Source organism: Maribacter aquimarinus (assembly GCF_047345505.1).
Taxonomy (GTDB): domain Bacteria; phylum Bacteroidota; class Bacteroidia; order Flavobacteriales; family Flavobacteriaceae; genus Maribacter.
Genome location: NZ_JBLFEO010000027.1, coordinates 1 through 57,671, shown reverse-complemented (window position 1 = coordinate 57,671; position 57,671 = coordinate 1). Strand labels below are relative to the sequence as shown.

Annotated in this window: 42 protein-coding genes; 16 read left to right on the top strand and 26 right to left on the bottom strand. The window is 51.5% G+C overall.

Annotation, left to right across the window (positions count from 1 at the left end; translation table 11 throughout):
• Positions 1 to 2: 2 nt before the first annotated feature.
• A complete protein-coding gene (locus ACKWCC_RS15990) occupies positions 3 to 431 on the top strand; it encodes a hypothetical protein (RefSeq protein ID WP_413996967.1) in 429 nt (142 codons plus the stop codon).
• Positions 432 to 581: 150 nt separating this feature from the next.
• On the opposite strand, the gene ACKWCC_RS15985 is transcribed toward ACKWCC_RS15990, so the two are convergent.
• From ACKWCC_RS15985 to ACKWCC_RS15975, 3 genes are all read right to left on the bottom strand, one after another.
• Positions 582 to 1,355: an SDR family NAD(P)-dependent oxidoreductase gene (locus ACKWCC_RS15985; protein WP_413996966.1), complete on the bottom strand. Its 774-nt coding sequence runs from the start codon at positions 1,353 to 1,355 to the stop codon at positions 582 to 584.
• Between the two features lies 1 nt (position 1,356).
• Complete coding sequence (locus ACKWCC_RS15980) at positions 1,357 to 2,733, bottom strand: sugar porter family MFS transporter (protein WP_413996965.1); 1,377 nt, start codon at positions 2,731 to 2,733, stop codon at positions 1,357 to 1,359.
• A gap of 324 nt (positions 2,734 to 3,057) precedes the next feature.
• Entirely contained in the window at positions 3,058 to 6,459 is a 3,402-nt protein-coding gene (locus ACKWCC_RS15975) for a glycoside hydrolase family 38 N-terminal domain-containing protein (protein WP_413996964.1), read from the bottom strand.
• 429 nt (positions 6,460 to 6,888) lie between these two features.
• Between ACKWCC_RS15975 and ACKWCC_RS15970 the strand changes: the two genes are divergently transcribed.
• Entirely contained in the window at positions 6,889 to 7,278 is a 390-nt protein-coding gene (locus ACKWCC_RS15970; RefSeq protein WP_413996963.1) for a hypothetical protein, read from the top strand.
• 344 nt (positions 7,279 to 7,622) lie between these two features.
• Positions 7,623 to 9,518 carry an endo-beta-N-acetylglucosaminidase gene (locus ACKWCC_RS15965; protein WP_413996962.1) on the top strand — a complete coding sequence of 632 codons (1,896 nt, stop codon included), beginning with the start codon at positions 7,623 to 7,625 and terminating at the stop codon, positions 9,516 to 9,518.
• 57 nt (positions 9,519 to 9,575) lie between these two features.
• On the opposite strand, the gene ACKWCC_RS15960 is transcribed toward ACKWCC_RS15965, so the two are convergent.
• Positions 9,576 to 12,611 (bottom strand): AAA family ATPase, encoded by a 3,036-nt coding sequence (locus tag ACKWCC_RS15960; RefSeq protein ID WP_413996961.1) that lies wholly within the window; start codon positions 12,609 to 12,611, stop codon positions 9,576 to 9,578.
• Between the two features lie 140 nt (positions 12,612 to 12,751).
• Entirely contained in the window at positions 12,752 to 13,954 is a 1,203-nt protein-coding gene (locus ACKWCC_RS15955; protein WP_413996960.1) for an exonuclease SbcCD subunit D, read from the bottom strand.
• Between the two features lie 279 nt (positions 13,955 to 14,233).
• Here ACKWCC_RS15955 and ACKWCC_RS15950 point away from each other — a divergent pair, with 279 nt between their 5' ends.
• Positions 14,234 to 14,485, top strand: a complete 252-nt coding sequence (locus ACKWCC_RS15950; protein ID WP_413996959.1) for a hypothetical protein — start codon at positions 14,234 to 14,236, stop codon at positions 14,483 to 14,485.
• A 118-nt stretch (positions 14,486 to 14,603) separates the two neighbouring features.
• On the opposite strand, the gene ACKWCC_RS15945 is transcribed toward ACKWCC_RS15950, so the two are convergent.
• Both ACKWCC_RS15945 and ACKWCC_RS15940 read right to left on the bottom strand, forming a co-directional pair.
• On the bottom strand, positions 14,604 to 15,968 hold the full coding sequence (locus ACKWCC_RS15945) for a transglutaminase-like domain-containing protein (protein ID WP_413996958.1): 1,365 nt from the start codon (positions 15,966 to 15,968) through the stop codon (positions 14,604 to 14,606).
• An 87-nt stretch (positions 15,969 to 16,055) separates the two neighbouring features.
• Positions 16,056 to 17,603 carry a sulfatase-like hydrolase/transferase gene (locus ACKWCC_RS15940; RefSeq protein WP_413996957.1) on the bottom strand — a complete coding sequence of 516 codons (1,548 nt, stop codon included), beginning with the start codon at positions 17,601 to 17,603 and terminating at the stop codon, positions 16,056 to 16,058.
• Between the two features lie 595 nt (positions 17,604 to 18,198).
• On the opposite strand from ACKWCC_RS15940, the gene ACKWCC_RS15935 reads away from it, so the two are divergent.
• From ACKWCC_RS15935 to ACKWCC_RS15925, 3 genes are all read left to right on the top strand, one after another.
• Positions 18,199 to 18,486 carry a hypothetical protein gene (locus ACKWCC_RS15935; protein WP_413996956.1) on the top strand — a complete coding sequence of 96 codons (288 nt, stop codon included), beginning with the start codon at positions 18,199 to 18,201 and terminating at the stop codon, positions 18,484 to 18,486.
• 287 nt (positions 18,487 to 18,773) lie between these two features.
• A complete protein-coding gene (locus tag ACKWCC_RS15930) occupies positions 18,774 to 19,391 on the top strand; it encodes a hypothetical protein (protein WP_413996955.1) in 618 nt (205 codons plus the stop codon).
• 116 nt (positions 19,392 to 19,507) lie between these two features.
• Positions 19,508 to 20,344, top strand: coding sequence for a DMT family transporter (locus ACKWCC_RS15925; RefSeq protein WP_413996954.1), 837 nt, complete (start codon positions 19,508 to 19,510; stop codon positions 20,342 to 20,344).
• 99 nt (positions 20,345 to 20,443) lie between these two features.
• On the opposite strand, the gene xylA is transcribed toward ACKWCC_RS15925, so the two are convergent.
• The 11 genes from xylA to ACKWCC_RS15870 all read right to left on the bottom strand — a co-directional run bounded on the left by xylA (position 20,444) and on the right by ACKWCC_RS15870 (position 35,422).
• Positions 20,444 to 21,769, bottom strand: a complete 1,326-nt coding sequence (gene xylA / locus ACKWCC_RS15920) for a xylose isomerase (RefSeq protein ID WP_413996953.1) — start codon at positions 21,767 to 21,769, stop codon at positions 20,444 to 20,446.
• A gap of 6 nt (positions 21,770 to 21,775) precedes the next feature.
• Positions 21,776 to 23,257 (bottom strand): xylulokinase, encoded by a 1,482-nt coding sequence (locus tag ACKWCC_RS15915; RefSeq protein ID WP_413996952.1) that lies wholly within the window; start codon positions 23,255 to 23,257, stop codon positions 21,776 to 21,778.
• A 360-nt stretch (positions 23,258 to 23,617) separates the two neighbouring features.
• Positions 23,618 to 23,800, bottom strand: a complete 183-nt coding sequence (locus ACKWCC_RS15910) for a CPXCG motif-containing cysteine-rich protein (RefSeq protein WP_413996951.1) — start codon at positions 23,798 to 23,800, stop codon at positions 23,618 to 23,620.
• A gap of 5 nt (positions 23,801 to 23,805) precedes the next feature.
• A complete protein-coding gene (locus ACKWCC_RS15905; RefSeq protein ID WP_413996950.1) occupies positions 23,806 to 24,480 on the bottom strand; it encodes a hypothetical protein in 675 nt (224 codons plus the stop codon).
• Between the two features lie 29 nt (positions 24,481 to 24,509).
• Positions 24,510 to 25,901, bottom strand: a complete 1,392-nt coding sequence (locus ACKWCC_RS15900; RefSeq protein WP_413996949.1) for a TolC family protein — start codon at positions 25,899 to 25,901, stop codon at positions 24,510 to 24,512.
• Positions 25,894 to 29,184 carry an efflux RND transporter permease subunit gene (locus ACKWCC_RS15895; RefSeq protein ID WP_413996948.1) on the bottom strand — a complete coding sequence of 1,097 codons (3,291 nt, stop codon included), beginning with the start codon at positions 29,182 to 29,184 and terminating at the stop codon, positions 25,894 to 25,896. The genes ACKWCC_RS15900 and ACKWCC_RS15895 overlap by 8 nt, the downstream gene beginning before the upstream one ends.
• Positions 29,184 to 30,314, bottom strand: coding sequence for an efflux RND transporter periplasmic adaptor subunit (locus tag ACKWCC_RS15890; RefSeq protein ID WP_413996947.1), 1,131 nt, complete (start codon positions 30,312 to 30,314; stop codon positions 29,184 to 29,186). Before ACKWCC_RS15890 ends, ACKWCC_RS15895 begins: the two co-directional genes overlap by 1 nt.
• A gap of 3 nt (positions 30,315 to 30,317) precedes the next feature.
• Positions 30,318 to 30,788: a MarR family winged helix-turn-helix transcriptional regulator gene (locus ACKWCC_RS15885; RefSeq protein ID WP_413996946.1), complete on the bottom strand. Its 471-nt coding sequence runs from the start codon at positions 30,786 to 30,788 to the stop codon at positions 30,318 to 30,320.
• 469 nt (positions 30,789 to 31,257) lie between these two features.
• Positions 31,258 to 32,160: a leucine-rich repeat domain-containing protein gene (locus tag ACKWCC_RS15880; RefSeq protein WP_413996945.1), complete on the bottom strand. Its 903-nt coding sequence runs from the start codon at positions 32,158 to 32,160 to the stop codon at positions 31,258 to 31,260.
• A gap of 164 nt (positions 32,161 to 32,324) precedes the next feature.
• Positions 32,325 to 33,206 carry a leucine-rich repeat domain-containing protein gene (locus ACKWCC_RS15875; RefSeq protein WP_413996944.1) on the bottom strand — a complete coding sequence of 294 codons (882 nt, stop codon included), beginning with the start codon at positions 33,204 to 33,206 and terminating at the stop codon, positions 32,325 to 32,327.
• A gap of 299 nt (positions 33,207 to 33,505) precedes the next feature.
• Positions 33,506 to 35,422, bottom strand: a complete 1,917-nt coding sequence (locus ACKWCC_RS15870; RefSeq protein ID WP_413996943.1) for an ABC-F family ATP-binding cassette domain-containing protein — start codon at positions 35,420 to 35,422, stop codon at positions 33,506 to 33,508.
• 115 nt (positions 35,423 to 35,537) lie between these two features.
• On the opposite strand from ACKWCC_RS15870, the gene ACKWCC_RS15865 reads away from it, so the two are divergent.
• On the top strand, positions 35,538 to 35,927 hold the full coding sequence (locus ACKWCC_RS15865) for a DUF983 domain-containing protein (RefSeq protein ID WP_413996942.1): 390 nt from the start codon (positions 35,538 to 35,540) through the stop codon (positions 35,925 to 35,927).
• 49 nt (positions 35,928 to 35,976) lie between these two features.
• Here ACKWCC_RS15865 and ACKWCC_RS15860 read toward each other — a convergent pair whose 3' ends face one another.
• The 8 genes from ACKWCC_RS15860 to ACKWCC_RS15825 all read right to left on the bottom strand — a co-directional run bounded on the left by ACKWCC_RS15860 (position 35,977) and on the right by ACKWCC_RS15825 (position 47,841).
• Positions 35,977 to 37,038, bottom strand: coding sequence for an NAD(P)/FAD-dependent oxidoreductase (locus ACKWCC_RS15860; protein ID WP_413996941.1), 1,062 nt, complete (start codon positions 37,036 to 37,038; stop codon positions 35,977 to 35,979).
• A gap of 157 nt (positions 37,039 to 37,195) precedes the next feature.
• Entirely contained in the window at positions 37,196 to 38,083 is an 888-nt protein-coding gene (porN, locus tag ACKWCC_RS15855; protein WP_413996940.1) for a type IX secretion system ring subunit PorN/GldN, read from the bottom strand.
• A gap of 62 nt (positions 38,084 to 38,145) precedes the next feature.
• Positions 38,146 to 39,705 (bottom strand): type IX secretion system motor protein PorM/GldM, encoded by a 1,560-nt coding sequence (gene porM / locus ACKWCC_RS15850; protein WP_413996939.1) that lies wholly within the window; start codon positions 39,703 to 39,705, stop codon positions 38,146 to 38,148.
• Positions 39,706 to 39,759: 54 nt separating this feature from the next.
• Positions 39,760 to 40,419 (bottom strand): type IX secretion system motor protein PorL/GldL, encoded by a 660-nt coding sequence (gene porL, locus ACKWCC_RS15845; RefSeq protein ID WP_413996938.1) that lies wholly within the window; start codon positions 40,417 to 40,419, stop codon positions 39,760 to 39,762.
• Positions 40,420 to 40,510: 91 nt separating this feature from the next.
• Positions 40,511 to 41,875, bottom strand: coding sequence for a T9SS ring complex lipoprotein PorK/GldK (porK, locus tag ACKWCC_RS15840; protein ID WP_413996937.1), 1,365 nt, complete (start codon positions 41,873 to 41,875; stop codon positions 40,511 to 40,513).
• A 117-nt stretch (positions 41,876 to 41,992) separates the two neighbouring features.
• Positions 41,993 to 43,150 carry a formimidoylglutamase gene (locus ACKWCC_RS15835; RefSeq protein WP_413996936.1) on the bottom strand — a complete coding sequence of 386 codons (1,158 nt, stop codon included), beginning with the start codon at positions 43,148 to 43,150 and terminating at the stop codon, positions 41,993 to 41,995.
• 29 nt (positions 43,151 to 43,179) lie between these two features.
• The gene (gene topA, locus ACKWCC_RS15830) at positions 43,180 to 45,687 is read right to left on the bottom strand and encodes a type I DNA topoisomerase (protein WP_413996935.1); all 2,508 of its coding nucleotides are present in this window, start codon (positions 45,685 to 45,687) and stop codon (positions 43,180 to 43,182) included.
• A gap of 885 nt (positions 45,688 to 46,572) precedes the next feature.
• On the bottom strand, positions 46,573 to 47,841 hold the full coding sequence (locus ACKWCC_RS15825) for an LVIVD repeat-containing protein (RefSeq protein ID WP_413996934.1): 1,269 nt from the start codon (positions 47,839 to 47,841) through the stop codon (positions 46,573 to 46,575).
• A gap of 272 nt (positions 47,842 to 48,113) precedes the next feature.
• Here ACKWCC_RS15825 and miaB point away from each other — a divergent pair, with 272 nt between their 5' ends.
• From miaB to ACKWCC_RS15785, 8 genes are all read left to right on the top strand, one after another.
• The gene (miaB, locus tag ACKWCC_RS15820; protein ID WP_413996933.1) at positions 48,114 to 49,559 is read left to right on the top strand and encodes a tRNA (N6-isopentenyl adenosine(37)-C2)-methylthiotransferase MiaB; all 1,446 of its coding nucleotides are present in this window, start codon (positions 48,114 to 48,116) and stop codon (positions 49,557 to 49,559) included.
• A 16-nt stretch (positions 49,560 to 49,575) separates the two neighbouring features.
• Complete coding sequence (locus ACKWCC_RS15815; protein WP_413996932.1) at positions 49,576 to 50,844, top strand: sigma-54 interaction domain-containing protein; 1,269 nt, start codon at positions 49,576 to 49,578, stop codon at positions 50,842 to 50,844.
• A gap of 15 nt (positions 50,845 to 50,859) precedes the next feature.
• A complete protein-coding gene (locus ACKWCC_RS15810) occupies positions 50,860 to 51,381 on the top strand; it encodes an LptE family protein (protein WP_413996968.1) in 522 nt (173 codons plus the stop codon).
• Between the two features lie 2 nt (positions 51,382 to 51,383).
• Positions 51,384 to 52,253: a hypothetical protein gene (locus tag ACKWCC_RS15805; RefSeq protein ID WP_413996931.1), complete on the top strand. Its 870-nt coding sequence runs from the start codon at positions 51,384 to 51,386 to the stop codon at positions 52,251 to 52,253.
• A 6-nt stretch (positions 52,254 to 52,259) separates the two neighbouring features.
• Positions 52,260 to 52,622, top strand: coding sequence for a preprotein translocase subunit SecG (gene secG, locus ACKWCC_RS15800; RefSeq protein WP_413996930.1), 363 nt, complete (start codon positions 52,260 to 52,262; stop codon positions 52,620 to 52,622).
• A gap of 138 nt (positions 52,623 to 52,760) precedes the next feature.
• On the top strand, positions 52,761 to 53,039 hold the full coding sequence (locus tag ACKWCC_RS15795; RefSeq protein ID WP_413996929.1) for a co-chaperone GroES: 279 nt from the start codon (positions 52,761 to 52,763) through the stop codon (positions 53,037 to 53,039).
• A gap of 104 nt (positions 53,040 to 53,143) precedes the next feature.
• Entirely contained in the window at positions 53,144 to 54,775 is a 1,632-nt protein-coding gene (gene groL / locus ACKWCC_RS15790) for a chaperonin GroEL (RefSeq protein WP_413996928.1), read from the top strand.
• Between the two features lie 203 nt (positions 54,776 to 54,978).
• On the top strand, positions 54,979 to 57,207 hold the full coding sequence (locus tag ACKWCC_RS15785) for a DUF4838 domain-containing protein (protein WP_413996927.1): 2,229 nt from the start codon (positions 54,979 to 54,981) through the stop codon (positions 57,205 to 57,207).
• Positions 57,208 to 57,671: the final 464 nt, after the last annotated feature.

The following is a 57,671-nucleotide window of genomic DNA, read 5'->3' as shown; positions in this document are numbered from 1 at the left end:
CAATGAAAATCAAAAAAAAACTAATACCGGAACACTACCATTCCGGATCCGGCTATAATCCTTACCTCATTGGCCCCAAATGGCAAGTGGCGCAATTGAATTTTACCCCGGACCTGGCCCCGGGAGCAATAAAGAAAGTGGATGTGCACCACAAGACAGACGAAACCTTTTTGCTAATGAACGGACAAGCTGTTTTGATCGCCGCGGAAATTGAGGGGGACAACGTGACCTTTGAGGTAAAAAATATGAAACCCAAAGTATTGTACAACATTCCCAAGGGATGCTGGCACAATATTGCCCTTTCCGAGGATGCCGAAATCTCCATAACGGAAGATGCCAATACCCATTTGGGCGACTTTGAGTTTCATTTTCTAAATGAAGGGCAACAAGAGGATTTAAACGCCCTTATTGAAGCTGTTTGGGAAGACTAGTCCGTGACGGCGTGGCAACAGCACTTCTTTTGCCTTTTTTTCTTTCCACTTGAGCACGCAACGTTCTGCCAAGAACGGCAGTCTTGTTGGGGCGGTCCTTTTTGTTCTGCTTCCTGGGTGGTGCCCTGCCCTCAGGCCAGCCCACCGCTTTTACTCCATATATCTGGGAAGCGCACAAAGGCCACCATCCACCTTAATGTCATCGCCCGTAATGTATGCGGCTTCGTCAGAGGCCAGGAACAATGCCGCGAGCGCTACTTCATGGTCCTTGCCAAAACGGAGCATGGCAGCCTGTAATTTTGAGGCCTTTACGTATGCCGCGCCTTCTTTTTCTATGCGCTCCTCTGCCATGGGCGTTAAGATGGCCCCGGGAGAGATGGAGTTAAAGCGTATGTTCTTGTGACCAAACTGTCCTGCCAATTGGGTGGTCATGGAAAGCATTCCGCCCTTGGCCGTGGCGTAGGCGGTCCAATTGTCCCAACTTCTGTGCGCCTGGCCCGAAGCAATGTTCACAACACTGCCCTTTTCTGCCAAGAGCATATGCGGCATGCAGGCCCGGATGCACCTAAAGACGCCCTTTAAGTTCACGTTCATTAAACGGTCCCAATCCTCATCCGGCATTTCGGAGACCAGTCCGGAAACAGAAATGGCGGCGTTGTTCACCAATACATCTATTCTGCCGTAGGTTTCCATACAGGTCTGTACCATGCCATTTACCATATCGGTGCTGCCCACATCACAAAACAATGGCAGTGCATTTTGGTTCTGTTGAAGGATCGCTTGGGCCTCCCGCTTGCACTTATCTTCGTTGACATCGACCATCACCACTGTGGCACCTTCCTTTGCGAAGACTTTGCTAATGGCCAAGCCTATGCCGTCCGCAGCTCCCGTTACAATGGCAACCTTATCCTTTAATCTCCCCATATCACTTTTTTTTCAACCAGTAATCTTCAATTTCTTCCAGACTTTTACCTTTGGTTTCCGGCAGGATCTTAACCACCAGATACATTGCGGGAACCATAAAAATAGCAAAAAACCAAAAGGTCCCGTGGGGCAAAAGGTTCTCTAACAGCCACGGTGTCATTTGCCCAATGAATGTGGCGCCCAACCATACCGCCAAGGTGGCGATGGACATGGCCGCACCTCTAATCTTAAGAGGATATATTTCCGATAAGAGCACCCATAAAACAGGCCCAAAGGAAAAAGAAAAACACGCCAAAAATGTGAGTATAAAGGTCATGAGCAAATAGGTGTTGTTTACCTCAAGGTAAAACAGGGTGCCTACCATGAGCAGAGAAATCGTCATTCCAATGATACCGTATATCAATAAGGGCTTTCTCCCTATCTTATCTATTTTCCAAAGTGCAACAAAGGTGAATATGACATTTACCAGACCTATGATCACCTGGCTGCCAAGGGCCTCTCCCAAGGGGATACCGCCTTCTTCCAAAATTCTTGGACCGTAGTAAATTATGGCGTTAATGCCACTGAGCTGTCCTAAAAAAGCCAGACCAATGCCAATGATCATGGCCAATCTAAAAGGTCCGTTGAAAACAGATTTGATTCCCAAGGATTTCCTTGAAAGCACTTCCCGTACCTGCTTGATCTCCATATCCGCCTCCTCTTGGCTCATAAACCCTCTCAAAATGCGCTGTGCTTCTTCGATCTTTCCCTTGGATGCGAGCCATCTTGGACTTTTGGGTATTGCCAAAAGCAATAAAAGAAAAACCAGGGCGGGTATGGTTTCACTACCAAGCATAACCCGCCAAACCTCCGCTACGGAGATTTTGTACCAAAAGCCCGAGGCCTCCAGAGAAGGCGCAGATTCGGAAACGGACAATAAATAGGCATTGGCAAAGTAAGCACATAAAATACCAAGGGTTATGGCCAACTGGTAAAGCGCCACCAGTCTGCCCCTGTTTTTTGCCGGTGCTATCTCGGATATGTAAAGGGGAGACAGCATGGATGCCACCCCAACCCCCAACCCTCCGAGCAAACGATACATGACAAGACTTTGAAAAGAGCCGGAAATGACACAGCCCACGGCAGAAGCCGCGAAAAAGATCCCGGACATGATCAACATGTTCTTTCTGCCATACCTATCGCTCAAAAGCCCTGCGACCAAAACACCTAAAATGGTGCCCACTAGGGCAGAACTCACGTACCAGCCTTCCATCGCCGTACTTAGGCCAAACTGTGTTTTCACAAAACCTATGGTGCCAGAAATTATGGCCGTATCATAGCCGAACAAAAAACCGCCAAGGGCTGCGATCAAAGCCAAAAAACCTACGTTGCTCTTCATTTATTCAAAGTATCAATTAATTATCCGAGAGGGCGTATTTTAATTTGCTCCACCCATAAACGAAACGAGAGCCTGAAAAGGCGGTTCCGACCTTGTAAACTCCCCTGCCCGCGGTGGTGCGATGTAAGAGGAGGAATGAACGGGAAATTCCGAGACAGGCCTATCGTGAAATATGTTAAATTTCATCTCCATACTACCTTTTCTCCCCACGGCCACCGGTTTATAAGGTGTCTGCCAAGAACCATCTCCAGCGATTTTGGGCACTGTCCAGGGCAAGCCCAAAACAAGTGCAACGAGGTTGACGGTGTTATATAAAATTGCCCGCTATTTCTTTAAGAGCACAAATTTGGTCTCATAATAGTCCATTTGCAAGGGCTTGGTCAGTGGCTGTAGTTCCTCCCCAAGAACGTTCACCTCAAAAGCCTTTGAACTTCCCGTTTGCCTCAGCAGTTCAGGGATGTTCAAGGTGGCAGATTGTCCTTCAATTTCCCTAAGGTGCAACATAATGCCCCCGTCCATTGGCAGGGGCCTGGCGTTTACAAGGAGCAGGTTGGGCAAATCAATGTCCATCACGGACTTAGGGGTGCTTGCGTTCTTCTCCTTGGGCTTCCCGGGCGGAATGATCCTGGTGAGCATGGGCACCCTGTTCCCCCAGCCAAACCTCGTGGCATGGGAGTTGGATGTATCCGTGGAGGAACTTATGCTATAGCTCCATTTCATTTCCCCTTCCTGACTTGCCCTAAAGTTGGTGGTCCAATAGTTGTTCAGCACCCAAGAATAGATATGGGGCTTTTCGGGTTTGTGGCTATAATAGAACCTACCCGTGTTAATATTGCCAAAATGCACCAAGGGGACATCTGTTGTACTGAACAAAATCTGGGCCTCATCGTTCTTAACGGCTGCATAATTCTGTATAACGTTCCAATCTGCCGAAGTGCCCTCCAACTGGTTGACCCCTGGGGTCACAACTCCGCCCTGAACATCAAAAGCCAGTTCATCCCCATCTTTCATCTTAAATGGAAAGGCCACAAAAACAGCCTCGGGAGAGGTGTTGGGCAATTTTACCATATCGTAGGAAAGCACTATTTTCTTGGAGGTGTTGTAAAGCTTGATCTCCAGGTTCACCCCTCTTGGGTCGGCACATTTTTCTATTTTGCCGTTTATTTTGAGACTGGTCCATAGGGGCGTCTGTTTCATCTGGGACACCGTGATATCGCTGAGCCCGGTCATGGTCTTTTTTATGGGCACATAAACGGTGTCCTTATTGGCATTGGTAAGGCGCTCCATGGATTGCCGGTTCTCTGGTTGTTCGTAGATGAACTCTCCCAGTTTGTAGGTGCTCGTGGCATCTACCAATTCTTTTTTCAGCTCCTTGTCGTACAAACTGCTGATCACCCCTTTCTCCCCATCCACGGTAATGCGGTAAAAGTGGTTTTCCAGAATGGGCGTTTCGGTTTTTATGGTTTTGGCTTCTGCTGCATGGGCTCCATCTTCCAGTACAACGCGAAATGTGGCGTAGCCCATTGCCGGAATGTTCGGGGCCCAGAGGTGGTAGGTGCTGCCATCTGCCCTACTGGAAACACGCTCTACGGGCACGGTTTCCCCATTCTCATCCAAAATCTTGAACGCGCGGCCAAGGGGCAATAATTGATGGTCTATGTAGGTTTCCACCAGTCCGGACCGTTTCCAGTTCAAAGTGTTGAAAACGGCTATGGTGGCATGTTCGCCTTTGGAAACATGTTCTTGCACAATGCCCAGGGCCTTCTCTTGGATCAAACTGGATTCTTTAAAGGCCGTCCAGGCATAGGACGACTTTTGCCCCCATTGTATGACAGAGTTTTCCACCAGGGGATCGGTAATGCTCTCGGCGGCACCAAAGGTGTGCTCATCATAAAAGAGCAATTCATCATAGGCCCTCTCAATGTCACCGGTAATGGTTTCCGGCAATTGGGATCCCATGAACTGGGACATGGACAACAAGCCCAAATTGGCGATCATGTTGGAGTGTACCTTCCTTGCCGTTTTGGTCTCCGTAAAAGCAGATCCAAAACCATCTGTCCACCAATCTGGCCAGGCCACTTTTTTAACGGGGAGATCATTGGCCTGGTGTTCCTCCAAATGGATCATGAACTCACTGGCCAAGGACAGTTTCAGTTTTGGCCATTCATATCTTTCGTTCCATTCCTTTACAATATCACAAGCTTTGGTGGACGGGGGCGAATTGTCCGTGAGATAGCCAGAGAACTGAAAGGCAGTACGGTCATAGGGATAGTTCTTTTGCTCCAGCTCATCAAGATACGTGGATAGGTTGGCCCTGAACTGGTCTATTTCCCCCGAGGTAAGGCTCAGGGCATTGCCGTGCATGTAATGTTCGCTCCTGTAGGCCAACAAGCGGTTTCCGGAATTCGATTCCCACCAGAATGAGGTGGGCTTGTCAAAGGGGACATGGGCCCTGTGGCCGTGCTGCCCCATGGTAAGGTATTTAACCCCGGTATTGTTGTAAAGGTCTATCATGGCCCAGCCAATGCCATTGGCATCGTTCTGCATGGCCGTGGTCACATCTATGCCCTTCTCCTTACAATGGGTCAGCGCCTGGGTCTGCATGGCCAAGGCCGTCTCATCAATTATTTCGGAAAAATTAAAGAACATGCCCGTTACCTCTATGCGCCCTTCCTTAATGCGCCGCAAGAGGCGGTCTATTTGACGTTGAGGTCTGTTTTTTAAGTATTCCCGCACTGTCCAGGCGGCCTCACAGGTCCATCTAAACTTGGCCTCGTCGGGGTAATCATCTGTTTGATCGCAATAGTCCAGCGCGTAATCTATAAAGCGTAAATGTTCCGTTAAGATTTCCGTTTGGGAACGGGTATATCCAATGTCCGTATGACTGTGCTGCACCAAATGTATGGTCCACTCCCTTACGGGGGCCACCATAAAACTAATGGGTCGTTCCTCATTGCCCATACGCAGCGTGGCCTCTACTTTTGTTGGAGACTTTACAGCGGGCACCAATAAGTCCACCTCATTGAAACCGGTGTTTATGCGGAAATCGGTTTTTGCATTGGAGGTGCTTATCGTGGCGTCAACGGCTTCCTTCAAGTGCATGAATTCAAACCTGATGTTATGAAACAGCTTTCCGTCTTTTTTCACCACGATTTTGAGCTGTTTTGAGGTTATATCTTCGCTCAGCGTGCGCTCAAAAGTCATGAACCAGTCGTTGCTATAGTTGGCCACACCATCAATTTTGAGCACAACGGTCTTGCCCGGGGTAAAGTATCCCCTTGGCAGGCTCAAAACGGCCGTGCCCATCTCATCCCTGTTCATATCCACCATGGAGCGTTTAAAGGTAAGTTCCACCCCATCTTTACTGGAGAAGCTGCGCGTAGCCTCGTTTTTGGTGGGCGATGAAAAGGTGATCACCTTTCTATCGTCCACATACAGATCAAAATCTTCCCCGGGAACCTTGGCGCTGATGCCGTAAGACCAAATAAACGTGGCGGTTTTTTTAGTGTAGTCCTCGGGCACTGCCGCGGTTTCCCACACTATTGGCTCAAATTCTGCCCTGGCGCGTGCAAGAAGACTCTTCTCCCTATAGGAAAAGGGGGAATGATAGGTAAACTTGCTTCCGCTTACGGAGCGCTGGTATCCAGAAAGATAGTTGTCCTGGGCAGACGCCGGTGGCGCCGCCATCAAGAGCACGAGAATAAGGGGCACTATTACTTTTTTCATCATATAAGGTTTGTTGCTTAAGGCTCATTTTAAACATTTCACGCAGTCGCCACTATTTCCCTGCGCTGGTTCGGACACTACCATACAACACCAAGAACGTTTGCTTTTTCTCGCTTTTTTGTCATTGGCAAAAAGAGGGAGAAGGCAAACCCCGTCCCTTCCGCAAGTTATGACCTTCTGGGAGATACATTCTCTTCATTTTTAACAGGTGTTGAATGGATTTTAACATGAAAACGTCTGCTGCCTCTTTGGACACTAAAGAGATTCTTGAAACCAACGTCCCACTAGGCCCGATCCAGCAGTTCGGAAGCCCTGAAACCCAAGGAAATCATTGAGAGCAAACACGCCAATATCACCCATAAAAACCTTGCCAGCAAAAGGATGCGTAACGGGTCTCATACCATTTCCCAATTGAGAATCAGCCTATAAATGGTTTCTTTTTACGCCCCACTTCAAATTAAAATAAGCCTTAGCTGGGCTATGCCCGGTTTTTCTTTTTCGCAGGCCAAAAAAAACAATTCAATTTCTTTGGCAGAATTTCTAAAAGAGAACTGGCCTACTTGCCCGGCAATCCGGCATCCATTGGCAGTCGGGTTCAAAAAGCGTATCGGGAAAACGATGCCCTGGGCCACTCCCGGTGGTCAAAAAAAACCTGTACACACGCTTCCAAAGCAGTTTTTTTTTAGTCTGACATCCCTTTTTTTACATCCCAAAGCCAGCTATGTTCTAGAAACCCAAGGAACCAGGCCACACGTTAACATTCATTCATTAATGGACAATATGAACCACGGCCAACATTTTAAAATCCCCTATTTTTGAAGTATGGCAATTTCAGGATCCAAACACTTGGTCAGACAAAACTGTTCAACCACCGGAAGGCCCAAAAATCACCTAATATCCCTTTTCATAAATAAAACCAACATCATTTAAACCACCCTTGAGAACAACTGGCAATGCGTGCTTTAACCATCCCATGGTACAGGCAATCATTCCAAAACAACAAAAACAAACAGATGAAACGAGCATTAAAAAATTTTAAAAATTACTTCGCGAAAGGCGATGTTTAGAATTTTTAATGTGAGAGCGTAGCGGTTATCCCGCACGTGCGGGGTTCCCATATTTTTCAATTAGTTTTTTTTCAGATAACTAAAAAAATTAAACGGATGAAATTCACCAGTATATTCCTACTTCTTTTTTCGGCCATGGCGGGCTTTTCCCAAACTAAGGAACAGCCTACAAAGCAACCTTACGCTTCCTACTGGTTTGTGCATGAACTTTTGGAATGGTCCCCGGAGAACGACCCCGAGGCCAAATACAACGTGAGCCAAATCCCCTTGGCCAAACGCTTTCTAAACGACAGCACCCCAATAACCCCAGACACCAAAATACCGGGCATCATTGCCCTTATGGCCCCCTATGCCACCAATAACCACCCTGCCCAAGGCTTTACTTCGGTCACCGAATATGCCTTTCCCTACTGGCAGTACCTGGATTATTTTGTGCAATGGGGTGGATCGGCAGCCGAAGGCCTCATTCTAGCACCTTTGCCCACTTGGACCGATGCCGCGCACAAGAACGGGGTGCGATCCATTGGGACCGTATTCTTTCCGCCAAATGTATATGGCGGCAAGGAAGAATGGGTCTATGAATTTCTGGTGCAGCGCGAGGACGGAAGTTTTCCGGTGGCGGACAAGCTGATCGAAGTGGCACAGACCTATAAGTTTGATGGGTGGTTCATAAACCAAGAAACCTACGATCTAAAAGAGGGTACGGCGGAGAAAATGATCGACTTTTTAACCTACTACAAACAGCGTTCGGATTTAAAACTGGTTTGGTACGATGCCATGATCAAAGACAGCCGAGTGATATGGCAAGATGAACTCAACCATCATAACCAAATGTATTTTCAAAAAGACGATCAAGTACAGTCGGACGTCTTCTTTATCAACTTTCGCTACAGTGCCACCAATTTGGAAGATTCCAAACGCAATGCCCAAAAACTGGGACGCAGCGAATGGGACCTGTATGCGGGCATCGATGTGCAGGCAAAGAGTTTTAGGTCCATGGCAAAATGGGACGATCTGTTCGAGGACAACAAACCCAAAAATACCTCGATCGGACTCTATTTTTCCAATTCCACCTTTAGCCATTCAAAAACAGAACAACCGGAAGATGTGTACGATAGCGAACAAAAGTTCTGGACCGGAGGGCCGGAATTCAAAACCCGTTTTGGCACCTCTAGATGGCAAGGGTTCTCAAAATTTTTTGAACCCCGTACCGTGGTAAGCGATCTCCCGTTCAAGACCAACTTCAATTACGGACTGGGCCGGTTTTACAACGAAAAAGGCAAACGAGTTTCCGATAAAGAATGGCACAACCATAGCATACAGGACATCCTGCCCACTTGGCAGTGGGAGGTGGACACCTTAAAGGTGCGGCCCACGTTTAGCTTTACCGAAAGCTATGAAGGTGGTAGCAGTCTGCTCATAGAAGCCAATGACCATGCCCAAATACCGCTGTACAAAACGGTGCTTGGATTGGATCGGACCGTAAAATTTGAGGTGGTGGCAAAAGCAGACCCCACGGTACAGCTGCAACTGCACTGCCTGCTCTCCAATGGGGAAGAACGGGTGTTCCCGCTAGAAAAGGGGCTTCAATGGACAAAGACCCGCTTCTCCCTGGACAAAGAACCAGGGGTAAGGTTAACCCGGCTGAGCCTGCTCGTAAAAGGTAAGGGGCAGGCGTTTTTAGGGGAAATACTGGCCTATGGGCAAAAGGAAAAAAGGTTGCCGGCACCCAAGTTTTCGGCAAAGATAGTTTCCAACCAAGATAAGCTGGCAGAGGTCTTCTTGCATATCGAAGAAAAAACGGCGCCGTTTTACGCTGTTTATGCATTGGACGGGCAAGGCAATAAAACCTGGTTGGGCAAAACCGCTTCGGCAGACTATTACCTTGCCCGTGTACCGGTTTCAGGGACATCCGTACAATTAATGGTGACGCCCTTGGCCCAAGATGGCACCCCGGGCAAGAGCGGAAAAAAGAAGATTACAGTGCCCTAGGAGGAATTGGCATCCGCATCACACCCAACTGCAGGGCCCTGAAATTGGCCGGGCACATTACTGCACCACCCGCACCTGTGAATGTCCCAAACTGCCCTTTTCCAACTGAATTTGGGTGGTGATCCGCTCCTTTAGCGCCCCCACGTGGGAAATCACCCCTACCGAACGATCGCCCTCGTTCTGCATTTTTTCCAAAATGGTAATGGCCTGGTCCAAGGTATCTGGATCCAAAGTGCCAAAGCCCTCGTCAATGAAGAGCGATTCTATCTTTACGTTCCGCGAGGCAATGTCCGAAAGGGCAAAGGCCATGGCCAAACTCACCAAAAAGGTCTCGCCGCCGGAGAGGGTGCGCACCGATCGGCGCGCGTTGCCCATATAGGCATCCAGTATCTTAAGGGTGTCGCTCTTTTCTGCCTCGTCCGCCGTGGGAATGTCCAAGAGATAGCGATCGGTAAATTCTGCCAAACGACGGTTGGCATGGCCAATGAGCTGCTCCAGGGTAAGGTCTTGCACAAAATTGGAGAACTTGTTGCCATTGGCATCCCCTATGAGGTCGTTCATGGTCTTCCAAAGCAGTGCGTCCTTTTTTAACTTGGCCAACAAGACCTGCTGGGCCTCAAATTTTTGGCGCATTTGTTCGTCATTGGCCAAGGCTTGGGAAATCTTTCCAAATTCTTCGCCCAAGGCATCGCTTTGGGCCTTGGCCTCCAAAAACGCGACCTCCAATGCTTCCGTGGAGCGCTGGGTGTCGTCCTTTTCCCGTAGCAAATTCAGCTGCTCCCGGTTCTCCGCCTGTTTCTGGTCCAGGGTGGCCTTCCACAGCTGCAGTTCGTTCTTTCGCTCCCGATATTCCTGTGCCGTTTGCTCTGGCAGGATGGCACGTTTTAAGTCCGCTGCATTGGCCAGCCCTTCCTTTGAGAGCACGGCTTGCATTTTGGCCTGTTGATCCTTTTCCGCCTCCAAGGCCTTTTTCAGTTGAACCTCCGCTTCCTGCAATTGCAACAGGGTTTGCTCCTGTGCCGTGCGGGCCGTGGTCATCTTTTGGGACAAACGGTTGGCCTCGGCGTCTATGTCCGTTCCTTTGTACCGTTTCTCCCGGGCCAGTTTCAATGCGGCATGGCCCTCAACGGCCAGCTGCCATGCCGCCCTGATGAGTTCCATCTCTTCCAGAAGGGCGTTTACGGAAAAAGCCCCTTTGGACCGGTGCAAAAAAGACAATTGTTCTTCCAATGCCCTTTGTTTCTCCTGCATCTCATCCAGGTCAATGGTTGGGGGCCAGCCCAGCTCACGGCAGCGCTGTTCCATTTCCCCGCCCACTTTGGCCTGGGCCTCACCCAGTGTTTGCCTCTCGGCTTTTAGCCGTTCCATCTCCTTGTTCCTGTACTTCTCACTTTCCTGTAGGGCAATGTGGGTATTGTTCTGGCTCTCCAAAAGGGCTTCCATTTGTTTCAACCGATCCGCATCGGCGTTGAAATGGGGCTCGGAACCGGCATACGGATGTTCCAGGGACCCGCACAGCGGACAGGGTTGGCCCTCCCGTAACTGGGCGCGTTGCCCCTCCAGGCGCTGGTGCAGGCGCTGGTGTTCCAAATTCTTCCTCAAAAGGGCCACCTCTTGTTGCAGCGCCTCCAGATCCTGGGCCAGTTGTTGGCGTGCCATGGCATCCTTTTCCCCTTTTTCCAACTCGGTCCGCAGGGCCTTCTTGGCCCTTGTCAGTTGTTCCTCCAACCTTGTGTACTGTTCCTTTAAACCCTTTAGCTCCTTGGCGCGGTCCAGGTCTTGCCTCAGGGCGTCCAGCCGCTGCTCCAATTCGGCACTGGAGGTGACACCGGAATCCTTTATGATCTTGGACACCCTATCCGTTATTTCCTCCAGATCCCGTTTAACTTCGGCCGGATCGGCCTTGGGTTCCAGGGCATGGCCCAACTCCCGTACCTTGCCCGCCATTTGGCGCAGTTGGGAAAGATGGAGCTGGGCCTGCCCCTCTTGTTCACGCTCCTGGGCCTGCAGCGCCACAATGTCCTTTCTAAACTTTTCCAGGACCCCAAGGGCATTGTCTTGGCCCACGGACTTCCCCACCGCTTGGCCTATGGCCTTGAGCTGAGTGCCCAACTCCCGGGCGATCTCCTTCTCCTCTGCCCGTAATTTCTGAAGCTGGGCCTGGGCCTTTTCCCTTTCTTTCTGCGCCAGTTCATGGTCCCGGAGCAAATCTGAGTGTTTCACCAGCTGTCCGTGCCTGGCCAGGCGTGTGTCCTGGACTTTAAAATCCACGAACATTTGCGCCAATCGCTTTGCTTTTTCGGCGTATTCCCTGTGTTTTTGTTCTTGTGCCCCCAACTGCGCCCTCACCTCCCGTTTGCCGCGCTGTACCTCCAAAAGCTCCGCTGCCGCTTTCCGCTGTTGCCTCAGCTCCGTCAGTTGTGCTTTCCTTTCCCTTCGTTCCTCATCGGTGAAAAGGGCCATGTGCTGCAGCCCCGCCTCTTTGAGCTCCACTTCCTTTTTAACGGCGGCATGGCGGTGAAAAACCGCGCGGCCAATATTGCGGTACGATCGTGCCCCGGTAAGGTCTTCCAACAATTTGTTGCGCTCGTTCCGGGGCGCTTGCAACAGCTTGCTGAACTCGCCCTGGGAGAGCACCATGGCCTTGACAAACTGCTCGTAACTGAGCTTTATAATGGCCTCGTTCTGCTCTGGCGTCTTGGTGCCGCTGTGCAGAATAGTGCCCGTGGCCACGTCCACCAGCTCCTGCTTTCTGTTGTTCAGGTTATGGTTGCGGTTGCGTTCAATGCTCCAATGACTGCGGTACGCCCTGCCTTTTACCGCATAGGTGACCTCGGCAAAGCAACTTCGGGCATTGCGTGTCATGATGCCGCCATCGTCCTCGAGCAGGGAATTGCTCACCGACTTCCCCACCCGGGCAATGCGGTTGTAAAGGGCCAGGGTAATGACATCGAGCAGGGAAGATTTGCCCGATCCCGTGGGGCCGGTAATGGCAAAGAGTCCGGCATCGGCCAAGGGCCCGTGGGCAAAATCCACTTGGTGCTCCCCTTTTAGGGAGTGAATGTTCTTAAAACGTATGTTCAGGATCTTCATCCAACTTCCTTTTGTTCTTTCTTATGTTTCTTGTCCCCGCACCACATTGCCCGGTAACAACAGTGGCTTTCCGCAGCGTTCCATTGTGCCAAAACCCAAAAAATGCCAAATGCGCCGGTCTTGTGCCTTCGGCCAGGGCACTATATGCCCAATTCCTGCAAAATGTCCTTAAAGGCCGCCTTGAGCTCCTCGGTGTTCTCCAATCCGGACTGGAGTTCCAGTTTTTTGGTGAACATCTGCATGGGCGTTACATCGGCCACATCGGTGCCCACGGCGAAGGCCTCACTGGCGCCGCGCACCTTATTGGCAAACGTAAGTCGGGATTTTACAATCTGCAGCAAGGGGTTGGGCGCATCGTTCAGGAGGGCCTCAAAGGCCTGCCTTCTTTCCAAGCTCTCGGTCGCTTCGTTCACCACCACCTCGGCCAGGGAAAGCAACGGGGTCTTGGCATTGTAATCCAGCAACTGCTGGCGTACCTCTTCCAGGCTTCCGGAAAAAGTCAATAGGTTTCGGCCCTTGGGCACGGGAACCCTTTCCAAATGGGCCAGTTTATTGTTTTTTAGGGTGATGACATTCACCTGTTTTTGATCTTCACGTTCGGAAAAACTCAGGGATATGGGCGACCCACAGTAGTGGATCTGGCCTTCTTGGGACACCACCTGGGGTTTGTGGATATGGCCCAGCGCCACATAATCGGGAACCCCCTGGAACACAGCAGCGGATACCCCGGCCTGATTTCCGACCTGTATCTCCCGTTCGCTTTCCGAAATGGCACTTCCCTGGACATACAGATGCCCCATGACCACAAAGAAAGCATCGGAAAAATGGGAGGTATAATGGGTGTTGATGTCCGAAAAATAGCCTTGCAGTCCGGCCCTGACCTGTTCTATTTTGGTGGCGTAGCTTTCCCCTGCCGCCGACTTGCGGATGTCGCGGTCCTTTAAAAAGGGCACCGCCGCCACCACCAATTTCTGGCCGTTCTTTTCAATGGGCACAAACACGTCTTCCAGCTGCTCCGTGGCACCCCCGATGACGGTGATGTCAAAGGCCTTTAGAAGTTCCCTTGGCGCATTGAGCACAGCGGCCGAGTCGTGGTTGCCGCCCGTGATCACGATCTTGCAAGGCAGCTGTGTCAGTTGCCTCAGCACATCGTAGTACTGCTTGTAGGCGGCCTGGGAAGGATTGGCCTGGTCAAAGACATCCCCGGAGACCAAGAGCACATCCACGGCCTCGGCCTCAAGGTAGCCGATCAACCAATCAAAGAAGCATTGTAGGTCTTCGGCAAGGTCGTACTTGTGCAATTGCTTGCCAATGTGCCAGTCTGAAGTGTGCAGAATTTTCATGGGACGCCACAGGTTTTGTATCCGCCCCTAATATTATGGATTTTTGGAGAGATGCAATGGAGAATTCATTGAAATTTAGATTGTGGACCTTCCTTTATGGTAAGGATGGCGCAATTTGTTTCCAAAGCCAGACCCTTTGTCCAAACCTCGGTTATCAACAAAAAAGAGCTCACGGCCACAATATGTTCTCCCTTGCCACAGCTTTGAAAATTTTGGTATCTTTACTTCGATGGCCAATGAAATGACTTCCTTGGCCCTAACCTTAAATCTTTTGTGATAATGAACAAGACCGAGGAACTAAAACGTTTTGCCCTGATGTTGCTGCTGGCCGCCTTTATTGGTGCCGGTGCGCTGACCTCTTGCAGGGAACAGAAAAAAGCAGAACAGACCGAACAACAGGAAGTTGCCCCTGAGGCGGAGGAGCATCCCAGTAGTGATGGCGAGGCCAAGGACGAACACCCCACGGGAGGCGATGAGCACCCCAGTGGCGAGGAACATCCCAGCAACGGGGGAGATGAGCACCCCAACTAAGCGGAAAACGCCCATTGGGACTTCAGTACATCGGTCGTTTCGTTTCAACACGGAATGGCCGATTTTTTTTTGCCCTTAACAACCTGCCGAGACTTTTCCCTTTGACGGCAACCTGTCCTTAAGGGCCGGCAACGCCTGTTTTGGCTTTCGGATTTTCTGGGGCCTTGGAACGCACAAAGGAGAAAAATGTTTCCGGGTAGCGCGCCTTGCCTTCCTCTTCCAGCACCGGATAGGCCATAAAGTTTATGGGGCCGGAATTGGGCCCAGGCTCCAGCACCAGATCCCTGCCCCTGGTAAACTCAATTCTATTGGCGGGATGCCGCCCAAAATAATAGGTGGCCAAGGCGCTGTACTTATTGGCCTCACTGATGTCCACCGGCCACCATTTGCCCTCGGCATAAAATTCTGCCCAACAATGATAGCCCGATATGCCCCCCTCGTTGCGATCACTGGGTATGGAGGCGCCCACGGCAAAACGGGCTGGGATGCCGGCAGACCGCGCCAAAGAGATGAAGAGGGAATGGAACTCGGTACAGTTTCCGGTGAGGGCGTCACAGGCATATACCGAATCTCCGGTACCATAGGTCCCGGCCTTGCTGTAGCGCATGTTGTCAATGATATAATCGTACAGGGCACGGGCCTTCATAATGGTGCCGTCCTTGTGCTTGTTGCCAATAATGGAATCGGACAGGGTTTGGAAACGATCTCCAATGGGCATAAGGAGACTGGCCCCCAGATAATCGCTGGGCAGCGTGCCATCTTCATAGGCCTGTTTTTCCTTTCGTTGCACTTCATAGCGCAGCTGCACCTTTTTACCGCTGTGCTCGGGCGCCAGGCGCAAATGCATCACCTTATTGCCGTACCGTGCCTCATTCAGGGTGTCATAGGCCACGGGGGTTTCCACCTGCACCAGCTTCAATTGCTGAAAGGAATCCGACTGTGCCATGGGAATCCACATTTGCGCATTTCCGACCATTTCCGGTAAGGTAACCTCGTAACTGAACTCAAAATGGTCTTCACCCTCCACCACGCCCAATAGGTCGGTAGAAGCGGCTTCCAGCGGCAGCTTGTACCAGGTTTTGTCCTCGCGCTGCTTCCAAGTGTAAAAAGGTCTTCCATTGAGTTTGTGCAGGGTGGTTTCGGTCACCGTCATTTCTCCCGCGGGGCCTTCCAGAAAGAAATCCACATCATAGACATCGCCACTAACATCGGCCAGGTCCACACAGGCAAAATGACGATTGGGGCCCAAATTGGAAAGGTACTCGGTGTGCACGCGTACCAGTTGGAGTTTCAATTCCTTCCCCTCCGCATCTTCCATTTTAAAATAGCCTCCATCCGCCGCCACTTTTTGGGCAATGTGGGAGGTAATGCCCGCCTCTATGTCGGCCGTGACCACTTTGGGCGCCATTGCGGAGGCCACCCCGTTGGAGGGCTTCTCTTTCTTTTCGGCCGTGCCACAGGCCATTAGGAAAACTAGGGACAAAAACAGGAATGTACGATGATGGGCCATAAAGTGAAGCGTATGGGATTATGGAATGAAATTACAATAATAAAACCCCTCCGGCAAGCCCTACTGGACCTCCTTGTCCCATTGTGTAAACAAGGGCTGCAAGTTCAGCGTATCGTTCATTGTTTTCTGCATCTCCATAAGGTCTTTGAACAAGCTGCCCACCCGTTCCCTATGCTCGGGCATTGCCGCCAGGTTGTTCATTTCATTGGGGTCTGCCTGCAGATCAAAAAGCAAGATCTTCCCAATCTTTGGGTAAATCAACAATTTGTAACCGTCTTTTCGCATCATGCGCTGCAGGTGCATATAGGCCCCATACACCCCGTTGTAAGGAGTTTTCCAATCCTCCCCTCGAAGTAGGGGCCCAAAACTGTTGAACTGTACAAAGTCTGGTTTTTCCACACCCGCCAAATCCAGGCTCGTGGCCATGACATCTTGCAAATATACATCATGGGGCACCCGAACATCCTTCCTAACCCCAGGCCCCATGACGATAAGGGGCACGCGCACGCTGTGATCAAATAGGCTTTGTTTGCCCAAGAGGCCGTGCTGGCCCACGGAAAGCCCGTGGTCGCTGCCAAAGAAGATATAGGTGTTTTCCGCTTTTCCCGAAGCTTCCACCGCATCCAGGATTTTTCCGATCTGGGCGTCCAGGTGCGAAATGATGGCGTAGTATTCCTGCCGATGTTTTTTAACGGCATGTTCCGTTCTGGGAAAGGGCGCCAAGGCCTCATCCCTCAGGGTGGGCGCATTGCCCATATCGTACCTATATGGATATTCGGGCAGAAAGTTCTTGGGGAGGGCCACGGAATCCAGTGGGTAGAGGTCCAAGAATTCCTGTGGTGCCTGCCTGGGATCGTGGGGCGCGTTAAAGGCCAGGTACATAAAAAAGGGGGCTTCCTTGCTGCTGGCCTCGGCAAGGAAATCCAGGGCGTCATTGCGCACCACTTCGCTCCAATGGGTGCCACCTTCCCAAAAGCCACCTTGAAGACTGTCCGCCGGGTGCCAAAGCGTATCGTTCACATCCACGGGACGGGCGTACTCCAAGGGGAGGTATTCGTTCCAATCCTTCATGTCGCCAGATTCCTCCTCCCATTTCTGGAAGGCGGCAGGGAGCTGGCCCCGTCTATCGGGGGGCATTCCGGGGCGCACGTGCGCGGTACGCGAAAAAAGCATTTCGGCCGGGGCTTCCACGTGCCACTTTCCGCTCATATAGGTGTCGTACCCCTGTTGCTCCAAAAGCTTGGGCCAGGTCCGTTGCATGGCAAGGCTGTCCCGTGCTGCCCAGCGTTTGGCCTTGTCCCGGGCGTTCCATAGATAGGCCCCGGATATGATCATGGCCCTGGAGGCCACGCAGATGGCACCGTGCCAACCGCCCATATTGTAGGCGTGGGTAAAGGTGGTGCCGTTTCTCACCATCCGGTCCAGGTTTGGGGTTTGGATCTCCAGGTTGCCCAAGGCGTTGATGGAGGCAAAGGTCTGATCGTCCGTAAAGAGAAAGATGATGTTGGGCTTTTCGGCCCTGGTTTCATTGACCGTGGAACGTTCCTTACAGGCGGAGAGTGCAAGGACAACCACCAAAACCAAGATTCTTAAACCGGAAAAAGACATACCATCCTGCTTTTAAATTTTTAAATCATGATGTGTTAAAAGATACAATTTAGGTAAAAATCATCAGGAACCACTGCCAATGTGCAATGAACCAGCCATCAACCCCATTGAGGGGGCAAAAAAAAGGTTGAACCCAGATTAAGCAATAGAAATTCTATTACGGCTGCAAATCCCTTCAAAATCAATCGTTGCACTGACTTTTGCTCACTCAACGTAGCGATGGCTACCCACCCGTACCGAAGGGCACATTCGGGCGGGCCTGCCCGACTGAGTCATTCAGGCGGGCGCCTCAATCGCAAAAGTCTTGATTTTATTGGGCTTTACACCCTCATCAAGAAAGTCTACTATATAACACTCAAGCAACCAAGTTATCCTTTGAAAAATTATGAAGCCATTCATCAGGGGACTAGTGCATAATCTGGGTTGAATAGCGACATTTTTACCCGTACGGGGCAAACCTCTTCGGGACAGCTTTCGGACAAATCCTTTTGCCCCCAATGCAAAACAATGAAAATCAACTAAATAACCTAAAAAAATGCAACCCGTTGGGTTGTGGCCCACTTTTTGGTTCCCTTGAAAAAAACATGTTGCCATTATGTCCAAAAAAGTGTGCGATGCGCTCAAGATGGGCGCGTCTTACGGTCACGGCTACCGGCATATGCATTTCCCAAGGCCAAACCTTATCCCAAAAACTGGCGGAATTGCCAATTTCGGGCGGGTAGCGGACGCGGTCGAAGTGGTTCCGTCCATTGAAAAAAAGAAAGATGTCCATAGAACGGCGACCTTAAAAAAAGCCGATGGGACAAGGTTCTTTGGTACTGTGGCCTCTTTGAGGACCAATTTGGCCAAGGCCTTGCCATCGGGGAAATTGGTGGGTTCGTAAAAACGATGACTTCCGCCCGGTATCCCAGGGCCGCTTTACTCTAGGGGATAAAAAGACAAACCGGGCGGATTTTTTTTACGTGACCCTTGCGGTGGAATGTAGGTTTTACCGATAATTATTGTTTTACCACGATGACCTACCTCAATAATTAAAATTTTTGACCCAAAAAATCCCATTTTTTTGTATTTTACAAAACTATGGGGCCGCCTCAATGGGCGGCACATGCACCAAGGAACGGTGGCCTGACCAAAAAAGGCACCCTGCCCCAAAAATGAAAAAGTAACATCATGCCAAAAAAGTTCACGTTAAGACAGCGCATACATGCCACCTTTATATTGGGCATTGCCTTTTTTTTGGTACTCTCCTCCAACCGGCTCAACAACAGGAATTTCAACACAGTGGAACATTCCATTAACTCGGTCTTTGACGATCGTGTCATGGCCCAGGAATACATTTACACCCTTAACAATATTTTCCACGACCAGGAAATGTTAATGGCAAAGTCCCTTTGGACCGCCAGGGATACGGAGGCCCATACCAACATAGCCACCGCCATTTCCAATTTTGAGGCCACGGAACTCACCAGAAAGGAAAGCATCTATTTTGACAATCTCAAGAAGAATTACGGGGAGCTCAAAACCTTGGAGGACGCCTACGCCCAAGAGGCAGATCCAAAAACCTTGAGAATGATCAAAGTGCAATTACAGCGGATAAGCGAAAACCTGGACGATCTTTCCAAGGTGCAGATATCCGAAGGGAGGCAACTTACCCAACTCTCCAACAAATCCCTGAGCATGAACAACCTGCTCTCCAAACTGGAAATCGCCTTTCTGATCATTATCGGTATTTTATTGCTCCTTACCGTTTTTCACAGGGACAAGTCTCCCGATGCCCTGGGAGAATGATGGTTTTACGGGAAATGGGCCTTGAAAAAAAGCGCTGACGGCACCCCGCCCAAAAGCGCGATGTTCTGGTAAGCTTCCCCGGCAAGGGTTCCCTACCTTTGCAAAAACCATGTCCCTTGAAAAAAGCGGTTCTCTACATGACGCTGAGCACCTTGGCTTTCAGCATCATGAACGCCCTGATAAAACAGCTTCACCATTTCCCCACGTTCCAGGTGGTTTTCTTTAGGTCGGCCGGCTCGCTGCTTCTGGCTTCCGGCTATATTTTTGCCAAGGGCATCCCAGTGCTGGGCAACCACAGAAAACTGATGCTTTTGCGATCGGTGGTGGGCCTTACGGCGATGAGCCTTTTTTTTATGTCCCTAAAATACCTGCCGGTGGGCACGGCGGTCTCCCTGAGGTACATAGCCCCCATCTTCGCCACCCTCTTTGCCGTGCTTTTGTTGGGCGAGAAATTGCGGGCGGCCCAATGGCCCTTGTTCGTGGTTGCCTTTGCGGGAGTATGGGTGCTGCGCGGCTTTGACCGGGGCATGGACCCCACCGGCCTGGCCCTTGTGGTAGCGGCCTCCGTGTTCAGCGGTCTGGTCTATGTGATCATCCGGCGCATTGGCAGCGGGGACCATCCGTTGGTCATTGTAAACTACTTTATGTTCACGGGCACCGTGGTGGGCGCTGTGGCCAGCCTCTTTCACTGGGCCACCCCCGTTGGCGCTGAGTGGGGGCTCTTGCTGGCCCTGGGCCTCTTTGGTTTTGTTGGACAACTGTTCATGACCAAGGCCTTCCAGATCGGCAGGACCAATCTGGTGGCGCCCCTAAAATATATTGAGGTGGTCTTTAGCATATCCATTGGCGTGTTTTGGTTTGGCGATGTGTACACATTGATGTCCTTTTTGGGCATCTTCATGATCATTGGGGCGCTGGTGGCCAATGTGATGATAGGGAAAAAGAAAGGATAAAAAAATCTGCAGCGGGTTTTGGCCCAATGCAGATTTTAGGGTTCATGCGTTGTTCCCCGGACTTCTGGCCCAAGCCAAAAAGTTCAGCGGACCAGGGGGCTAGCTGTACTGGTTAAGAATATTCTCGAACAGTTCTTGCTTGCCGCTGATCTGTGCCGGCTCGCCCGCTTTGGACGCGTGCTCGTAAAGGTCCACAAGGCGCAACTTCCCGGCTTTGAACTGGGCACCCTTTCCGTTGTCAAAGGAAGCGTAACGTTGTTGCAACAGCCCTTCATAGGCCGAATGCTCCAGGACCGCATCCGCGATCAACAGGGCACGGGCAAAGGTGTCCGCACCCCCAATGTGGGCGTGGAAGATATCTTCCAGGTCCGTGCTGTTTCTGCGGGTCTTGGCGTCAAAATTAATGCCGCCACCTTGCAGGCCGCCAGATTTCAGGAACACGAGCATGGCCTCGGTGGTCTCCAGGATGTTATTGGGGAACTGATCGGTGTCCCAGCCATTTTGGTAATCGCCCCGGTTGGCGTCAATACTGCCCAACATCCCCGCATTGGCCGCTACCTGAAGTTCATGCTGAAAGGTGTGCTGGGCCAAGGTGGCGTGGTTCACCTCAATGTTCAGTTTAAAGTCGTCCTGCAGGCCGTATTCCCTAATGGAGTTGATGGAGGTGGCCGCATCAAAATCGTACTGGTGCTTGGTGGGCTCCATGGGCTTGGGCTCTATGAAGAAGGTTCCCTGGAAGCCCTGCCCACGGGCGTAGTCCTTGGCCATGTTCAGGAAACGGCCCATATTGTCCTGCTCCAATTTCATATTGGTGTTCAAGAGGGACATATAGCCTTCACGACCGCCCCAGAAAACATAGTTCTCACCCTCCAGGGCCATGGTGGCATCCAAGGCGATCTTTACCTGGGCACCCGCCCTGGCCACGACATCAAAATTGGGGTTGGAGGCGGCCCCGTTCATATAGCGCGGGTTGGAAAAGCAATTGCTGGTGCCCCACAACAACTTCACGCCAGAAGAAGCCTGTTTCTCTTTAAGGTAGGCCACAATGCGCTCAATGCGCTTTTCGGATTCGGCAAGGCTATCGGCCTCATCGACCAGGTCAAAATCGTGAAAACAATAATAATCGAACCCCATTTTGGTAATGAACTCAAAGGCGGCATCTGCCTTGTCCCTGGCCGCTTGGTCGGGGTCGCTGGCCGTGGACCACGGAAACACCTTGGTGCCCGGGCCAAAGGGGTCCCCGCCCGTACCACAGAGGGTGTGCCAGTAGGCCACGGCAAATTTAAAATGATCGCGCATGGTCTTGCCGGCCACCACGCGCTCCGGATCGTAAAACTTATAGGCTAGGGGGTTGTCTGACTCCTTGCCCTCAAATTTGATCTCCCCAATTCCCTTAAAATATTCCTTGTCTCCTAAAAGTGCCATTTGCTATCAATTGTTTAAGATTAAATTCAGTTCTTGCTTCCACCTTAAATAGGCCTTGTTGTACTCTGCCAAGTTGGCCTGTGGCCGGTGGGTCATGATATGGTCGTTCTCCAAATAGGCCCCAAAAGCGTCAAAGCCCTTCTGGGTTATGGCACAGGCCCTGGCCGCCCCAACGGCGCCGGTGGTGTCATATATTTCAATGGGCTCCTGGAGCAGGGTGGCCACCGTATGGGAGAAAATCTCTGAGCGGTAAAGGTTGTCATTACCGGCGCGGATCACCTTGGGCATGATGCCGTCCGACTTCATGATCTCCATCCCGTACACAAAGGAAAAGGCAATGCCTTCCAGGGCGGCCCTGCACAAGTGTGCCTTGGTGTGCCGGTTCAGGTCCAGGTGCACCATGCGGGTGCCCACGTCCCGGTTGAGCAGCATCCGCTCCGCTCCGTTGCCAAAAGGGATCACGGTAAGGCCCGCTGCGCCTATGGGCACGGAACCGGCCAGTTGGTTCATTTCCTGGTAAGAGGCCACATCCAGATTGTTCAGCAGCCATCGGTACAATATGCCGGCACCGTTAACGCACATGAGCTTGCCAATGCGCGGGGCGTCTTTTTTTCCGTGGTTCACGTGGGCAAAATTATTGACGCGGGAACTCTCCTTGACGGAGAGCGTGTTGGTCACGGCATAGATCACACCGGAGGTGCCACCGGTGGAGGCCACCTCACCCGGCTCAAAAACGTTGAGCGAGAGGGCGTTGTTGGGCTGATCGCCTGCCCGGTAAAGAATGGGCGTGCCCACCGCCAGGCCCGTTGCAGCGGCCCCTTTTTCCGACACTTTGCACTGCTGGGAAAAGGTGGGCACCACTTCTGGAAACAAATCTTCGGAAAAGCCGTATTCGTTTAGGATGTCTTCGGATATCCGTTCCTTTTTAAAGTCCCAGAACACCCCTTCGGACAGACCGGAAACGGTGGTGTTCATCTCATCGCTGAGCTGATGGGCAATAAAATCGCCCGGTAGCATGAACTTATGGATCTTTTGGTATAGGTCCGGCTCGTTTTGCTGGACCCATTTTAATTTTGAAGCCGTAAAATTTCCCGGGGCATTTAGGAGGGACGCATCGCAACGGGCGGCACCGATGGCTTTCTGGGCGGCATTTCCTATCTCCACGGCCCGGCTATCGCACCAAATAATGGAGGGGCGCAAGGGCGTGCCCGATGCATCCACAACGACCAGGCCGTGCATCTGGTAGGCAATGCCTATGCCCTTTATCATGGCCGGGTCCACGTCCTCTTGAGAAATGAGCTCGGCAATTCCCTTGCGGACACATTCCCACCATTCCAAAGGTTCCTGTTCTGCCCAACCCTTTTGGGCGGCGTGCATCCCCATTTCTTCCTTGGGCTGCTGCACCACCGCTTTTTGGGCCCCGGTGTCCATGGACACCAAGGCCAGTTTAACGGAGGAACTTCCCACATCGATCCCTAAGTAGTACATACGCTGGTCTTTTTCCCGTTCACCACCACAATTTACAATGCCCAGGGCTTTGTTGCAGTGACCCAACACAAGTTGCGAAAGTTACCAATAAATCAAATAAATACTGGGCTATGTCCCATTTTTTTCAGTGATCGGTGCCATAGGCCCACTTTTCCAGTTGTACCGGAAACAATGGGCAAGGCGCGCCAGGAAATCAAACCATTTTTCCCGGTTATCGATGCTTAAGCAGAAAGAACGGAAAAAAAGCTTTGGATGAGTTGGTGGTGGATAAAGCCAGCCCAGAACAAGAAGGGGGCGCACCCTAAAGCATCTCGCCAGTGGCCATGCCAAGGCCTTGACCCATCTGGGGAGGGGCAGCGGTCATTGGGCAATATCGTTGGCCTGGAAGGCCTGGAGCCCACCGTCAATGAACTCGGGAGAGAGCTCTATGGGATTGCAGCACACCTCACAGTCCTCTATGTAGGTTTGGCGGTGCACGGAAGGATCCAGCAGCATGGAAATTTCTTCCCAGCAATAGGGACATTGAAAAAAATGCTCGTACATGGGGTTCAGCTTTTGTGCAACCTTGCGGCCAAGGCCTCCATGGTCAGCTTTTGTAGGGTGTTCCCGGCATTGGCGCTAAAAACGGGGAGGTCTCCCAAGTACAGGGCCACGGTTTCCTCTTGGTACTCCAATCCCACGGCCTCACTGGGCTTGGCAACATTTTCCAATTTCATGTCGAAGCGTTTGCTCAGGCTTACGGTCCCCGCCTGGGCCACCATCTTAAAGCCCATAAAGTCCACCAACCGCTTTAGCCCCTGAAGCATGGTAAAGCCCAAATACACCAGACTGGCCATGCCCAGGTTCACGGCCAGGGAGAAAACGTTGACCTCATCGCCATTGGCGAACATGGAGAAGAGCGAGGCACAGCCGTACACCCCTGCCAAAAAGACCACCAGGCCCACCAATACGGCCAGGACATCCCAAACTTGGGCTTTCAAGGTGCGCTTAACCACCAGGGCACCGGCCGCATCCTCCGTTGCGAAAAAGCCCATGGCCGGGAGCAGTTCCAAATTTTCAATACGCTGCTTCCTTTCGGTGATGGCGGCGGTCAAGGGCGTTTTGTCCACCACCATCTTCCGCTGTTCCATTTCGCCGTGAAGGCGGGTCATGGCCTCAAAGGTCAGGGTGTGGTAATGGCCCATGATCTCCAGCAGTTCCTTGTCTGTCTTTTCGCTGTACATTCTCTTTAATTTAGCCTTGGGGCCCTTGCCTACAGTGCCACGTTCAATAACTGCCCCGTTAATTGGAGCAATTGCAGTTCTGCCAGCTTGGCATCGTACTTGGCCAGGTTCTTGTTGGTCTGCGCGTTCAACAAATTGATCTGTGCCTGCCTGAACTCTATGGAGGTGATCCGGCCCAGCTGAAACTGCTCCCGGGAACGCTCAAAATTGTTTTGGTTGGTGAGCACGTTCTGTTCCTGTATCCTAAAGATCTTGAGTCTGTTCTCATAAATGGCCAGGGCATTTTCTATGTCCCGGTTCACTTCCAAGGTCACTTGTTTTTTGAGCAGTTCTTGGTTTTTCTTGGCAATTTTGGCGTTTTTTACCCGTACGGCGGTTCCGCCACCGTCAAAAAGGTTCCAGGTAAGACGGGCCCCCAGGCCAAAGTTACGGTCGTTGTTCACGTTTACCCCGGGAAAGAAGGCAGATGGTGCGTTCTGGTTCAAGTTCCACCCATAAAACCCATTGAGGTCCAGAACGGGCAGGTACCCGGAACGGCTCACTTTGATGTCATAGGCATTGATGGCCAGGTTCCTTTCGGTCTGCATGATGGCCACATTGTTCAGGGTGGCCTGGTCCACATAATCTTCCAACAACAGTTTTGGGATAAAGCTGATCAGGGTATCCACGGCAAAGCGCTCATTCAGGTTCTGGGCCAACACCACGTTAAGATCGCGTTTGGCATTGGCCAATTGTTGTTCGGTGTTGAGCAGGTTAATACTGTCATTGGTCACATCCACTTGGGCGTTTAAAATATCCAATTTGGTATTTTGCCCGTACTCAAAGGCGTATTCCGATCGGGTTATCCGTCTCTTGGAAATTTCCAGTGCCTGTTGCTGCACCTTTTTGTTCTCGGTGAGCCTGGCAATCTCAAAATAGACACTGAACATCTGTATCATGGTGTTCTCTATGGTTTCCCTTGCCTGCAGACTGGTGAGCTGGTACTGCTCTTTCAGACGCTTGTAGTTGTACCATCTGCCCAGGCCATCAAAAAGGGTGTAGTTGGCCGTAAGGGCGGCATTGTAGCGTTGTGCCTCTGCCTTGTACAGGCTGGTGTTGGGTCTTGGAACGGGGTTGCCGTCATCGTCCAACAACGGGCCTCCGGTATCGGGGTCACGCGCAAACTGGCCGGGAAACTCAAAGGTACTGTCGTCCCGTTGGTAGTTGGCCCCGGCGTTTCCGGTAAGGTTGGGCAAAAAGCCACTGTTTAGCAGGGAGCTGTTGTTCTCTGCAATGAGCACATCGTTCTTGGCCACCTGGATGCCAAAATTGTTTTCCAGGGCCAGGGCAAAGGCTTCGCTTTTGGACAACAGCCTGTCTTGGGCCCACAGGCCCGTGCCGCACATAAGTACCGTAAGGGGGAACAGCAACACTCTACTCATTGTATTGTTTTTGTTCGGTTTCAATATTGCGGACCGTTCCGTTGGATCGGCCGTTCCATTGCCCATTGCCCACAGTGCCCTGTTGCAACAGGCCCTCCAGGTGTTCTTTTTCATTTTGCTCCTTAATGGCGCGCTCCACGGACTCTTTTTGCACCTTAAGGCCTTTTGCCAGGAACAGGTTGTTCATTTTCAGGTAGTTGCTAAAAGAAAGGAACAAGGGCAGCATTAACAGGGTAAGCACCGTGGCAATGCCAATGCCATAGGATATGGAGATGGCCATGGGCTTCAAGAATTGGGCCTGTCTGCTGGTCTCCAACAACAAGGGTGCAAGGCCCGCTATGGTGGTTATGGAGGTAAGGAATATGGCACGGAAACGCGATTTTCCCGCTTCCAAAAGGGCCGCATCGAAGGTCATTCCTTCCTTGAGGTTGGTATTGAACCTGCCTATGAGCACCAGGCCATCGTTCACCATGATCCCTATTAGGGCAATGATTCCCAAGAGCGACAGTACATTGATGGGGAAATCATGTATCCAATGGCCCCAGGCAATGGCAATGAAACTAAAGGGAACCAGCAGGAGCAGCATCAAGGGCTGGCTAAAGCTCCTGAAGGTAAAGGCAATGACAATGTATATGAGCAGCAGTACCGATAGGCCCACCACTTTCAAGGAACCGGTGAGCTTGGCCAATTCCCTGTTCTGACCTTCATAGGAGGCGCTCACGGTGGGGTATTTGGACTGTATCTCCGGCATGATCACGTTCTGTATTTCTGCCATGATATCGGTAGGGCTGTCCTTTACGTCCCTTAGGTCTGCGGAGATCTGGATCTCGCGACGGCCTTCCAGTCGGTTTATGGCCACGTCTCCCCGGGCTATGGTGTAGTCGGCTATCTCCTTTAGGGGCACCCGATCCCCGGTGGGGGTAACAATGCGCATGTCATCCAAACTGGAAATGGAGGAACGGTTCTCCCGATCATAGCGCACCCACACCCGTATCTCGTCCTGGGAGCGCTGAAAGCGTTGGGCCTGCACCCCAAAGAAGCCCGCCCGTACCTGGTTCATCACGGTCCTCAGGTCCAGCCCCAACAAATAGGCCTTGTCCTTGAGGGTAAGCCGTATTTCCTTGATGCCCGCGGGATCATTGTCCGCAATATCCTTTAACCTGGAATTGTCCTGCAGGATCTCCTTCAATTCCTTTTTGGCCGCCTTGAGCTCACCGATGTTATTGCCCAAGAGCGACACGGAGACGGGGGATCCGCCAAAGTTGCCCCCGGAGCCGTAGATCAGACTTTCCACGCCCACCACGGGGCCCACCAATTCTTCCAGTCTGGAGGTGATCAGGTTGGAAGCAATGGCATCCGGACGCTCCTCTCCCGGCAATAAGTTAATGGTCAGGGTGGCAGAGGAAGACCCGGATCCCAGTTGCCTAATGGTATTCTCGAAGAGGACCTTGTCCGTTCCCGATAGATATTTTTCCGTGAGCTCCTCGTTAACGATCAGGGACTTTTCCTCGATCAAGGAGATAATGGAATCGGTAATGCGCTCATTGGTGCCATTGGGCATCAGGAGCTGTACCTGCACCCGATCGCTGGCAATTCTGGGGAAAAAGGCCGTTCTGATGATGCCTCCGCCCACGGAACCCACGGTGAGGATCAGCGCCAGGGCAAAGATGCTAAAGGTGAACACCTTGTAGCGCATGGCGAATTTCAGGGTGGGGGCATAGAGCTTGTCCCGGTTCCAGACCATAAAACGATCGCCCCATTCGTTGATGCCCCTGAGCTTGGCAAACAGGCCTTCCTTGGTTTTCTCGCTTTGGGGCTGCAAGGCCTTGGAATGGGCCAGGTGGGCCGGAAGGATGATCAGTGCCTCAATGAGGGAAATGCCCAGGGTGAGCATCACGATCACGGACACCTCGCCAAAGAACTCCCCGATCCTACTGTCCAAAAAGAGGAAAATGGAAAAGGCCAAAATGGTGGTGGTAATGGCCGAAATGATGGGCGGGAGCACCTCCATGGTACCATCTACCGCGGCCCTGACGGGCGATTTTCCCTTTTCGTAATGCTGGTAGATGTTCTCTGCGATGACAATGCCATCGTCCACCAGGATACCGATCACAATGATCATCCCAAAGAGGGACAGCACGTTGATGGTAACGCTGAAAAAGCCGGCAAAAATGAACATGCCCAGAAACGAGATCGGCAGTCCGAATGCCACCCAAAATGCCAAACGGGTGTTCAGGAAAAGGGACAGGAAAATGAGCACCAAAATCATTCCCATAATGGCATTTTCCGTAAGGAGCTGGGTTCGTTGCACCAGGGTGGTGCTCAGATCGGAAACCACATCCAAGGTAACATTGGAGTATTTTTGGTTAAAGTCCTCAATGTACTCCTTTACGTTTTCGGCAGATCCAATGAGGTCCTCGGTATTGGTACTGGTGATGGTGGTGGTCACCGATAGGTTGCCGTTAAAGTAGGTGGCATTGGGGTTTTCTGCAAAACGGTCCCTTACCACGGCCACGTCCTTGAGCCGCACCGTGCCCCCGGAGACGTCTGCCTTTACGATCAAATTGGAAAGTTCCTGCCCGTAATAGGATCGGTTGTTGGCCCTGATCAGGTATTCCTCGGCATCGGTCTTGATGTTTCCCCCGGTGACCAGGATATTGGCATTGCCCACGGCCTGGGCCACTTCGGTAAAGGTAACGCCATAGGCCAGCAAGCTGTTCTCGTTCACCGCGATCTCTATCTCCTCTTGTGGAAATCCGGATATCTCTATCTGTGAAATGCCGTCAATGGCCCTGAGGTCATTCTCAATTTGCCGGCCCACGCTCTTCAAGGTGGCCAAGGGGATGTCTTCCCCACTGATGGCAAAGGAGATGGTCTGCCTTACGGATTCCTGTTTGGAGACGATCAAGGGCTCAATTCCCGTGGGAAAGGTGGGCACTCGGTCCACGGCGTTCTTTACCTCCAAGAGCATAAAGTCTATGTCCCGTCCCTTTTCTATCTCCACATTGATGGTGCCCGTATTCTCGCTGGAGGTGGATGTGACCCGATCCACCCCCTCAAGGCCCTTGAGGTTGTCCTCTATCTTAAGGACAATGCCCTCTTCCACCTCCTGTGGGGAGGCCCCGGGATAGGTAATGGCCACATTGATGATCTTGGTATCCGTGAGGGGGAAGAAAGAGGAGTTCAGGGACTTGGCCCCCACTATGCCAAAGAGGACAAAGGCAATGATGATCACGTTCACCGCAACGTGGTACCGGATAAAGTATTCAATAAGTTTGCGCATTATCCTTGGGGCTTGTCGGTTTCTGCTTCATATACTTTCACGGCCATTCCGGTGTAGGCCCCGATCAGGGGCTTGGCCATAATGGTGACCCCGTCCGGGACGTCTTTCAAGACTACCCGCTTGTCCGAAAAGTACACGGGGCGTACATTGATCATGTCCAGCACGGAATCCCGCACCACAAAGATCTTGTTATCTTCCAAGAGCAAACTTCGATCCACCTCTATGGCATTCTCCTCGTTGCGGGCATCCAGATTGGCCTCCAGGTACATGCCTTCGCGCAAATTGCTGTTGGCCACCTCAATGTACGCCTTTATGGTCTGTGTGGCCTGGTCCACCCGGCCATTGATACGGGTCACTTTGCCCTGATAGGCCTTGTTGTCGTTCAGATCCGTCAACGCCACGGACTCCCCCACTTTTAACAGATCCGAGTAGGTCTTACTCACGGACACCTCCAGTTCATAGACACCGGGCCTAATGAATTCCCCCAGCTTTTGGCCAGACCGCACCAAGGTGCCCTCGGTGACCAGGGCCTCGGTGAGCAGCCCCGTAAAGGGGGCGGGTATGCGGTATTTCACCAGGCGCTGTTCCAAATTCTTGACGTTGTAGTAACTGGTAAGGATACCGCGGCCAGAGATAAAAAACCGTTCTTTCTCAGAGCTCATTTCCGGTAGGGCCGGGGTGCTCTTGGCCATATCAAACCCTTCCAGGTATGCGGCCCATTTGGGGTACATCTCCGGATAGTCCAACCTAAGATCCGGCATGATCGAGGTGATCTCATTGTACAGGTTGCTTTTCGCCGAGCGTACACTGGCCGCGTATTCCGAGGCGTCTATGTCTATAATGGTCTCTCCCTTGCTGTAAGACTGTCCTTCCTTGAAGAGCTTGCTGCCATTTTTAAAAACGCCCTGGACTTCGGCAAAAAGCTCCACGCGCTGCTTGGCCTCCAGATTTCCATTGGCCTTCACCACTATGGGCACGGTACGGTTCTGCACCACTTCGGCGAACACGGTTTTCACCACTTTTTCAGATCTGGGCTTAAAGGTCTTTTTGCTGTCAATGATCTGCTTGGCCAAAAACAGGCCCGCAATGATCAAGGCAAAGCCCAAAATTGTAAACAATACTTTTCTCATCCCTTATTCCATTGGTTGTGCATTCTTGTGCGCTTGTGCAAAATTATCCTGTATTTTCTCCAAGGTACTGATCAGGTGGGCCTTCTGTTCTGCCCCAATGCCCTTTTCCATGGTGGCCATGATCTTGGCAAGCACCGGCATCGCGGCCAACAGCACCTGCCGCCCCCGGGGCGTTAAGAACACCCTTTTGTTCCTTTTGTCCGCACGGCCCTTGCGCCGCTTCACATAATCCTTGTTCTCCATCTTGGACAGCAGCCTGGCCAGTGAAGATTTGTCGCGCAAGATAAGGGCGGCCAGTTCGCCCTGGGTCATGCCATCTTGCCGGGAAAGCTGCTTTAAAACAATCATCTGCTCTTTGGTAATGTCCATCTCATGCGCATCAAAAACCTCTTGGACATATTGGTCCGCGATTTTTATGGTGCGCCCCAGGCAAGGGCCCAAAGAGGAATCAAAATCTGATTTAAAGTGCTCCATATGAAGGCGCGAAACTAACCAAAACCAAATTGGTTGCATATGCAACCAATGTTAAAAGTTTCATAAATTGACCCGGTTGGATGCTTGGCACTCCAACCCGCTCCCTTGCCCTAGACATTGCTATTCCCTGAAAACATGTTACGCGCTGCACATCAATGCCCTGTTCCCCAAGGGTATGCCACGGGCACCGGCCCACAGAGACGGATTGCTGCTGCCAGGGCGAAAAAAAACGGCAAGGGGAGGCTTAATCGGCATCTTTGGGGACAGCCCTTCCTGACCCGAAGCCTTTGGGCAATGTACCGTGCCGGCATCGTATTGGGAACCGGGGCACAGGGCAATGGAAAAAAGGCCACCATACGCCGGTGCGGTGCAGTTCCAAGGCCACGCGGCCCTGCCCATGCAGCACGGCACAGCACCCTAAAAAAGAAAGGGAACCGATGAAGAAAAGAAACGAAAGTGGTGAGTGGACTTAGTTTTTATCTTCCTCAAAGCTGTTGGTGGCCATTCTTGTTCGGCCCTGCCGCAACTCATTCAGCTGAAAATTGAGCAGGGTATCATCACTCTCAAAAACAGCGATACCTGCCGAAGGGCTCATGGCCCAAGTTCCCAGGGAAGAAAAATTGTTTCCCTGTACGTGCACCAATTGTAACTTTTCCAAGGTCAACAAACCGTCTGGGAGCGCCCCCTCAAAACCGTTGTGGGAGATGATCACTTCCCTAAGATTTTCCAATTGGGAAAAATCTACCTCTATTTGCCCGGAGAACTTGTTTCCAAAAACTTCCAACTGTTCCAAGTGCTTCAATTTGGCAAGGCCCTGGGGCAGGGATCCACTGAGGTAATTACTGGATAGGTTAAGTACGCGAAGTTGGGTGGCATCGCCAATTCCGTTGGGTATGCCCCCTTCCAGTTTATTGTTGAAGAGCACGAGTTTCCGCAAGCTGTTGCACTGTGAAAAGTCATTGGGCAAGGTGCCCTTGAGCTTGTTCATTTCCAGTTGCACCACCCTGAGACGGGGCAGCTGAAAGAGGTCTTTTGGAATGGTCCCGTGAAGTTCGTTAAAGGCCAGGTTAAGCACCTCCAAGTGCCCCAGTTGGGCCAAATGCTCCGAAAGCTTGCCCTTTAGTCCGTTATTGTGGAGCACCAATTGGGTCACATGGCCATTCTTCACCGTTACCCCATGCCAAGAGGCAACATTGGCCTGCAAGTCCCAGTTATGGGTCCAGGACCCGCCTGCAGTTTCCTGATAAAAGTTCTTGAGGGCCTCTTTTTCGGCCAAGGGTACCTGTTGTGCTGCGATGGGCGCGGTGAGCACAAAGAAAACAAGTGCCAGAAGAAAAAAGGGAAACAGGGGGTGTTCATTGTTGTGGGCCATAACGAATGGGCTAGGTTAACTATTGTTGCCAAGACTTGGGGCGTCTTTTGCACTTATCAATAACGAAAAAATTGCCCTTTTATGATACCTTGACCCATAAAAACAAAAAGGAGCGCACAAAGCGCTCCCCTTTTCACCAAACTAACCAAAAAGTATAAACCACATCACTCCTCAATATCATCCTCGAACTTGGTATCTGCCATACGGGTCTTGTCCAATTTTATGTCCTTGAACTTATTCTTTGCATCTTCCCTATCATAGTCGAACACCAGGTAATCCCTGTTTTGCAGAAGTTCCAGGTTCTTGAAGGAATTGAATTTATTGTTCTGTATCTGCAAGATCTCCAGACTGGCCAGCTGCCCAAACTCTGCGGGAATATCCCCGTTGAGCTCGTTGTTGGCCAATACCAGTTCCCTTAACCCCTTTAGCTGCCCCATGGTGGCGGGCAGGGATCCTTGGAGGGCGTTCTGGAAGAGGCCCAGGACCTCCAATTTGGCCAAGTTGCCCAGGGAGGGCGGTATGCCACCTTCAAAAGCATTGCTGGAAAGGTTCAAAATCCTTAACTCCTTTAAATTGCCGAGGGCCTCGGGCAAGGTGCCCGATAAAAAATTGTTGAAGGCCGAAAGCTCCTTGAGCCGGTTTAAGCTTCCCAGTTCTTGTGGCAAAGGACCCATAAGCCGGTTCATCTCCAACTTCAGCACCTGTAGCTGGGCCAAATGCGCCAGGGCATCCGGTATTTCTCCCGTAAGGGCATTGAAGGCCAGGTTCAGCACTTCCAAATGTTCCAGGTCTGCCAATTGCTCCGGGATGGGCCCCATAAGATTGTTGTTAAAAAGGTCCAGTGCCACCACCTTGCCCTCTTTCACCGTAACACCATGCCATTGCGACACCGGTGCCCTTACATCCCACTTGCGAACCCAATGGCGTCCATTGGTGCTCTCGTATAGGCTCACCAGTGCCCGTTTTTCCTTTTTGGATACTTGTTTGGCCTGTAGGGGCTGAACAAAAAACGCAACCGAACAAAGAAGGAGAACAATTTTTTTCATCTGTTGATATTTATTTGTTTTTTTAAGGTAAGACCTGCCCGTTCCGTTTCAGGCGGGTGTAATTCGCCAATCAACATTTCGGTTGGTATCCCGCAATGCCATGGCTCATTTCATACGATTATAGGGTTAAGAAAACAATAATTATAAGAATTATCTTACAAATTTAGTATTACAACGCTAAACCGCACTAAATAATCGGCAAACAGCCTCGGAATGTTGTGAAAAGCCCCTAAACCGTTGCGAAAGGTCGTTTCAATGTGACGAAGTGGGATGGCCGGGGTTTTCCGTCCCGTGGGGCGCTATTTGGCCTCTAGGACCTCCAAGGTCTCGGTAAGCTCTGCCCAGGAGGACATCAAGGCTTCCAAAGACTTCTTCTTGCCGTGGTAGCCGTCAAAGAAATTGGGCTGGGCAATGGTGGCATCATAGTCCACCAACAATTCGTGGTCCATTTTTTTGATCTCCTTTTCCAATTGGGCAATCTTGCTCTCCACTGAACTCAATTTGTTCTTGAGGCTCTTTAGTTTCTTCTGTTCTTTGAAACTGCCCCCGGTGGAGGTCTTCTTCTCCTTTGCCCTGGTGTCCTGTTTTTTCTCAATGGCCCTAAAATCTGCCGCCTTGCGCTCTTCCAAGTAGTAGGAGATGTCTCCCAGGTATTCCTTTATTTTCCTGTCCTTGAATTCATAGACCTTATTGGTAAGGCCTTCCAAAAAGTCGCGATCGTGGGACACCACGATCAAGGTGCCCTCAAAATTCTTCAAGGCCTCTTTGAGCACGTTCTTGGATTTGATGTCCAAATGGTTGGTGGGCTCGTCCATGACCAGCACATTAAAGGGCTGCAACAACATCTTGGCCAAGGCCAAACGGTTGCGTTCCCCACCGGAAAGGACCTTTACGTACTTTTCCACCTCGTCTCCACGAAAGAGGAAAGAGCCCAAAATATCGCGCACCTTGCTGCGGTTCTTTTCGTTCGCGGCATCGATCATCGTGTCCAAAATGGTCTTGTTGCCATCCAAATATTCGGCCTGGTTTTGGGCAAAATACCCGATCTGCACGTTGTGCCCCAGTTTCAGTTCGCCCTCGTGCGCCAATTCCCCGATGATGATCTTGGCCAAGGTGGACTTTCCCTGCCCGTTTTGCCCCACAAAGGCCGTCTTGCTGTCTCGCTCAATGAGCAGGTCTATGTGCTCCAATACCAAATGATCTCCGTAACGTTTGGTAAGCCCTTCCATGGCCACCACCACCTTGCCCGGCGTGACCGAGACGGGAAAGCGAAGGCTCATGACACTGGTATCGTCCTCATCCACCTCAATGCGGTCCATTCGGTCCAACTTTTTAATGAGGGATTGTGCCATGGAGGCCTTGGTGGATTTGGCCCTGAACTTTTCAATGAGGCGCTCTGCCTGCTGGATCTCCCGCTCTTGGTTCTTCTGTGCGTTCAGCTGTTGTTGTTTTATCTCGTGCCGTAGCACCAAATATTGGCTGTAGGGCTTGTTGTAGTCGTAAATGCGCCCCAGGGAGATCTCTATGGTGCGGTTGGTAACGTTGTCCAAGAACATCTTGTCATGGGAAACAATGACCACCGCGCCGGTATAATTGTTCAAAAATTGTTCAAACCAAAGGATGGACTCTATGTCCAAATGGTTGGTGGGCTCGTCCAGGAGCAGCACATCATTGTTCTGTAACAATAGTTTGGCCAACTCTATGCGCATGCGCCATCCACCGGAAAAGGTCTCGGTGCGCTTGTTGAAATCCTTTCTGGTGAAGCCCAGCCCCAAGAGGATCTTTTCCGTCTCGCCCTGATAGTTGTAGCCCCCTAGAATTTCATATTGGTGGGTTACGTCACTGAGGTCCACCATAAGTTGGTTGTACCCTTCGCTCTCATAGTCCGTGCGTTCTGCCAATTGTTGATTGATGTGCTCCAAGCGGGACTCCAATTTCTTGAGCGCCCCAAAGGCCTGGTAGCTCTCCTCCAACACCGTGCGGCCCATCTCAAAATCTATGTCCTGTCTTAAGAAGCCGATCTTGATCTCCTTTTCCATGGCAATGGTTCCGGAATCCACCGGCATGTCCTTGGCCAAGAGTTTCAGCAAGGTGGACTTTCCCGCCCCGTTCTTGCCCACAAGCCCTACCCGGTTGCCCGCATTGAGCCTAAAGGAGATCTCATGGAACAGATACTCGCCCCCAAAGGAAACGGAAAGGTTATGAATGTTTAGCATACCTGTAATTTACTGCTTTTCAAAAGGGTTTTGTTGCCTGCCGCAGTGACAACATTAAAGTTTCAATGGCACCGAATGCCTGATATATTTGCTAACTTTACACAAAGATGTGCAAATGTTAAAAAAAGGAAACAAACTCTACAGTGTTTTAACAGGAACTTGCCCCAAATGCCATGGGGAAAGCATGTACGCGAACCCCAACCCCTACTATTTGGGGGCTGTTTACAAGATGCATGAGCGCTGCTCCATCTGTAACACCAAATACAAGATGGAACCCTCTTTCTTTTATGGTGCCATGTACGTAAGTTATGGATTGGGTGTGGCCTTTTCAGTGGCCGCCTTTATCATCAGCTTCGTTTTTTTTGGATCCGGGATGATCACCGCCTTCATTGCCATTGTCATGACCCTGATTCTTTTTATGCCGCTGATCATGCGGCTGGCGCGCAACATTTGGATCAATTTCTTCATTAACTATGACCCCAGTGCGGCCCAACAAGGGGCTTGAGCCAATTGTTGGAAAGACATCCAACCCATGGCCCTGGGCCCTTTGCTGTTTAGGGCTCCGTTTCCGGGTAGGAATTGGCATACCTCTTCACGTCCACTTCCGGACTCAAGGGACTGCCCTTCTCAATGTGCCCGTACAACCGCTGCGCCGCCCAAGGGGCCGTGGTTAGGCCGTGCGAGCCAAAGCCATTGAGCGTCCAGACCCGTTCGTGCACCGGGTGCCTGCCCACCAAAGGCCTACGGTCTGCAACGGTGGGGCGCACACCGGCCACGTGGTTAACCACGGAAAAAGAACAGTTGATCACCTCTTGCAGCTGTGACAACAGTTTTTCCCTGCCGGGGCCCGTGGGTACATTGGTCTTGTCCGTACGGTTATAATTGGCCCCCACCTTATAGCGGTGATTGCCCAAGGGCAAAATAAAGATGGCCGATTTTATGGCGCTGCGTTCTCCCAATGCTTCCGAGGAAATGATCAAGTATTCCCCTTTTGAACCTTGCATGGGCAAATACTTAAAAAAGGGATTGCCCTTTAGTCCAAAGCCATCCGCGAACACCAGATGACGCGCTTGGACACCCTTATAGGAAAGATGATGTTGATGGATGCCCACCTGTGCATGATCAAAGTGCTCCCGCTTTAGGCACCCCATCTTCCGCAGCAGATCGGAATACGCGGCCAACATGCCTTGCGTGTCCAGACGGTGGGCGCCAAGGACCTTGCCAAAGCCCAAAGGTGCTTTGATGTACGGGTTGGCATTGGGCACCACGGTGTCGCACAGGTAAGGTCTTACACTGGGTTTTTCCGTGGCCTCGAACCAGCGGTTCTGTTCGTCCACCGAAACAAAGCGGCGCAAAATGGTCTGGGGCTCCAAGAGCGGTTGGCCCAGGGCAGTTTCCAACGATCGGTAAAACTCCAAGGCAAGGGGCAGGTGCTCCTGGGCCCTCCACGCCAGGTTGAACCGTTTTAAGATCACGGGGTTAATGAGCCCCCCGGCCACTTTGGAGGCACATTGGGAGTCATCATCAAAGACCAAAAAGGTCTTTTGCCGCGCGCGCAGCCGTTCGCAAAAGGGCACTCCGGCCAAGCCCAGGCCCACCACCATATAGTCCAACATACCACAAAGGTATTCAAATCCCGGCTACGGCCCCAAACGAAATGGATAGGGATCCAGGGAGGGACACAGGGCATTTCCCTTGCCCGGTCCGTGCAAAACAAAAAAGTCCCGGCCTTGGGCCGGGACTTTAAGTTCTTATGAATTGGAAAGCATGGGCTCAATAGGCCCACATATCCTGCTCCCTGTCCCGTATGGCCTCCTTGATTCTTTTGGCCTCCAAGAGCTGGAACAAGGCATTGTCTGCAATATAGTCCTTTACCTCACGGTCTCCGTACACATTGTCTTCCTTGTAAATGACCGCGTTGAAGCGTCTGGCGTTCAGCAGCATGTCAAAGGAAATGGGCTGTGCGGAATTCTGTTGGTTAAAGACCTTGGCCTCGTGCAAAATGCCACGGGCATCTGGGTACCAGACCCAGAAGAGCTCTACTTTGTCCGGATTCTCATCATCCAAAAAGTTAACATCTGGAGCTACCGGGGCAATGCCCAACAAACGGTACTTTAGTTCGCCCATGCGCTTATCAAAATACCACATGCCCTTTATGCGGTACTCCTCAATGAGCGAGGCATCAATCTCACGCCTGGTCACAAACTCCTCTGAGAGCTGTTCACCGGCGTTCAACTGCTCAATACCAAACTCCAGGGTATCCACGGACTGGAGGGAGGCGCTCAGGTCACTGAACTTCCTTTTCTCCGTAAAATAGGAATCGGTATAGACTTCCAGATCACCATTTTTGATGCTTTTCACCAAAACGTGGTACAGGGAGCGTCTGTCCTTACCAATGCCCATGGTATCCGTGGGGTAGTAGAGCGGAAAGTTAACGCGTTCGTCCAGGTCTATGGTTTCCCATAGGGTCTTGGACCAGAGAATGTCGCGATCGTCCACGTAAGCGTACTCCAGGGGAGCATCATTGTCCACGGCCTTTTGGGCCTCGGTGCGCACCCCGATCTCCTCGGGCTTTTTGGCATTCAGGATATTGGCCTGCGCCATCATGGACGCGGGCAATAAGCTTACGGCTCCAATGAACAAAACATTTTTCCAATTCATCTGTAATCTGTTTAAAGTAACCGGACGCTTGTTAAAACGCCCGGTATGGTTTACTTGCTCTATTAATTTGCCACCTCAATCACTATTGGGGAGACTTTTTTCAATCTGTACGATTTGTTGTTGGTAATATAGGCTTCGATATCAAAGATCTGAACCGCATCCCCACGCTTGGCGCGTTGCAGGGCAGATTTGGCCCTACTATCCAACTTGTTGCCGTTTACCTTAATGGTAGGCTGTCCGGGCACCTTGAACTTAAAGCCGCTCACGGCAAGGTTCAGGTCAAAATCAAAGTCGGGCAAGGAGGCACCAATGGTACCGATCTCAATGTTTCGCTTGGGCAAGGACAGGGTACCTGTTTGCTTGCTCAAGGAACCTTCCGGCCTTGGAATGTCCTTGATCCTAAATTCGGATTTGGAAGATACCGTTTGGCCATCGGGAAGGGTTCCAGAGGCGATAATGGTAACGGAACGTCCCTTTCCGGGGTTCATGACATACTTGCTTCCGCTCACCGCAGAGAGCCCGGGGGCATTGGCACGTACCTTGTTATTGGGTATCCCCGGTATGGAAATGCTCATGGGGTTGGCCACACCGCGATAGACCACATTCATCTTGTCTGCGGCGATCAAGGCTGCGTTTGGCTTGGAAATGGTGGCAAAGCTGTTCTTCACCGGTACTTCTATTTCCTCACCGTCCTGTTGGAAAAACAGGGTTCCGGCCACCTCGTGGTCTCCCGGGGCACCTGCTCCTATGAGCATCTTGACCCCGCCGGCCTCCAATTTGTAGTCTTTGCCCTCTGTAAGCTTTCTTCCATCCAAGGTAAGCTCGGCGCGCACCGGGGTAGCGGTGGCATCGGTCTTACTGATGATGATCTTACCGTCATACGCCTCTCCGGAGTAGTAGGCAGATTTGCTGGCCAACAGGGACGTGGCAAAGTTCTTAAGGGACACTTGATCGGACAGTTCTCCCGCCAACATGGACTTCAAGGCCGCTTCTTCGGTGGTCTTGATGTCTGCCTGCAAGGCGGTTAGCTTGGCCAAGGAGGCCACCAGGGGATACCCCTCATAGTGGTACTTGATCCATTCTTGCTTGGTACCGTCACGCTTTTCCACCTTTCCGTTCTCATCTCCCGTTTCAAAACGGTCGATCACGGAAGATTTCAAATCCTTGGGCACGATCTGGGACACTTGGTCCCTGTAGCCCGTTAGGCGATCTATAAACTCCTGGCCACCTTCAGACAAATTTTCGCCTTGAAAGAACGCTTGGTCCAAAAAGCTTGAGTTGTCCATACGGGTATAGTCCTTGGGGTCTTCTATCCCCTCCATCATACCTTGTTTTAGACCTTCCAGATAATCATAATACTCCTGCGAAAGGGTCTTTATGGTCTGTGCATCCTTGTAGATCTTTTCGTACTTCGCGGCATTTTCAGAGGCCTTGGTGCCAAGGCTTTCCAAAAAGGCGTTGTTGCTAGCGGTGGTCTTTTCATTGGAGACTTCCAGCTTCTCGTTCATGATGCCGAATGCCGCCAATACCTCTTTGCTCATGTTGAGAGCAAGCATTGCGATGAAGATCAAATACATGAGATTGATCATCTTCTGACGTGGTGTTTCTTTTCCTCCTGCCATGGTTTCTTAATTAGATTTTAATGAATAAATGATTTGGGGTTGTATAAAATCCAATTAGTTCCTGTTCATTGCGGTCAACATGCCGCCATAAACGCCATTTAGGGAAGAAAGGTTGGTGCTCAAGGAGGCCATCTGGTCCTTTAGGGCACTGGCGTTCTGTACCACTTCCTCGTTCACTGTGGCCTGCCTGCTGGCGCTCTCCAACTGTACCTTGTAAAGGCTGTTCAAAGACTCCATCTGGGCAGCGGCCTGTACCATTTCCTCAGAATATTTCTTGGTGGATTCCATTGCGTCAACGGTTGGGGCAATGCCCTTGGCGGCACCTTCAAAATTCTTGATGCTGGTACCAAGGCTCTCCATAAGGTTGGCATCCACGCCGGCCTCTTTCAAAAGGTCGTCCAATTTTTTGGACAATGAGGTCTCTGCCTCCTGTACCTCTGCCAATTGGTTGGCCTTCTGTTCCCTTGGTTGGGCCTCACCATTGGCCAACTCTGGGTACACCAGTGACCAATCCAGCTCGTCTTCCACGGGCTCAAATGCACTGATGGCAAAAATGAGGGCTTCCGTGATCAGACCGATCGCAAGGAGGACACCTCCGTTAAGGGGGCCAATTTCCCAGTGCAGGATTTTGAACAATGCACCAATGATCACTACGGACGCTCCCAGGCCGTAGGCCATGTTGAATAATTTCTTTGTTGATTTTGACTGTGCCATGATTTACTAAAATTTAAGGTTAAAATTAAGATTTGGTTTAAAAATGCTACTATTTGGTTTATTATAAAAATTTTATGAGGTTTCTTAACGTTTATTGGGTGGTATCTTCCTCGCCCATATAATCCTGTACGGTTCTGAAGCCAATGTAACTACGGGCAGAATCTGCATACTCATAATCCCTGGTGCTCACTTGTAGGAAGTAGGCCACATCTTTCCAAGAACCACCGCGGATCACCTTTCTGGTATTGCTTTGGTCGCCGCCGTTGGGGTTCATGGTGGATACATATTCATACGCACTTGGATCGTAGCTGCTATTGGTCCATTCCGCCACGTTCCCCGCCATATTGTATAGGTTAAAATCGTTGGGTTCGTAAGACTTGGCCTCCACGGTGTAGAGGGCCGCATCTGCTGCATAATCCCCTCGCTGTGGTTTAAAGTTGGCCATAAAGCAACCGGTGTCACTGATCACGTAGGGACCGCCCCAGGGGTAGGTGCCCCCTTCAATGCCCCCTCTGGCCGCATACTCCCATTCCGCTTCCGTGGGAAGCCTGAACTGGTTCACAAACTGCTTGCCGCGGCTCTTTTGGTCATCGTTCTTGAACTTGGTCCTCCAATGGCAAAAAGCCTTGGCCTGCTCCCAGGACACCCCTACCACGGGATAATCGCTGTAGGCATCATGCCAAAAATAATCGTTGTGCATGGGCTCGTTGTAGGAGTACTCAAAATCCTTGATCCAGACCGTGGTGTCCGGATAGATCTCCAATTCCTCGGTACGGATAAAGTCCTTTCGGCTCCCCTTGCCCTTCTTGGCCGCACGGGCCGCAGCTTGGATGTCCATCCAAGTGTACTTGTACTTCAATTTGGTCACGTCTATACTGCGTTGCCCGTTATAAGATTCTTCCTCTGGAATGTAAAGGGAGTCCATGATCTCTGTGTAATACTCATCGGGATACTCCGAAGTGTCCCAGATCAGGTCCTCGCTCTTGTTCAGGGCCCTGCCCTCGTAACCGGTTTCCCCCATGCCGGAGTAGTTGTCCAGCATATACTTGTCATAAACCGAAGATCTTGTGGTGTCCGCATCCATAAAAGCGTACTCCCCAATGCCGCCCTCCTCGGGGCCAATGCCCAGCTCATCGGCCAATATGGCCAGACGGGTGCGCACAATGGAGTCCTTTACCCACTCCACAAATTGGCGGTACTCACTGTTGGTGATCTCCGTGTCATCCATATAAAAGGACCTTACCGTAACCGTTTTGGTAGGGGCATTCAGGGCCTTGGCCTGGTCTTCCTCACTTTTTCCCATAATAAAGGAACCTCGGGGAATGAGCTCCATTCCATAAGGTTTTTCAGGGTACCATTTCTTTCCCTGGACCCCGACCAGTTCTCCCTTTGTTTTTGATCCGCAACTGGAAAACAAAAAAACAAACGCTATGGAGGATAACAATAGCTTCTTCATACTCTAGGTTAAATTTCGATTTCGGTTATAAACTGCAATTGGTTTATTCTACATGGTAAAACTACGTTTTGTACAAATTATTGTACATCCTGTTTCAATCCCATAAAAATAAATTCGCTATTCAAAGCCCTTCTTATAGGCCTTGTACCACCTTTCAGGAATCTTCTGGTCGCAGGCGTCCAGATAATCTTGTTCGGTGCAAGGTAATAACGCCATTGCATCGCCTTTAGTATGCGAAGAGAAAATAGATGGCACTTGCATCCACCATCTTTCGGTGAGCAGACTCTTGTAGAAAACAAACTCCTCCATCTCGTTGGGCACCATATACTTGGTGAAGTCGTCCGTTTTGGAATACGGGCTTTCCGGGATCCTGAAATTGACCCCTTCCATAAAGTACCAGATAATTTGGGCCACCAGCTGTTGGGACTGCACATTGTTTTCCATTTCATAGATGCCAAAGGCCCTGAGGGAGTCGCTGAGGCCGGCATATCTGGCAATGGCACAGATTTCCCGTCCCGTAAAACCGTTGGGGGAGAAATTTGCAGATGCGCATAGTTCGCTTGCCTTTATGGCCCGCACGTCCATGCTTACCATATGGGCATTGCGCAAGACGGGCTCTGCCAGGGTAAGGTCATTGGCAATCTCGCCCAAACGATGGGCATCAAAGAACAGCCGCTCCATAAGATCGGCCTCTTCCTGGGCATTGAAATAGCTTTGGTAACCTATATTGGAAAAGTTGAAAAGGTTGTTGGGCTTGTCCGTAATGATCTTGCTCATATAGGAATGGGAGGAGATAAGATCGTCATCTATGCCAAAATCGAACCTGCTGTCCACCGCCACCAGGTTGATCATGTCCTTGATGCCGTCAAAGGCCCTGTAGGCAGGGTAGGTAATATCTTGTGTGGCGCCTATGACAATGGGGATAATGTTCTCTTCCAAGAGGCCGGCCACCACTTCTTTGACCACAAAGTAGGTGTCTTCCACGGTATTGCCCTCCTCAATGTCGCCCATGTCCACCAAGGTACTGTCCCAGTTGCCCAGCATTAAACGGTACAGTTGAATGCGAATGGCGGAGACATCCAGAACTTCCAGTTTTTTCTCAAAGGCATTTCGGGATTCCTTGACCCCAACAATGGCCATGGTGGCATTGGCCAGTACGGGAAGACCGTCCTTTTCGGTGTGTATGTAGCAATTTTTGCCAAGGGACTGGGCGGGCAAGAGTTCGCAATGTGCCATTACCCTGTCTTCTACAGGTACTAAAAAATCAAATGCCATGAAGGTTCACTATATACTTTCTGAAACGGTTACTTTTTTGTCTTGCGCTTGCTGGCCGACTTCTTTTTGGCGGCGGTCTTTTTCTTTGGCGTTTTCTGCTCAATGAGCTTTTTGGCCTCTTCCAGGGACATCTTGGCCGCGTCCACCGTTTTGGCGAGCTCCACCTTTACCTTGCCCTTGATGATGTTGTGCCTGCCCCAGCGGGCTTTTTCTATGCGTATGCCCTCTTCGGTCCAGTTTTGCACCACCTTTTCGATCTCCTTTTGTTTTTTGGCCTCAATGAGCTCCTCGATATCTGCCTGGCCAAGGTTGTCAAAATCGTATTTCTTGTTCACGTTGATGAACATGCCGTCCCACTTGATGAAGGGGCCAAAGCGGCCGGTGCCCTTCTGCACGTCCTTGCCCTCGTATTGGGCAATGGGCGCATCTGCCCTTTCCTTGGCCTCAATGAGCTCCACGGCACGGTCCATGGTGATTTCCAGGGGATCGTCCGAGGCTTCCATGGAGATGAATTTTTTCCCGAACTTTACATAGGGCCCGTAGCGGCCCACGTTGGCGGCCACTTCCTCCCCTTTGTGCACCCCGAGTTTTCGGGGCAGCTTAAAAAGGTCCAGGGCCTCTTCAAAGGTAATGGTGTTCAGGGACTGATCGGGCAACAAACTGGCAAAAGTGGGCTTTTCCTCATCGTCCACGGTGCCCACCTGCACCATGGGGCCAAAACGGCCCAACCGCACGGAGACTTGCTTCCCGCTTTTGGGGTGCTTGCCCAAAATGCGCTCGCCACTTGCCCTGTCCGCATTCTCCAGCACATCCTTGAGATTGGGCTCAAAGTCTGCGTAGAAATCCTTCATTACTTTTTTCCAGTCCTCGTCCCCCGTGGCGATCTCATCAAAATCCTCTTCTACCTGGGCGGTAAAGTTGTAATCCAGTATGGTGGCGAAGTTGGCCACCAAGAAATCGGTGACAATGGTGCCAATGTCCGTGGGCACCATTTTGCCCTTGTCCGAGCCCACCATTTCGGTCAGGGTCTTTTCCTTTATGGCATCTGCCGCGAGCACCAGTTGTACATAGTTTCTTTCATTTCCCTCCACGGTGCCCTTCTCCACATAGCCACGTTTTAGTATGGTGCTTATGGTGGGGGCGTAGGTAGAGGGCCTGCCTATGCCCAGTTCCTCCAACTTTTTTACCAGGGAGGCCTCGGTAAAGCGGTAGGGCGGCCTTGAGAACCGTTCCGTGGCGGTAATGTGCCCATTGGTCAGGGCCTCCCCTTCTTTCATGGCGGGCAGCATCCCTTCCTGCTCCTCGGCCGCATCCTCTTCATCGATGCCCTCCATGTATACTTTTAGGAAACCGTCAAATTTAATGACCTCCCCGTTGGCGGTGAACTCGTCTTTGTGGGCATTGGCCTTGATCCTCACGTTGGTGCGCTCCAATTGGGCGTCTGCCATCTGTGAGGCCACGGTGCGTTTCCAGATCAGGTCGTACAACTTGCTCTGGTCCCGCTCCAGGGAAGGGCTCTGGGCCATCATGTTGGTGGGGCGTATGGCTTCGTGGGCCTCCTGTGCCCCTTTGGACTTCCCCTTAAAGTTGCGCACCTTGCTGTAGGCTTCGCCGTAGTTCTTTACAATGGCCTCCTTGGCCGCCGTAAGGGCCTCATTGCTCAGGTTAACGCTGTCCGTTCTCATATAGGTAATGAGCCCCGCCTCGTAGAGCCGCTGGGCCACCTGCATGGTCCGGCTGACCGAAAAATAGAGTTTTCGGGACGCTTCTTGCTGCAAGGTAGAGGTGGTAAAAGGGGCGGAGGGCGATTTCTTGGCCGGCTTTTTATCCAGCTTGGCCACCGAAAAGGCGGCGCCCACATTGCTCTTTAAAAATTGGTGGGCCTCCTCGCGGGTGGGAAAGCCCTTGTTCAATTTGGCCTTGAAACCTTGGCCCGATGCGGTACTGAACTGTGCCGTTATCTTAAAGGACGCCTCGGGCACAAAGGCCTCGATGTCCCGCTCACGCTCCACAATGAGCCGCACGGCAACAGACTGCACGCGGCCGGCAGAAAGGCCGGGCTTTATCTTTTTCCAGAGCACCGGAGACAACTGGTAACCCACCAGACGGTCCAAGACCCTTCTGGCCTGTTGGGCGTTTACCAGGTTGTAGTTTATTTCCCGGGGGTTCTCAATGGCCTTTTGGATGGCGCTCTTGGTAATGGAGTTGAAGACAATGCGCCTGGTCTTGCTACGATCCAACTTAAGCTCCTCTGCCAAATGCCAGGATATGGCCTCTCCTTCGCGGTCCTCATCACTGGCCAACCAAATGATGTCCGCTTTTTTGGCCAGGTTGCCCAATTCTTTCACCAAGGCCTTTTTGTCCTTGTCCACCACATATTTGGGCTCAAAACCGTTGTCCACGTCCACGGCAAGCTCTTTGGAGGGAAGATCTGCAATGTGCCCAAAACTGGAGGCCACCTTAAAATCCTTTCCCAGAAACTTTTCTATGGTCTTTGCCTTTGCAGGAGACTCAACGATTACCAAATTCTTTGCCATCTACTAAATTTTAATGGGGACAAAGGTATACTAAAAATTGAACTTGCCGTGCCGAACCCACGTATTGCGTCCCACACCAACATGGCCCGGGCAGCCAAAAAACCTGTGCTTGGGCCCGTTATACCGCTTCCCAATTGAAAAACGGGTCTGTAAATGATTTCCTTTTCACGCCCTATGTAAAAATAAAAATCGTCCGTGGCTGGGCCATGCCCAATTTTTCTTTTTCGCGGGGCAAACGGCCAAGGGGAAGATGAACGGCCCAAATCCCATCATTCCCCAAAACAACTTAGGGTGTTCCTTTTTTTAAGGTCGAGGTCTTGGCAGATGGTCTTTGTGCACCCTTATATGACGGGCACCCCACCGAGTGCTTTTACCGAATGGCGCATCATACAACATATAGGGCCCAAAAAGGGATTCTCGGCCCACATAAAACATAGGACGGGAGGAGAATGGCATCTGAGGGCAAGGCCTATGGCCCTCTATGGAACCCGTTCGATGCGTCCCGTACGGGAAGATGAAGTTGTTGGGACAATGAATTTGAACCTATGGAGCAGGTGGGGAGCTTCCATTCATCAACAAAAACCCATCACAGCTTTGGGCGGTCTGTGCAAATACCATCATTGCCGCTGCAAGATGTTGCAAAAAATGCGAGGGACACCCTTGAGGTACCATCTGCACGTACAAATTGCCCTTTATGGGTTCCGTTGGGCACCAGGGCAAAATCGATATTACACGGACCAAAGGACAAGGTGCTTGGCAACAACCCCAAAACCGGCATGGCTCCGGGGGGTCCCCTGCTTTTCCATTTGCATGCTCCTTGCCCCGCACAGCACCCCTACACGGCCCTTTGGGCCATCACCTTTTATACCTTAATATATGGCCCCTTTATTGAAGGCTGAACACGCTGATGGGCACAATGTCATTCTCCAGATATTCATATTGCCTCAGGGTTTGGTCCCCAATGAGCAACAGGCTGGTGGGAAGCGGTATGACATCATAGGTAACGATATCCTCAAAATGGTTAACCAGTGTTATATTGGGGGCATCACTTTTGTCATACACCTTTAGGCCGGAGTCGCCATCGCATATAAACAAGGTGTCTTCCCAAATGCCCAGACCGTTGGGCCCGTCCATGGGATACATGACCTTGAGCTCCGGATTCTTAAGATCGGAGACATCCACAATGTAGAGGCCGCTCTGTGCGTCGCCGCAGCCATTGCCGCCCTTCAGGGTAACGTAGGCGAAATTCCCGTCCACCACCACAGGGTCGCAGGCCCGGCCGTGCCTAAATTCGGACAGAAAGGTGGGCTTGGCGGCGTTGGTGGCATCGTAGATGTACATGCCCTGGCGGCCGCCCAGGAACAAGATGTTGCCCTGATTGAAGATGGTCTCTATGTCCCACCCCACAAAAACATCTTTCAAAACCTGGGGCGCCTCCAGGTCGGAGATGTCCATGACATTGAGGTTGCTGCGGTCCACCACATACAGATGGTTGCCCACGATCTTGAACCTGGCCATGGACCCGCCCTGGCCCTGGCCCCGAGATGGGGCGGCATTGGAGAGACCGTTGGTCACGGCATCAAAATTTTCCATGGTTCCCCATCCAAGATCGTTCACGTGCCGCTTTTGGCGCTGTACCTCCCAGCCCACAATGACGTCTTCCTCGGGATCAAAGCCCTCATAATCGTAAAAATCGGCCCGGGGCATCTCCATGCCCGACATCCAGATCTGGGAAGATTCATAAATGGCATTTTCCATACGCTTTACCAGCTTTATGTCCTCCACGTTGGTAATGTCAAAAATCACCAGGTCCCCGTAGCTATCGGCATACAGCCTGTTGTCTTTTATGGACACGTCATTGTTGCCCGCCACTTTTATATAGGCCACTTTCTTGGGTTGGTAGGGATCTCTGTTGTCCAGGACATGAATGCCCTGGTTCACATCATTGACAAAAATATAGTGTCTGTAGGCATAGATCTTTCCGCTGGAGACAATGGCCTGTGGCTCCATAATGGAGATGGCATCTGCCTTGAACTCGGCCGCGTTCATTACTATGGGGGTGGCCACCATGACATCTCTAATGTCCTCCTGGTCGTCACAGGCAGAGAAGGCAAGGAACAGGGCAAAAAGCAGCAGGTAAGGTTGTTTTTTCATGACAGTCAGTTTATGGGTTGTTATACACAAGATGGCATTTCCACGTTTGGTTGCGTGGCCAGGGCGGAAAAATGGCCTCTTTTAACATAGGGCCATGCGCTTACATCCAAAGGCTCTTTCCCTGCCCTTGGGGCCCCTGGGGGCTTCCCCCATCAACTGGGCACAGAAGCCGCCAGAACCTTAAAATTACGATAATTCGGCTGTCAAATTGTCACACTTTTTCTTTATAATGATATCTTTGCATTCCACTGTAAAACACAATGGCACCCTCCATGGAGAAACTGATTGACGAGAAACGACAGGGCACGGCCCTAAAACGGCAAAGCGAGCAGGGCAACCAAAGAAAGCTCTACATTGAGAGCTATGGCTGCCAAATGAACTTTTCGGACAGTGAGATCGTGGCCTCCATTTTATCGGAACAGGGGTTCAACACCACCGAGAACATGCAGGAGGCCGATCTGGTACTGGTAAACACCTGTTCCATACGGGACAAGGCAGAACAGACCGTTCGCAAGCGATTGGAGAAGTTCAATGCCGTAAAGAAAAGCAATCCCAAGATGAAGGTGGGCGTGCTTGGCTGTATGGCAGAGCGCCTAAAGAGCAAGCTGCTGGAAGAGGAAAAAATAGTGGACATGGTGGTGGGCCCGGATGCCTACAAGGACCTGCCCAACCTCCTTCAAGAAATAGACGAGGGCCGCAGTGCGGTGAACGTGATCCTGAGCAAGGACGAGACCTACGGAGACGTGGCGCCGGTGCGCCTAAACTCCAACGGGGTCACGGCCTTTGTCTCCATTACCCGGGGCTGTGACAACATGTGCACGTTCTGCGTGGTGCCCTTTACCCGTGGCAGGGAGCGCAGCCGAGACCCGCATTCCATCATTGCCGAGGTAAAGGGCCTTTGGGAAAAAGGCTTTAGGGAAGTGACCCTCCTGGGGCAGAACGTGGACAGCTACCTCTGGTACGGTGGCGGCCTCAAAAAAGATTTTAAAACGGCCAGTGCCATGCAGAGGGCCACCGCCGTGAACTTTGCCAAACTCTTGGAGCTTACCGCCCTGGCCCAGCCCAAGATGCGCATTAGGTTTTCTACCTCCAACCCCCAGGACATGACCATGGACGTGATCGAGACCATGGCCCGGTTCCCCAATATCTGCAATTACATACACCTGCCCGTACAGAGCGGAAGCAACCGCATCCTAAAGGCCATGAACCGCCTGCACACCCGGGAAGAGTACTTTGCCCTTGTGGACAACATACGCCAACTGATCCCCGACTGTGCCATAAGCCAGGACATGATCACCGGCTTCCCCACCGAAACGGAACAGGACCACCAGGACACGCTCACGTTGATGGAATATGTAAAGTACGACTATGGCTTCATGTTCGCCTATTCCGAGAGACCGGGCACCATGGCCGCACGAAAGCTTGAGGACGATGTGCCGGAAGCCACCAAAAAAAGAAGGCTACAGGAGATCATTGCCCTACAGCGCCGGCACAGCCTGTACCGCACCCAACAACATTTGGGCAGCACGGCCGAAGTGCTCATAGAGGGCCCCTCCAAAAAATCCGGCGCCCATTGGATGGGGCGCAACACCCAGAACACCGTGGTGGTGTTCCCCAAGGAGCATTACCAAGTGGGCGAATTTGTGAACGTAAAAATAACGGATTGCACCTCGGCCACCCTCTTGGGCACCGCCCTGGGACATTCGGACAACAATTAAAAGGAAAACACATTCCATGGAAAGTGTACAGAACATAAAACAGCGTTTTGAGATCATTGGGCAAGACCCCAAGCTGAACCGTGCCTTGGAAAAAGCCATCCAGGTGGCCCCCACGGACATCTCCGTGCTGGTCACCGGAGAGAGCGGGGTGGGCAAGGAAAGCATCCCCAAGATCATTCACGCCCTCTCCCACCGCAAGCACGCCAAGTACATTGCCGTGAACTGTGGCGCCATCCCAGAGGGCACCATAGACAGTGAGCTCTTTGGCCACGAAAAAGGGGCCTTTACCGGGGCCACCCAAACCAGAAAGGGCTATTTTGAAGTGGCCGATGGCGGAACCATCTTCCTGGACGAGGTGGGCGAGCTTCCCCTGACCACCCAAGTGCGCTTGTTACGCGTTCTGGAAAATGGGGAATTTCTAAAAGTGGGCTCCTCCCAAGTGCAGAAGACCGATGTGCGCATTGTGGCCGCCACCAACCTGAACATGTTCGAGGCCATAAAGAAAGAAAAGTTCCGCGAGGACCTCTACTACCGCCTGAGCACCGTGGAAATACAGCTGCCGCCCCTGCGCGAACGCCGGGAAGATGTGCACCTGCTGTTCCGGAAATTTGCGTCGGATTTTGGGCGCAAGTACAAAATGCCCACCATACGCCTAACGGAAGATGCCGTGTCCATGCTGCTCAAGTACCGCTGGCCGGGAAATGTGAGGCAATTGCGCAACGTGGCCGAACAGGTTTCCGTACTGGAAGAAAACCGCAACATTGATGCCGGCACCCTAATGGGCTATTTGCCGGACAGTAGTGGGTCCCACCTTCCCGCCGTGGTGGGCCAGAACAAAAAAGAGAGCGATTTTGGCAGCGAACGGGAAATTCTGTACAAGGTGCTGTTTGATATGAAGGGCGACCTGAACGACCTAAAAAAGCTTACCATGGAGCTTTTGAAGAACAACGACTCCCAACAGGTGCAGGAAGACAACCAGCACCTGATCCGAAAGATCTATGGCGATGAGGAAGAAACCATGTCCCAAGAGGCCATGGCCGCCGAAGTGCTCCAGTTGCCCGAGCCTTACGTGGGCCCATCGGAACCCAAACAGCCGCCGGCCGAGGACAAGTACCACTTTGCCGAAGAGATAGAGGAAGAAGAAACCCTGTCCCTACAGGACAAGGAAATAGAGCTCATTAAAAAATCCTTGGAGCGCAACAACGGCAAACGAAAGGCCGCCAGTTCGGAACTGGGCATATCCGAACGCACCCTCTACAGAAAAATTAAACAGTACGACCTTTAAATAGACACCATGCGCATGAAACACGTATCCATTTACGGCGTGCTCCTCTTTACCGCCCTACTGCTACAGGGATGTGGCGTGTACAATTTTACCGGGGGCAACGTGGGAGACGCCAAAACATTCCAGGTAAAGCGCTTTCAGAACTACGCCACCCAAAGCCCCGGATCCGTCTTTGAGCCCGGAATGGACCTTGATTTTACCAATGCCCTGCAAGATCGGATCTTGAACCAAACCAGCTTGGACCTGGTGAACACCGGTACGGCAGACCTGCTGTACGAGGGCGAGATCACGGAGTACCGCATTTCGCCCATGACGGCAACGGCCAACCAAACCGCGGCGCAGAACCGCTTATCGGTTCGGGTAAAGGCACGCTTTTACAACAGACTGGAAGAGGACAAGGGCTTTGACCAAAGTTTTTCGTTCTTTTTTGACTATCCCGCCAACACCCAGCTGGCCACCATAAAAAGTGAGGCCCACGAAGTGATCTTTGAGCGTATTACACAAGATATCTTCAATGCCTCCCTGGCAGACTGGTAAAGATGAACGTCTCTGAATTCACATATCTGTTGCAACATCCGGAAAAGGTGGTAAACCCCTTACAGACCAAGCACCTGGAGGAGATATTGGAAGAGTACCCCTACTTCCAGGCCGCCCGGGCCATGCACCTCAAAGGCCTCAGGAACCTGAACAGCTACAAATACAACAAGGCCTTGAAGACCACGGCGGCGCACACCACGGACCGTGAGGTGCTGTTCCAGTTCATTACCTCCCCCAATTTCCTGCAAACGGAGACCCCGGACGGGAAGGCCCAAGAGGCATCGGCCCCGGCATTGGAAACCCTGGCCAACCCCCAGCCGCTCATTGCCCCATCGGAAGATCGGCCCCTACCCCAGAACACCACAGATGCCGAACACATCCTGGACCCCGGGCTGTTCAACAAAAAGGAGGAGGCCAAAACCTTGGAGCTGGGCACCCCCCTGCCCTTTGACAAGGAAGAAAAGCACTCCTTTGCACAGTGGTTGCAGCTCACCGAAAAAAAACCCATACGGCGCAAGGCAACGGACAAAGATGCCGCAGTGCCGGAGGGGCAAAAAAGCACGCCCGGCCAACCCACAAGGCGCCTGCCTGAAAGGGAAGACAAGTTCAGCCGCATAGACCGTTTCATTGCCAACAACCCCAAAATAGTCCCCAAGAACAAGAACGCCCCCGCCACCCACGTGGAAACCAGCCTCCCCTTTGATAAAAACGAACTCATGACGGCCACTTTGGCCAGGGTATATGTGGAGCAAAAAAAGTACGTGGAAGCCATCCAGGCCTACAAAATATTAAGTTTGAAATATCCGGAAAAAAGTAGTTTCTTTGCAGACCGAATCAAGGCGGTAGAAAAGCTGAAGCAAGAAAATAAATAGATTCCAATGAGCACGTTTTCCATATTCCTTATTCTCATCATCATTGTCTGCTTTTTGTTGGTCGTGGTGGTGATGGTGCAAAACCCCAAGGGCGGTGGCCTGTCTTCCTCTTTTGGCGGCGGCGGCAGCCAAGTGGTGGGCGGCGTCAAGAAAACGGGCGATTTTTTGGACAAGAGTACCTGGACCCTTGCCGGCCTTTTGGTGGTGCTCATCTTGGCGAGCAACATAGCCCTTAAAGGAAATTTTGGCGATGCCGACTCAAAATTATTGCAGGGCGATGATGTGGAGACCACCGTACCGGAGACCTTGCCGGAGGAAGTCCTGCCACCCGCCGGCAACGAGACACCGGAGCCCGAAACGCCCGAATGACACCCATAACACAAGAATTAAAATGCCAGCTAATGACAAGCTGGCATTTTTTGTTTACCAATCTGTCAGTTTTTGGGACATGGCATAATTTCTGCCATTGACCATTGCAGTTAAAAAATCAATTTAAATTTTAATACTATGTCTAAAGTTAATATCAAACCATTGGCCGATAGGGTACTCATTGAACCCATGGCAGCCGAAACCAAAACAGCTTCAGGAATCTACATTCCGGACACCGCAAAGGAAAAACCACAAAAGGGCAAGGTCGTGGCCGTTGGCCCGGGCACAAAGGACGAAGCCGTTACCGTTAAGGTGAACGATACCGTGCTTTACGGCAAGTATGCCGGCACCGAGCTAAAATTGGACGGAACGGACTATCTGATGATGCGCGAGAGCGACATCCTTGCCATCATATAAGGAAGAACGTCCAAACCACGAGCAAAACAACATAGTAAAAGAACAGAAAAGGAAACCGATCGCGTCCCTTACCAAGGGGAGCGACAAAAAAAACAAAGTAAATCATGGCAAAAGAAATTAAGTTTGACATAGATGCAAGAGATGGCCTAAAAAAAGGCGTTGATGCACTGGCCAATGCCGTTAAGGTAACCCTGGGGCCAAAAGGGCGAAATGTGATCATCAGCAAATCTTTTGGGGCGCCCCAAGTGACCAAGGACGGTGTTACCGTGGCCAAGGAGATAGAGTTGGCAGACGCCTTGGAGAACATGGGCGCACAGATGGTAAAGGAAGTGGCCTCCAAGACCAACGACCTTGCCGGCGATGGGACCACCACCGCAACGGTACTGGCCCAGGCCATTGTAAAGGAAGGCCTTAAGAACGTGGCCGCCGGTGCCAACCCCATGGACCTGAAAAGAGGTATTGACAAAGCGGTGGAAGCCATTGTCAAAGACCTTGACAAGCAGTCCAAAAAAGTGGGCGACTCCTCTGAAAAGATAAAGCAGGTGGCCTCCATATCGGCCAATAACGACGATACCATTGGCGACCTTATTGCACAGGCCTTTGACAAGGTGGGCAAGGAAGGGGTCATTACCGTGGAAGAGGCCAAGGGAACCGACACCTACGTGGACGTAGTGGAGGGCATGCAGTTTGATCGTGGCTACCTATCCCCCTATTTTGTTACGGACAGCGAAAAAATGGTGAGCGAACTGGAAAATCCCTACATCTTGTTGTTCGACAAGAAGATCTCGGCAATGAAAGACCTGCTTCCCGTATTGGAGCCCGTGGCCCAATCTGGCAAGCCCCTTTTGATCATTGCAGAAGATGTGGACGGTGAGGCCTTGGCCACCCTAGTGGTGAACAAGCTAAGGGGCTCCCTTAAAATTGCGGCCGTAAAGGCCCCGGGCTTTGGCGATCGCAGAAAGGCCATGCTGGAAGACATTGCCATTCTTACCGGTGGTACCGTTATCTCGGAAGAAAGAGGCTTCTCTTTGGACAATACCACCATTGACATGCTGGGCACCTGCGAAAAGGTACAGATAGACAAGGACAACACTACCGTGGTGAACGGTGGCGGTGTGGCCAAGAACATCAAGACCAGGGTAAACCAGATCAAGTCCCAAATTGAGACCACCACATCTGACTATGACAAGGAGAAACTTCAGGAGCGCTTGGCCAAATTGGCAGGTGGCGTGGCCGTACTCTATGTGGGTGCCGCCTCTGAGGTAGAGATGAAAGAGAAGAAAGACCGCGTGGACGATGCCCTACACGCCACCCGCGCCGCGGTGGAAGAAGGTATTGTTGCCGGTGGTGGCGTGGCCTTGGTAAGGGCCAAGACGGCCTTGAAAAAGGTGGCCACCGAAAACGAGGACGAGGCCACAGGCCTACAGATCGTGGCGCGCGCCATTGAGTCTCCCCTGAGAACGATCGTGGAAAACGCCGGTGGCGAAGGTTCCGTGGTCATTGCCAAGATCTTGGATGGCAAGGGCGATTATGGCTACGATGCCAAGTCTGAAAAATACGTTGAAATGATGAAGGCGGGCATCATCGACCCCAAGAAGGTAACCCGTGTGGCACTTGAAAATGCGGCCTCCGTTGCCGGAATGATCTTGACCACGGAATGTGCCCTGACCGACATCAAGGAAGAGGCACCAGCGGCACCCCCAATGGGCGGTGGCGGCATGCCCGGAATGATGTAAAAGGACCTGCCCCCAGGGGCAAGCCCATTAAGAACCCGCCTATGGAACTTCCATAGGCGGGTTTTTCTATTTAAAGCCGTATCTTTAAAGAGCGTGGAAGGGCCAGATCAAGAGGACGTCCCACTTGGGAAGCCGCTGGCCATTGGCCCTTTTCCATCGGAACCTAGATCACCCTATGTACCACCTTTCCACACCAACAAACCATGAGAACCATCCGTTTCCTGATATGTATGAGCCTGCTGGCAGTGATGGCCTCCTGCGCGGACCCTGGCGTGGCCCTGACCCAAAACGGGGCATCTTCGCACGTTATCCTGCTCAAAGCGGATGCCTCGGCCTCCGATAGGGAATCGGCCAATACCCTACAGCACTATGTCCAGGCCATCAGTGGCGCCCAACTGCCCATTGTATCTGCCCCCAAGGCCCCCAATGGCCCCTACGTTTACCTGAACACCCTTACCGGGGACTCCGTGAAACCCGAAACGGTGCACCTAAGGACAGACGGGGACGATCTTTATATCTTGGGCGGTTCCGATGAGGCACTGCAGCATGCCGTGTTCACCTTTTTGGAAGAAAGCTTGGGCTGTAAATGGTACGCTCCCAATGCGGAGGTGGTCCCACAGCGCCCCAATATTTTCCTGGACCCCATGGACCACCAGTACACACCGCCCATCACTACCCGCACGGTACACTCCAGGCTGTTCTACGAAAACGAAGCCTTTGCCGCCCGGCACAAGGTAACCACGGAGGCCTTTCCGCGCTATGTGCCCCAGGCAAGGGTACACACCTTTCATCGGTTCATGCCGGAAGCCGTGTTCTATGCTTCCCACCCAGAATACTATGCCCTGAGAGGGGAACAACGTTTGCCCACCCAACTGTGCCTTACCCACCCAGAGGTGCTCCGCATTGTGACGGACTCCGTGGCCGCCATGTTCAAACGCCATCCGCTGGCCTCTGTGATCTCCGTAAGCCAGGACGACAATCAGCAATACTGCCAGTGCGAAAATTGCAATGCGTTGAACACCCAGGCCGGCAGCCCGGCAGGTAGCATGATCGCCTTTGTGAACCAAGTGGCCAAACAATTTCCGGACAAGACCATTTCCGCCCTCGCCTACCAGCATACCCGCAAACCGCCCAAGACAAAGCCCCTGGAAAACGTACTCATTACCCTGTGCAGCATAGAGTGCGATCGCAGCGCGCCCATAGCCCAAAACTGTGCCGACTTTGCCAGCGACCTCCGTGGCTGGAGCGAACTGACGGACAATATCCGTATTTGGGACTACACCACCCAATTCACCAATTTCTTGGCCCCTTTTCCAAACCTACACACCTTGCGCCCCAATATGGCACTATTTCATAGGAATGGTGCCAACTGGGTGTTTGCCCAGCACAGCAACCACCCCAGCGAGCTGTTTGAGCTCCGCTCCTACATCACGGCCAAGCTCTTGTGGAACCCCAGTGAAAACCTGGAAAACCTGATCACGGAATTCACAGACGGCTATTATGAAGCGGCTGGCCCCTATGTGAAAGAATATATAGACGTGATCCACGAGGAGATCGGCAAGGATGCAGATTTCTTTCTGTTTCTCTATGGCGATCCTTCAGAAGCCTTTGATTCCTACCTGCGCCCAGAACTGCTCAAAAAATACACCCAACTATTCGATGATGCGGAAGCGGCCGTTGCCGGAAACCCGGAACTGCGCAACCGGGTGCGCTTGGCACGGATGGGCGTGGATTATGCCGTTTTGGAGGCCAGCCGCAAAAACCTAACACCACAATTGAGCCTGGTGACCATGGACGCCCAGGGCAAACCAACCACCAATACCACCACCCGGGCCCTATTGGAGCGCTTTACCAACCTGGCCGGGGAAAACAACATTACCCTGATGAACGAGATGGGCTTTACCGTGACCGAATACAAAAAGAACTACGCCACCGCCATGGAAACGGCCAAAAGGAGCAACAAGGCCAAGGGGAAGAACGTGGTCTCCCTGACCGCACCCAAAAAATATGCGAACGAAGATCCCTTGGTGCTCACTGACGGTGCCCTGGGCGGCAACAGTTTTTACGCCAATTGGCTGGGCTATGAGGGCCATGACATGGAAGTGGTGGTGGACCTGGAAAGCGCACAACCGTTGCACAGCCTGTCCACTGCCTTTTTACAGGTTACCAACCACGTGGTGTTCTTCCCCAGCTCCGTGTTGTACTATGGCTCCAATGACAACCAAAGTTTTGCCCTACTGGGCCAGGTGGCCAACCCCCAGCCCCTGGGAAAAGACAGTAAAGTGAACGATATCCATTATTTTAACCTCTCCCTGAACGGATCCGAGTACCGGTACGTAAAGCTGGTGGCCAAGAACACCCAGACCCCGTACTGGCACCATGCCGCAGGCCTGCCCTCCTGGATTTTTGCCGATGAGATCATTGTGGATTGAGAAAGATAGGGGCAACAGTCCTAAACCAGTTCCTTACGATCTATGAAAAAAGGGTGAGACTTTAAGCAAAAGTCCAACCCCTATTATTTTTAACTTACACACTTAATGGGATAGTCCCTTTTTATGGTAACATGCTCAAGTCATTACTTTACATAATAAAAATCTGGCTACTTCTTTTATTTATTCCGTCAATAGTCAATCACCTATTGGGTTGGCCGCTTCAATATTTATACATCTTAATTTTTATCGTAAATATTGGTTTTATAATTTTTTTTTACTCCTCAAAACCTTTAAAACATTATGAATTTCGTAGAAACGCAGTTTTAAACTTATCGGTGTTACTGAAAGCTACCCCAAAATCCGGAGTGCTCTAAAATGGGAAAATGAGTAACTTTAAATTTTGGGACAATGAAAAAAAGCAAGTTTACAGAGAGCCAGATCATCGGGATGATCCGGCAGTACGA

What these genes read in the sequence shown, in the direction of transcription:
- ACKWCC_RS15990 (WP_413996967.1), top strand. Translation starts at nt 3, where the DNA reads ATGAAAATCAAAAAAAAACTAATACCGGAACACTACCATTCCGGATCC.
- ACKWCC_RS15965 (WP_413996962.1), top strand. Translation starts at nt 7,623, where the DNA reads ATGAAATTCACCAGTATATTCCTACTTCTTTTTTCGGCCATGGCGGGC.
- ACKWCC_RS15900 (WP_413996949.1), bottom strand. Translation starts at nt 25,901, where the DNA reads ATGAGTAGAGTGTTGCTGTTCCCCCTTACGGTACTTATGTGCGGCACG.
- ACKWCC_RS15930 (WP_413996955.1), top strand. Translation starts at nt 18,774, where the DNA reads ATGCCAAAAAAGTTCACGTTAAGACAGCGCATACATGCCACCTTTATA.
- ACKWCC_RS15795 (WP_413996929.1), top strand. Translation starts at nt 52,761, where the DNA reads ATGTCTAAAGTTAATATCAAACCATTGGCCGATAGGGTACTCATTGAA.
- ACKWCC_RS15860 (WP_413996941.1), bottom strand. Translation starts at nt 37,038, where the DNA reads ATGTTGGACTATATGGTGGTGGGCCTGGGCTTGGCCGGAGTGCCCTTT.
- porM (WP_413996939.1), bottom strand. Translation starts at nt 39,705, where the DNA reads ATGGCAGGAGGAAAAGAAACACCACGTCAGAAGATGATCAATCTCATG.
- ACKWCC_RS15960 (WP_413996961.1), bottom strand. Translation starts at nt 12,611, where the DNA reads ATGAAGATCCTGAACATACGTTTTAAGAACATTCACTCCCTAAAAGGG.
- ACKWCC_RS15815 (WP_413996932.1), top strand. Translation starts at nt 49,576, where the DNA reads ATGGAAAGTGTACAGAACATAAAACAGCGTTTTGAGATCATTGGGCAA.
- ACKWCC_RS15810 (WP_413996968.1), top strand. Translation starts at nt 50,860, where the DNA reads ATGAAACACGTATCCATTTACGGCGTGCTCCTCTTTACCGCCCTACTG.
- ACKWCC_RS15880 (WP_413996945.1), bottom strand. Translation starts at nt 32,160, where the DNA reads ATGGCCCACAACAATGAACACCCCCTGTTTCCCTTTTTTCTTCTGGCA.
- ACKWCC_RS15885 (WP_413996946.1), bottom strand. Translation starts at nt 30,788, where the DNA reads ATGGAGCACTTTAAATCAGATTTTGATTCCTCTTTGGGCCCTTGCCTG.
- ACKWCC_RS15955 (WP_413996960.1), bottom strand. Translation starts at nt 13,954, where the DNA reads ATGAAAATTCTGCACACTTCAGACTGGCACATTGGCAAGCAATTGCAC.
- ACKWCC_RS15975 (WP_413996964.1), bottom strand. Translation starts at nt 6,459, where the DNA reads ATGAAAAAAGTAATAGTGCCCCTTATTCTCGTGCTCTTGATGGCGGCG.
- miaB (WP_413996933.1), top strand. Translation starts at nt 48,114, where the DNA reads ATGGAGAAACTGATTGACGAGAAACGACAGGGCACGGCCCTAAAACGG.
- ACKWCC_RS15940 (WP_413996957.1), bottom strand. Translation starts at nt 17,603, where the DNA reads ATGTCTTTTTCCGGTTTAAGAATCTTGGTTTTGGTGGTTGTCCTTGCA.
- ACKWCC_RS15910 (WP_413996951.1), bottom strand. Translation starts at nt 23,800, where the DNA reads ATGTACGAGCATTTTTTTCAATGTCCCTATTGCTGGGAAGAAATTTCC.
- xylA (WP_413996953.1), bottom strand. Translation starts at nt 21,769, where the DNA reads ATGGCACTTTTAGGAGACAAGGAATATTTTAAGGGAATTGGGGAGATC.
- ACKWCC_RS15985 (WP_413996966.1), bottom strand. Translation starts at nt 1,355, where the DNA reads ATGGGGAGATTAAAGGATAAGGTTGCCATTGTAACGGGAGCTGCGGAC.
- ACKWCC_RS15785 (WP_413996927.1), top strand. Translation starts at nt 54,979, where the DNA reads ATGAGAACCATCCGTTTCCTGATATGTATGAGCCTGCTGGCAGTGATG.
- ACKWCC_RS15835 (WP_413996936.1), bottom strand. Translation starts at nt 43,150, where the DNA reads ATGGCATTTGATTTTTTAGTACCTGTAGAAGACAGGGTAATGGCACAT.
- porN (WP_413996940.1), bottom strand. Translation starts at nt 38,083, where the DNA reads ATGAATTGGAAAAATGTTTTGTTCATTGGAGCCGTAAGCTTATTGCCC.
- ACKWCC_RS15905 (WP_413996950.1), bottom strand. Translation starts at nt 24,480, where the DNA reads ATGTACAGCGAAAAGACAGACAAGGAACTGCTGGAGATCATGGGCCAT.
- ACKWCC_RS15875 (WP_413996944.1), bottom strand. Translation starts at nt 33,206, where the DNA reads ATGAAAAAAATTGTTCTCCTTCTTTGTTCGGTTGCGTTTTTTGTTCAG.
- topA (WP_413996935.1), bottom strand. Translation starts at nt 45,687, where the DNA reads ATGGCAAAGAATTTGGTAATCGTTGAGTCTCCTGCAAAGGCAAAGACC.
- ACKWCC_RS15890 (WP_413996947.1), bottom strand. Translation starts at nt 30,314, where the DNA reads ATGAGAAAAGTATTGTTTACAATTTTGGGCTTTGCCTTGATCATTGCG.
- porK (WP_413996937.1), bottom strand. Translation starts at nt 41,875, where the DNA reads ATGAAGAAGCTATTGTTATCCTCCATAGCGTTTGTTTTTTTGTTTTCC.
- ACKWCC_RS15865 (WP_413996942.1), top strand. Translation starts at nt 35,538, where the DNA reads ATGTTAAAAAAAGGAAACAAACTCTACAGTGTTTTAACAGGAACTTGC.
- ACKWCC_RS15915 (WP_413996952.1), bottom strand. Translation starts at nt 23,257, where the DNA reads ATGTACTACTTAGGGATCGATGTGGGAAGTTCCTCCGTTAAACTGGCC.
- secG (WP_413996930.1), top strand. Translation starts at nt 52,260, where the DNA reads ATGAGCACGTTTTCCATATTCCTTATTCTCATCATCATTGTCTGCTTT.
- ACKWCC_RS15805 (WP_413996931.1), top strand. Translation starts at nt 51,384, where the DNA reads ATGAACGTCTCTGAATTCACATATCTGTTGCAACATCCGGAAAAGGTG.
- ACKWCC_RS15870 (WP_413996943.1), bottom strand. Translation starts at nt 35,422, where the DNA reads ATGCTAAACATTCATAACCTTTCCGTTTCCTTTGGGGGCGAGTATCTG.
- ACKWCC_RS15950 (WP_413996959.1), top strand. Translation starts at nt 14,234, where the DNA reads ATGAACAAGACCGAGGAACTAAAACGTTTTGCCCTGATGTTGCTGCTG.
- ACKWCC_RS15970 (WP_413996963.1), top strand. Translation starts at nt 6,889, where the DNA reads ATGGTTTCTTTTTACGCCCCACTTCAAATTAAAATAAGCCTTAGCTGG.
- porL (WP_413996938.1), bottom strand. Translation starts at nt 40,419, where the DNA reads ATGGCACAGTCAAAATCAACAAAGAAATTATTCAACATGGCCTACGGC.
- groL (WP_413996928.1), top strand. Translation starts at nt 53,144, where the DNA reads ATGGCAAAAGAAATTAAGTTTGACATAGATGCAAGAGATGGCCTAAAA.
- ACKWCC_RS15895 (WP_413996948.1), bottom strand. Translation starts at nt 29,184, where the DNA reads ATGCGCAAACTTATTGAATACTTTATCCGGTACCACGTTGCGGTGAAC.
- ACKWCC_RS15825 (WP_413996934.1), bottom strand. Translation starts at nt 47,841, where the DNA reads ATGAAAAAACAACCTTACCTGCTGCTTTTTGCCCTGTTCCTTGCCTTC.
- ACKWCC_RS15935 (WP_413996956.1), top strand. Translation starts at nt 18,199, where the DNA reads ATGTCCAAAAAAGTGTGCGATGCGCTCAAGATGGGCGCGTCTTACGGT.
- ACKWCC_RS15980 (WP_413996965.1), bottom strand. Translation starts at nt 2,733, where the DNA reads ATGAAGAGCAACGTAGGTTTTTTGGCTTTGATCGCAGCCCTTGGCGGT.